Here is a 47,708-nt window from a genome sequence, read left to right as displayed (position 1 = left end):
TGCGATCGACCACCAGCCCAACACACCACTACCGCCCCCCACCCCGGACGACATCGCCTACCTGATCTACACCTCCGGCACCACCGGAACCCCCAAAGGCACCGCCATCACCCACCGGAACGCCACCCGGTTGTTTGAGTCACTTGCTGCCGACCTGGAGTTCGCACCCGGCCAGGTGTGGACGCAGTTCCACTCCTGTGCTTTCGACTTCTCGGTGTGGGAGATCTGGGGGCCGCTGCTGCACGGTGGGCGGCTGGTGGTGGTGCCCGAAGAGGTCACCCGCTCCCCGCACGACTTCCACGCCCTGCTCGTTGCCGAACACGTCAACGTCTTAAGCCAAACCCCCTCGGCGTTCTATGCGCTGCAAAACGCCGACGCACTACAGTCCGATGCGGCGCATCAGCTTGAGCTTCACACTGTGGTGTTCGGCGGCGAAGCGCTTGAGCCACACCGTCTTCGAACTTGGCTGAACAACCACCCTGCCCTACCGCGCTTGATCAACATGTATGGCATCACCGAGACAACGGTGCATGCCTCGTTGCGCGAGATCGGCAGCGCCGACACCGACCGCAATGCCAGTCCCATCGGCGTCCCATTGGCAGATCTGGCGTTCTTCGTCCTCGATGGGTGGTTGCGCCCGGTGCCGCTCGGGGTCATCGGCGAGTTGTATGTGGCCGGCGCCGGAGTGGGGGTCGGTTATGTGGGCCGCGCGGGGTTGACCGGGTCGCGGTTTGTGGCGTGTCCGTTCGGGGCGCCCGGGCAGCGGATGTATCGCACCGGCGACCTGGTGTGTTGGCGTGCCGACGGGCAACTGGACTACCTCGGCCGCGCCGACGAACAGGTCAAGATCCGCGGCTACCGCATCGAACTCGGCGAAATCGAAGCAGCCCTGGCCGGGTTGGCCGGGGTGGACCAGGCGGTGGTCATCGCCCGCGAAGACCAGCCCGGCGACAAACGCCTCATCGGCTACATCACCGGCGATGCCGACCCCGCGAAGATTCGCGCCACTCTGGCCGAGCGCCTACCGTCCTACATGGTGCCGACGGCGGTCGTGGCGCTCCCGGCGTTGCCGCTGACGGTCAACGGCAAGCTCGACACCCGCGCGCTGCCGGCCCCGGACTACACCGACGCCGAGCGATACCGCGCCCCCGCCACCGCGGTCGAAGAGATCCTGACGGGCATCTACGCCCAGGTCCTCGGACTCGAGCGCGTCGGGATCGATGACTCCTTCTTCGAGCTGGGCGGCGACAGCATTTCGGCGATGCGGGTGATCTCCGCGATCAACACCAGCCTGGATTCGAGTCTGTCGGTGCGCACAGTATTCGAGGCACCCACGGTCGCCCAGTTGGCGCCCCGCATCGGCGGGGAGGCGGGTCGGCGTACGCCGTTGGTCCCCGCGCAGCGGCCGGCGGTGATTCCGTTGTCGTTCGCCCAGCAGCGGTTGTGGTTCCTCAACCGATTCGAGGGCGGGGTTGCGACCTACAACATTCCGACCGCTTTCCGGATGAGCGGAGCGCTGGACGTCGACGCGCTGAACGCGGCACTCGATGACGTGATCGACCGGCATGAATCGTTGCGCACCATATTCCCCGACACTGACGGTGTGCCGTTCCAAAAGGTGCTGCCGGCCCGGGCCGGGATGTGGCGGCGCGGAGGCACCACGGTGACGTCGTTGTCGGAGCAGGATGTCGTCGGCGAATTGGTGGTGTTGGCGGGCTATCGGTTTGACCTGTCGACGGAGATCCCGATTCGTGCGCAGATCTATTCGGTGGGTCCCGAACAGCATGTGCTCGGGATTGTGGTGCACCACATCGCTTTTGACGGGTGGTCGCTGGCTCCGATGGTCCGCGATGTGGCCGAGGCGTATCGGGCGCGCCGGCAGGGCCGGGCCCCGCAGTGGGCGCCGTTGCCGGTGCAATACGTCGATTACACACTGTGGCAACGGGATTGCCTGGGGGCGGAGTCCGATCCCGACAGTGTGATCGCCGGGCAGTTGCGCTACTGGCGGCACGAGTTGGCCGACCTGCCGGAGGTGGCGTCGTTGCCGACCGATCACGCCCGGCCGCCGGTGCCGAGTTACCGCGGTGACGCGGTGGAGATTCGCATCGAGCCGCAGGTATGGGCGCGTACCAAGGCGCTGGCGACGGCGCATAACGCGACGGCCTCGATGGTCCTGCAGGCGGCCTTGGCGGTGGTGTTGCACCGTGTCGGCGTCGGTGAGGACGTGGTGCTGGGTGCGCCGATCGCCGGACGGCAGGATTCGGCGCTTGACGAGCTCGTCGGGTTCTTCGTCAACACGTGGGTGTTGCGGGTGGGGGTGAATCCTCGGCAGCGGTTCAGCGAGGTGCTCCAACAGGTGCGGCAGAAGGCGCTGGATGCCTACGGCAACCAGGATGTGCCGTTCGAGCGACTGGTCGAGCAGCTCAACCCGGCCCGCTCCACTGCGCATCACCCGCTGTTCCAGGTGGCCATGGTCTTCCAGAACAATGTGCGACCCGAAGTTTTGACGTTCGACGGCCTCGGCGTCGAGCCGTTGGGGGGGTCGACGCGCACCGCCAAGTTCGACCTGGATTTCCATCTCAGCGAGGTGCGCACTGAAGACTCGGATGCGCCGATGGCCGCCGGGGTGGTGACGTATGCGACCGATCTGTATGACCGAACCACCATTGAGCGGTTGGTCACCTGGTTTGGCCGGGTGATCGAGGTGGCCGCGGCCGATGCGTCGGTGGCGGTGGGCGATGTCGCGTTGCTGGATCGCGGTGAGCGTGAGCTGGTGCTGTCGGGATGGTCCGGCGTCGCCGCGGGGGCGCCGGTCGGCGTGGCGCCGCAGTTGCTGGCCGCGGCGGTTTCGGCCGACGCGGACGCGGTGGCGGTGGTCGACGGTGCCCGAGAGTTGTCGTATCGCCAGCTCGACGAGTGGTCGACGCGGTTGGCGCGGGTGCTGATCGAGGCTGGGGTCGGTCCGGAGCGCGCGGTGGGCGTGGCGATGGATCGCTCGGTGGAGTTGGTGGTGGCGTGGTGGGCCGTGGTCAAGGCCGGTGGCGTGTACGTGCCGCTGGATCGAGCCCATCCGCCCGAACGTGTCGCCACGGTGTTGGACGCGGTGGCGGCGGTATGTGTGCTGACTTGTGGTGGGGACCCTGTGACCGCGGCCGGGGCGCGCCCGGTGCTGCGGATCGACGGCCTGGACGTGTCCGAGCGCCGTGCGGACCCGATCATCGACGCCGACCGCCTGGCGCCGCTGGGAGCGGACGACACCGCCTACGTCATCTTCACTTCCGGGTCTACCGGTGTCCCGAAGGGCGTGGCGGTCAGCCATGCCGGTTTGTTGGGAATGGTTGCGGCGCAACGCAATGTCTTCGGGTCGGCCGCGGATGCGCGGGTATTGATGGTCTCGGTGCCGACCTTCGATGCCTCGGTGTTCGAGTTGTTGTGGGCGGTGGGATCCGGAGCGACGTTGGTGGTGGCCCCGCCGCAGGTGTACGCCGGCGAGGCATTGACCGGATTGCTCCAGACCCGGCGCGTCACCGCGGCCGTGATGACCCCGTCGGTCGTGTCGTCGCTGGATCGGGACCGGCTGGACGGGTTGGACACGCTGGTCACCATGGGCGAGGCCTGCCCACCGCAGCTGGTGGCCGCTTGGGCCCCGGGGCGGCGACTCTTCAACGCATACGGTCCCACGGAGGCCACGATCTGGGCCTCGTGCAGTGCGCCGCTGTCGGCGGGGCAGCCGATCACCATCGGTGCCCCGATTCCGGGGATGTGCGCTTTGGTGCTCGATGCGCGGTTGAACCCGGCGCCGATCGGGGTGGTGGGCGAGCTGTACTTGAGCGGGCCGGCACTGGCGCAGGGCTATGTGGGCCGCCCCGAGTTGACCGCGGAACGGTTCGTCGCCAACCCGCATGTGGGTCGGGGGACGCGCATGTATCGCACCGGCGACCTGGTGCGCTGGACACACGCCGGCACCCTGGACTATCTGGGCCGCGCCGACACCCAGATCAAACTGCGCGGACAGCGCATCGAACTCGGGGAAATCGAGAACACGCTGTTGGCCTGCCCCCAGGTCGACCGGGCCGCCGTCACCGTGCATCACAGCACCGCCGGCTCTCACCTGATCGCCTACATCACCGTCGATCACACCAGCAGCGCCGACCGCGACGCCGAAGCCGTCGAAGAGTGGCAACACCTGTATGACGAGCTGTACGGCGCCGAATCCGAGGCGCCGGGATTCGGCATGGATTTCCGGGGCTGGAACAGCAGCTACACCGACGACCCGATTCCGCTCGAGGAGATGGTGGAGTGGCGTGCCGCCACCGTGGATCGGATCATGGCCCTGCGGCCGCGGCGGGCGTTGGAGATCGGCGTCGGGTCCGGTCTGGTTTTGTCGCAGATCGCCCCGGTGTGCGAGCGCTACGTCGCCACGGACATGTCCGCGGTCGTTATCGACGAGCTCGCCCGCTCGCTGGAGCAATTGCAGATCCCGTGGCGCGATCGGGTCGAGCTGCTGACCCAACCGGCCCACGTCACCGAGGCATTGCCGCAAGGCTACTTCGACACCATCATTCTCAACTCGGTCGTGCAGTACTTCCCCAACGCGGGATATCTGTCTGACCTCATCGACAGCGCCATGGATCTGCTGGCCCCCGGCGGGTCGTTGTTCATCGGCGACGTGCGTAACCACAGCCTGCAGGGCGCGTTCCAAACCCGGGTCGCGCTGGCCCACACCACGTCCACCGACGCCGCCGAGATTCGTCAACGGGTCCAGTCCGCCATGCTCGGCGAGCCCGAATTGCTGCTCGCCCCAGAGTTTTTCGCCGCCCTAGCCGACAATCACGCATCCGTGGCCGGAGTCGACATCGAAGTCAAACGCGGATTCGCCGACAACGAGCTCAACCGGTATCGCTACGACGTCATCTTCTTCAAGGCTCCCGCCCCGGTGCGCTCGCTCGCCGGCGCACCCATGTGGGCCTGGACCGAATGCGCCGACCTGGACGGGCTGCACGCGCGGCTCCTGTCCCAACGCCCCGCCACCGTTCGCGTCACCGACATCCCCCACGCCGGAGTGATCGACGACGTCCGCGTCGAACGCGACCTTGCCGCCGGGCTGCACCCGGCCGAAGCAGCGGCCCAAGGCACCACCGAGAACGCGGGCGTCGTTGCCGAAGAATTGCACCGCCTCGGTGAAACCACCGGCTACCGCGTCGCCGTCACCTGGGGAGCCCAGGCCGGCACCCTGGATGCCGTCTTCATCGCCCCGGACGACCGCGATGGCCGGCATTCCGCACCGCTGACCGACCTCTACCTGCCCCCCGCCGGGGCGGACCGAGGCGGGGCCGATGCGAACGACCCGCACACCAACACCAAGGTCAGCGCAGTGCGTCAGCGGTTGAGCGCGCGGTTGCCCGAGTACATGGTGCCGACGCAAATCGTGGTTCTCGAGAAGTTCCCCCTGACCTCGTCGGGCAAGCTCGACCGCAAGGCCTTGCCGGCACCGTTATTTGCCGGTGCACCGTTCAGGGCGCCACACACGGAGACCGAGAAGCTTGTCGCCGAGGTGTTCGCCGAGGTGTTGGGGGCAAGTCGCGTCGGGCTTGACGACGATTTCTTCGCCCTCGGCGGTGATTCGCTGATCGCCACCCGGGTGAGCGCGCGGCTGCAGTTGGCATTGGGCCGGGAAGTGCCGGTGCGCTACCTGTTTGACGCGTCCACCGTCGGGACTCTGGCGCAGTATCTGGACCGGCACCGTGGCGGCACGGCTCGGCCGCCCATGAAGCAGATGCCGCGTCCGCCGCGGATCCCGTTGTCGTACGCCCAAAGCCGGTTGTGGTTCCTTGACCAATTGCAGGGCCCCTTACCGATTTACAGCATGCCCGCGTCCTTCCGGCTGCGCGGGCGGCTTGATGCCGACGCGTTGGGTGCGGCGCTGGCCGATGTGGTTGGCCGCCACGAGAGTCTGCGCACCGTCTTCGCGGCGCACGAGGGCACCCCCCAGCAGGTGGTGGTGCCCGCCGAGGAGGCCCACTTCGGGTGGGACGTCGTCGACGCGACCGGCTGGCCCACCAGCCAATTGAGTGAGGCCATCGGCGCGGCGGCACGCTATGCGTTTGATCTGGCCAGCGAAATCCCCTTGCGCGCTTGGCTTTTCCGCGTGGCCGACGACGAGCACGTGCTGATGATCGTGGTGCACCATATCGCGGCGGACGGCGGGTCTATCGCGCCGCTGGCGCGCGATTTGGGTGTGGCGTATGCCAGCCGACGCGCGGGACGGGCCCCCGACTGGGCGCCGTTGCCGGTGCAGTATGCCGACTATGCCCTGTGGCAGCGCGAGCAATTCGGTGATCTGGCGGACAGCGCGAGCCCGATAGCCGCGCAGCTGGGCTTTTGGGAGGATGCCCTCGCCGGTATGCCCGAACGCCTGCAACTTCCCACCGATCGGCCCTATCCGCCGGTTGCCGATTACCGCGGCGCCGATGTGGCGGTCAATTGGCCGCCGCAGCTACAGCAGCGGGTGCAGCGGGTTGCTCGTGAGCACAATGCGACAAGTTTCATGGTGGTGCAGGCCGCCCTGGCGGTGCTGCTGGGGAAGATCAGCGCCAGCAGCGACGTCGCGGTGGGTTTCCCGGTCGCCGGCCGCCGCGACCCCGAGCTCGATGGCTTGGTCGGCTGTTTCTTCAACACCTTGGTGCTCCGCGTCGACCTGGAGGGCGATCCCACTGTCGCGGAGCTGCTGGCCCAGGTGCGGCGGCGCAGCCTGGCCGCGTATGAGCACCAAGACGTGCCTTTCGAGCTGATCGTCGAGCGGCTCAACCCGACCCGATCGCTCAGCCATTCCCCGCTGATCCAGGTGGTGTTGGGCTGGCAGAACCTGACCTGGCAGAACAACGGCCCCGACGCCGCAACGACCTTGGGTGATCTGCAGGCCACACCCGTGCCGGTCGACACCCGCACCGCCCGGATGGACCTTTCGTTCTTCCTGTCCGAACGCTGGACGGAGGCCGGTGAACCGGCCGGTATCGGCGGCACGGTCGAATTCCGCGCCGACGTTTTCGACGCCACCAGCATCGAAGTGCTGATCAAGCGGCTGGAGCGGGTGCTGACGGCGCTCACGGCCGACCCGACGCGGCGGTTGTCGGCGATGGATCTGCTTGATGCGGCCGAGCACGACCGGCTGGGCCGGTGGGGCAACCGGGCGGTGCTGACGGAGGCGGCGCCCACGCCGGTATCGGTTCCGGCGTTGTTCGCCGCGCAAGTGACCCGTACCCCCGATGCCCCGGCGCTGACCTGCGCGCAGCACTCGTGGACCTACCGCGAGCTCGACGAGGCGGCGAACCGGTTGGCGCACCTGCTCATCGGCCGCGGTGCCCGCCCGGGCGAGCGCGTCGCGCTGGTGCTGCCCCGTTCGGCGGAGGCGATCGTGGCGATCCTGGCGGTGCTCAAGACCGGGGCGGCCTACCTGCCGATCGACGCGACGCTACCCGCAGCGCGGATCGGGTTCATGCTTGCCGACGCCGCGCCGACCGCCGCCATCACCACCGCCGCTCTTGCCGGCCGGCTGGACGGACATGACCTCGCAATCATCGATATCAACGACGAGGCCGTTGCTGCGCAACCGAGCACCGCATTGCCCGCGCCGGCGCCTGGCGATCTCGCATACCTCATTTACACCTCCGGCACCACCGGGACACCCAAGGGCGTGGCCATCACCCACCAGAACGTGGCCCAACTGTTGACCTCGCTGGATCCGCGACTCGCGGCACCGGGGCGGGTCTGGACGCAATGGCACTCCTACAGCTTCGACATCTCGGGCTGGGAGATCTTCGGTGCGCTGCTGCACGGCGGGCGGCTGGTGGTGGTACCCGACGCGGTGGCCCGCTCGGCGGAAGATTTTCACGCCTTGCTGGTCGCCGAACAGGTCAGCGTCTTGAGCCAGACCCCGTCCGCGGCGGGCATGTTGTCGCCCGACGGGTTGGATTCGGTCACCCTGCTGGTGGGCGGCGAGGCGTGTCCGGCCGAAGTGGTGGATCGGTGGGCTCCGGGGCGGCTCATGATCAACGAATACGGTCCCACCGAGACCACCATGTGGGTGGCCCTGAGCGCGCCGCTGACAGCGGGTTCCGGAGCGCCGCCGATCGGCTCGCCGGTGGCACATGCGGCATTCTTCGTGCTGGACGCGTCCTTGCGCCCGGTGCCGGCCGGCGTGGTCGGCGAGTTGTACGTGGCCGGAGCCGGGGTGGGGTGCGGTTATTGGCGGCGCGCGGGTTTGACCGCGTCGCGGTTCGTGGCCTGCCCGTTCGGTGGCGCGGGCGCACGGATGTATCGCACCGGCGATCTGGTGTTCTGGGGCGCTGACGGGCAGTTGCGGTATCTGGGGCGCGCCGATGACCAGGTCAAGATCCGCGGCTATCGCATCGAATTGGGTGAGATCCAGGCGGCGCTGGCTGCGGTGGACGGGGTGGAGCAGGCCGCGGTGATCGCCCGCGAGGACCAACCGGGCGACAAACGTCTGGTCGGCTATGTCACCGGCAGCAGCGTCGACCCGGCCCGGGCGCGTGCGGCGCTGGCCGAGGGGCTCCCGGCCTACATGGTTCCGGCCGCGGTGGTGGTTCTGGAGGCGTTACCACTGACGGTCAACGGCAAGCTTGATCGGCGGGCGCTGCCGGCACCCGAATACACCGATGCCGACCAGTACCGGGCCCCGAGCAACGCGGTCGAGGAGATCCTGGCCGGCATCTACGCCGATGTCCTCGGCATCGAGCGCGTCGGGGTCGACGATTCGTTCTTCAATCTGGGTGGGGACTCGCTGTCGGCGATGCGCCTGGTCGCCGCGATCAACAGCGGCCTGGATGCCGGCCTTTCGGTGCGGGCGGTGTTCGAGGCCCCCACGGTTGCCCAGTTGGCGCCCCGTATCGACGCGGAGGCGGGTGGGGTAGCCCCATTGGTGGCGGGCGAGCGACCCGCCGTCGTTCCGTTGTCGTTCGCGCAACAGCGGTTGTGGTTCATCGAGCAGTTGCAGGGGCCCTCCCCGGTGTACAACATGCCGGTGGTGTTGCGGCTGCGCGGGCCGCTGGACGCCGAGGCGTTGGGTGCGGCGCTGGCAGATGTCGTTGGCCGCCACGAGAGTCTGCGCACGCTGTTCCCCGCGGTCGACGGCATAGGACGGCAGGTGATCCTTCCCGTTGAACGCGCCGACTTCGGCTGGCAGATCATCGACGCCACCGGCTGGGCGGCAAGCCACGTGGATGACGCCGTCGACATCGCGGCGCGTCGCCCGTTTGACCTTTCCACCGAGATCCCCTTGCGGGCACAGCTTTTCCGCATCACCGGCGACGAGCACGTGTTGGTGGCCGCGGTGCATCACATCGCCGCCGACGGGTTGTCGATCACCCCGCTGATACGTGACCTCGGTGTCGCATACGCCAGCCGGTGCGCGGGACAAGCCCCGGGGTGGGCGCCATTGCCGGTGCAATACGTCGACTACACACTCTGGCAACGCGAGCAGCTGGGTGAGCTCGACGATGCCCAGAGCCGCATCGCTGCGCAGCTGACCTACTGGGAGCAGGCCCTGGCCGGGATGCCCGAGCGGCTGCAGCTGCCGACCGACCGGCCCTACCCACCGGTGGCCGACTATCGCGGCGCCAGCGTGACGGTGGACTGGCCGGCGGGCTTGCAGCAGCAGATCGCGCGGGTGGCCCGGGAGCACAACGCGTCCAGTTTCATGGTGATCCAAGCCGCCCTTGCGGTGCTGCTGTCGAAGCTGAGCGCCAGTCCCGATGTGGCGGTGGGCTTCCCGATCGCCGGGCGGCGGGACCCCGCGCTCAACGACCTGGTGGGCTTTTTCGTCAACACCTCGGTGCTGCGGGTCCAGTTGACCGGAGATCCCAGCGTGGCCGAGCTGCTGGCGCAGGTGCGCGCGCGAAGCCTGGCCGCCTACGAACACCAGGATGTGCCCTTCGAGGTGCTCGTCGAGCGGCTCAACCCGACCCGAAGCCTGTCCCATCACCCGCTGGTGCAGGTGGTGCTGGCCTGGCAGAACTTCGCCGGTCAAGACAACAACCTCACCGCCGAATTGGGCTTGGGTGACCTGCAGGTGACGTCACGGCCGGTGGACACTCACACCGCTCGCATGGACTTGACCTTCTCACTGGCCGAACGCTGGACCGGCACCGGTGAGCCCGCCGGGATCGGCGGCGCGGTCGAATTCCGCACCGATGTGTTTGATGCGGCCTCGGTTGAGGTTTTGGTGGCGCGGTTGGAGCGGGTGTTGGTGGCGATGACGGCCGAGCCGGGGCGGCGGTTGTCGTCGGTCGAGGTGCTCGATGTGGGCGAGTATGCCGAGTTGGAGGTGTTGGGGAATCGGGCGGTGTTGGGCCGACCGGGTCGCGGGGTGTCGATCCCGGTGCTGTTCGCTGCGCAGGTGGCGCGCGCCGGCGAGGCGGTGGCGGTGGTGGGCGCGGGCGGTTCGATGACGTATCGCGAGCTTGATGAGGCCTCGAATCGGGTGGCGGCGCTGTTGGCCGGTCACGGTGCGGGCCCGGGACAGTGTGTGGCGCTGGTGTTGTCGCGTTCGGTGCAGGCGATCACCGCGATCCTGGGGGTGCTCAAGACCGGGGCGGCGTATCTGCCGATCGATCCGGGCTGGCCCGACGCGCGGGTGGGGTTCATGCTCGCTGACGCCGCCCCGGTCGCGGTCCTGACCACCGCCGCGTTGCGCGCGCGGGTCGAAGGCCACGACGTGACGGTCATCGACCTCGACGATCCGGGCATCCAGGCCGGTGCGGGCACGCCGTTGCCGGCCCCGGCTGCTGATGATGTGGCGCACATTATTTACACCTCGGGCACCACTGGGACGCCCAAGGGGGTGGCGGTCACTCACCACAACGTGACCCGGCTGTTCGCGTCGTGGGAGGCCGGGCTGACGCTGGGACCCGATCAGGTGTGGGCGCAGTGCCATTCGTATGCCTTTGACTACTCGGTGTGGGAGATCTGGGGGGCGCTGCTGCATGGTGGGCGCCTGGTGGTGGTCTCTGAGGAGGTGACCGGTTCCCCGCAGCAGTTGCAGGCCCTGCTGGTCGCCGAGCAGGTCACGGTGTTGAGCCAGACCCCCTCGGCGGTGGGGATGTTGTCCCCGCAGGGGTTGGAGTCGGCGGCGTTGGTGATCGCCGCGGAGGCCTGCCCGGCGGCAGTGGTCAATCGGTGGGCGCCGGGTCGGGTGATGGTCAACGGCTACGGGCCGACCGAGACCACGATCTATGCCACGCTGAGCGCCCCGCTGGTGGCGGGGTCGGGGGCCCCGCCGATCGGCTCACCGGTGGGTCAGGCGGCGTTGTTCGTCCTTGATGGGTGGTTGCGCCCGGTGCCGGTCGGGGTGATCGGTGAGTTGTATGTGGCCGGCGCCGGGGTGGGCGTGGGTTATGTGGGCCGCGCGGGGTTGACCGGATCGCGGTTTGTGGCCTGTCCCTTCGCCGGGCCCGAGGCCCCCGGACAACGCATGTATCGCACCGGGGACCTGGTGTGCTGGCGCCCCGATGGGCAGCTGGACTACCACGGGCGCGCCGATGAGCAGGTCAAGATCCGCGGCTACCGCATCGAACTCGGCGAAATCCAGGCCGCCCTGACCACCCTGGCCGGGGTGGAGCAGGCGGTGGTGCTCGCCCGCGAAGACCAACCCGGGGCCAAACGCCTGATCGGCTACATCACCGGGCACGCCGACCCCGCGACCCTGCGCAGCGCGCTGGCCGAACACCTGCCCGCCTACATGATCCCCGCCGCCATCATCGCCGTCGACGCTCTCCCGCTGACCGCCAACGGCAAACTCGACACCCGCGCGTTGCCCGCCCCGGACTACACCGACACCGAGCGTTACCGCGCCCCCTCCACGGCCACCGAGGAAATCCTGGCCGGCATCTACGCCGACATCCTCGGCCTCGAACGAGTCGGGGTCGATGACTCATTCTTCGAACTCGGCGGCGACAGCATCTCCGCGATGCGAGTCATCGCCGCGATCAACGAAGCGCTCGACACCGACCTCGCGGTGCGCACCCTGTTCCACGCGCCATCCGTTAGGCGCTTGAGCCTGCAGGTGGGCAGGCAGACCAGCGAGCCCGAAGTTGTGCCTGTCGAGATCCTCAAGGAGGGTACGGGCGTTCCGCTGTTCTGCATCCATCCCGGGGGCGGAATGAGTTGGCCGTATCAGCGTCTTGGTCAGTACCTGGAATGCCCGATCGTTGGAATTCAGCAACTCTTAGAGGCCGAAGAAGCGGAACCACAGACAATTCAGGAGATGGCGAAGAACTACGCCGACAGAATTCAAAGGATTAGCCCCAGCGGACCCTACAATCTTCTGGGCTGGTCTTTCGGCGGCGTCGTCGCGCATGAAATCGCCATCGAGCTCCAGCAACGCGGATGCGCAATCGGACGCCTCATCCTTTTCGACGCTCAAGTCCGTCTCGACGACAGCGCGAAACTACCCAGCCACCCTCTAGAGGACAAAGAGACTTTGGAAGAAGTCTTGCGTTTCTACGGCATAGACCTTTCCGAGGAGGATGAGCCGCTCACCTATGAGCGCCTAGAAGAAATAATGGTTCAGCGAGGAATCACGGAGTTTCCGCGGCTCAAGCGGCTTGTCGATTGGCTCATTCAAAATCTCAATGGCAACGTGGAGCTGCAGCGGGCCCACGAACCCCGAATTTATGGCGGTGACATGACCATATTCGTCGCTGCGCCGGGTGATAGCGAGCGCAGTGCGTCATTCACACAGAGCTGGCGCCCTTACGTCGTCGGCGACATCACCGAGTATGCGGTCGATTGCGCACATGAGAATATGTTGACTGTCGAATCGCTCAGCCATTACGGCGAACAGCTCAAACTTTTACTTGAACCATAAAACCAGGTGCGGCTTCGAATGCCGGCGGTGAATTCGATCAACCCGCCAGGTTTTCGTGTTCTTTGCTGTTCCAGTCGCTGTCAAGTTTCCGGACTCGCCGTGCTTCCACCCATAACCAGGCCCCGCCCGTCGCCAGAGCCAGCAACGAAATGACGGCGGCGATGAGCGCGTTCCCGTATTGGCAGTGCGCCAAGCACGCAAGGCAGAGCCCGTACGCCACCAGTCCGACCGCCATCAAAAGCAACGCGGGCTCTTTGGCCGGACTTTTCAGCGCTTGTCCCACCAGCGGGCGACTCGTGCGCTGGTGGTCAACGGGATCGATCGAGGTGATGTAACGCATGAGGGCCTCCTCCGCTGTGAGGCTACTAACCCATGATAGCGAAAACAATAACTACAGGTCACTATCTCCACACGCATTTTTCGGACGGCCTGCCGACGGCGCCGGGTCACGGTCGGCCCGGTATGCCCGGCAGACCATCTTGAATGTCTTTGAGATTCCCTTGAATGCCTTGCAGCTTCTGCTCAATGGCCTGCAGATCAGACAGCGTGTTCTGATAGGCCGGCGAGATCTGGTCAGGGGTCGTAGGTCGGGACTGGGGGCAATAGGAAGCAATGGCACCCGCGGTTACGGCGGTGCTCTGATCGGCATTCCATACGGATGTGCGCTGCACGAACCCGACGGCGTCCGCGAAGTTCGGTTGGTGCGCCAGGAAATCGCACACCGCATGCCCTTGCGCCAGCACGTAATCCTGGCTGGGAACTGGCACGCCTTCCTGCTTCAGCACGGAGACGAACGCCGCGTCAATAGCGCTGATCGCGGGAGCCGACGGCTTCGGCGCGGCCGGCGTGAAGGGCGCGGCCGGCGTCGAGGGCGCGGCAGGTGTGAAGGGCGCGGCCGACGGCGGGGGGTCCTCCGGCTGCGCGGACGAATCCTGGCGGTGGAGTGCGAACATCACCAGCACGGCGGCGACGACGGCCACCAGAGACAGCGGCAGCGCGGCGAAAAGGCCGAAGCGGCGCAGCGCGGCAACCTTTTGTCGCCGCGACGCGATGGCGCGGATTCTGCTGGCGCGCGACCGTGCGGCGGCGACGACCTCGGTCTCCCAGACTGCAAACGGATCGAGCTCAGACGTGCCGGCGCCGTGGGCCAGGATTTCGTCGAGCAGTTCGTCGGCCTCTACGGACGATGGCCTACCACCCTGCTCGCGGATCGCTTGGCGCCGCAGCGCGATGAGCCGCAATTCTGAGTCGATCTTCTCGCGGTCGCGCATACCAATCAGTTTGAGAGTGCCGCGCAATTGTGACAACTCCCTGCGAACAAAAGACCGCCGCCGCATTGATGTCCGATGCTCGGATGCGACAGACTCGCGGTAACCCAACTAACGGAACGGTGGGATTCGAGGCATTGGACGCACGCATCACCGCGAGTCGTGACTGGCGCATCGCGTCACTTGTCGTTGGGGCGATCGTGTTCGCGCTCGCCGGTTGTTCGGCGCCGCATCCCGACTCCGCGACCGGACCGACCACGGCCGCGCACGTCCCCGCGCCTCCGGCGCTGACGACACGGATGGTGCCCGCCGACTCAGGCACGCCGGGCGCGCAGCCTCGCCTGGCGTCGGACCCCACGCAGTTGGCCGACGACCTGGTGGCCGACGAGCGCGCGCTGCGCGATCCGGGGACACCGGACCCGGCGCTGACGGCGGCGGCGCATCGCGAGCAGGCGGCCTACCGCGCCATCGGGCGCCACCCCGAGTGGGACGCCACCACGCGCCCGCGTATCCCACCGGAGCTGGTTGATGTCTACGACCGCAACGTCGACGCCCGCCGCCAGCTCACCGCGCTGACCCCGGTGCGAGAAACACTGCCGGCGTGGCGCATCGCGCCGCCGGCACCGGCCGACGAGCTGATGAACTACTACCGCCAGGCGGAGTCCGAATCCGGGGTCAGCTGGAATTACCTGGCCGCGATCAACTTCGTCGAGTCGCGCTTCGGCAGCATCGTCGGCGCGAGCACCGCCGGTGCGCAGGGACCCATGCAGTTCCTGCCCTCGACGTTCGCCGGCTACGGCCAGGGTGGCGACATCCACTCGCCCCACGACAGCATCCTGGCGGCGGGCCGTTACCTGGCGGCCAACGGGTTCGCCACGGATCGCGATCACGCCATTTACGGGTACAACCACGCCAACCAATATGTGCGCGCGGTCGACGATTACGCGGCGCTGATCGCCGCCGACCCCGCGACGTTCGCCGCGTACTACCGGTGGGACGTCTACTGTCTGACGACGGCGGGCGATGTGTTGCTCCCCATCGGTTACGACGCATCGTCGCCGATCCCGGCCGCCGATTACGTGGCCGCCCACCCGCAGTAAACGGCTTTCAGGTGCGAACGGATCCCTGCTCACCGCCGCGAGCGCCACTCACGGAAGCACCCGCAGTCCCCACTTGCCCAGCAGCGGATTGATGAGCATGAAGTACGTCGTGTAGTCGTCGCCGTCGGGCGATGACATCAACAGACCGACCGCGCTGACGGTGCCGTCCGGGTTCATCACGAAGCCTGGACTGCCGCTGTCGCCGTCCAGGCTGAACACGCTGGCCTCGACGACGTCACCGTTGATGCTTTTGACGGCACCGCACGTCTCGCCGGTCACCGCGCCGATCTTGCAGAACGGCATGCCGGCCTGAATCTGCTGGCGGCTCAACACCTCCCGGACCTGATACCTGCCGCCGACGTCGCCTATCGGCATCCCGACGCTCGGCTCCAGACGGATGATCGCGGCGTCTCGCTTGTCGCCGTCGTGCTCGCTGGCGGAGATCCTGCCCAGCGGAGCGTCGTTACCGTACGTCCATTCCGCGCCGTCGTGTGAGTCGCAGTGCCCGCTCGTCATCAGATAGTAACTGCCGTCGGATCCCTGCGCCGCGAATCCGGCTGTGCACCTGCCGGATTCATGATCGACTCCGATGCCCGGCGCGGGGGGCGGCGACGGCAGAGCCGGGGGCGGCGCTGCGGGAGCGGTTTTCGCCACGGCTGTCGCGATCACCATCACAGCCCCTAAGAGCACCGGCCCCCGCAACCACCGTATGGTCACGCCGTCCCTTTCTCCCTTGCGCCCGCCAGATAGTAGCAGGGCTGCCGACCTGAAATGAGCTGGCGGCCAACTTGTTCCACGCATCCGGTTCATCCGGCATCGACGTGCCGGGCAAGGAAATCCAGCACAGCACCGGCAAAGACGTCGTTGCGGTCGCCCGCCACCATGTGTCCCGCGCCGCGAACATCGGTGAATTCGACCTGCGGGAAACGCGCGAGGAATTCGTCGGCGCGCTCCTGGCTGACCAGGTCGCTCATCTGGCCGCGGACCAGCAGCATGGGCACCCCTCCGCGCAGGATAGCGCCGACGGCGGCGTGCATCCGGTCCGGGTCGGTCACCTCGAAAGGCGGGAAAGCCGCAGTGCCGCTGATGAATTGAGGGTCCCAATGCCAGTACCAGCGATCGCCGCGGCGACGCAGATTGGTGGTCAGGCCTTCCAGATCGGTTGGTCGCGGCCGGTGCGGGTTGTATTCGGCGATGGCGTCGGCGACCTCGTCGAGTGAGCCGAAGCCCGACTCCACGCGGTCGGCCATGAAGGCATGTATCCGGTTCGCGCCGGACTGGTCCATGTTCGGCACGATGTCCACCAACACGACCGCACTGGCGATGCCCGGGCACAGCTCCCCGGCGAGGAGCATCGATGTGAACCCTCCCAAGGATGCACCGACCAGCACCGGCCGCGGGGGCAGCGTGCGCAGCACTTCTTGGACGTCGGCGGCGAAACTGACGACGCGGTAGTCGCCGTCGTCGGACCAGTCCGATTCGCCGTGGCCACGCAGGTCGACGGTGACGGCCTGCCACCCCTGTGCCGCCACGGCAGCGGCCGCCTTCCCCCAGGACCGGCGGGTCTGTCCGCCGCCGTGCAAGAACACCACCGCGCGCGCCTGCTGATCCCCCAAGCGGTCAGCGACGATCTGCACCCCGCCGGGGCCCTGGATCGTGAACGGTTCAGCTGCCGCGGGCATCAGGTGATACTAAGGCGCCCCCCACGCAAAGCTCGCGTTGGCTTAACGTCGACAGCGTGCAGCGGCGTTGATCGCGAAGAGGGTGATGCCCGCGCTACGCAAGCCCACCGAAGCGAAGGAGCACTCGTGCACCTTGACGAGTACATGTCGTTGGATGCGACCGCGCTGGCCGACCTGGTCTCGCGCAAGCAGGTCACCCCGGCCGAGCTCCTCGCGTTGGCGCGGCAACGAGCGGACGAGGTGAATCCGCGGCTGAACGCCATCGTCTGCCGCCTCGACGACGTGGCCGACCGGCAGGCCGCCGACCCAAACCTGAGCGGACCGTTCGCCGGTGTGCCGTTTCTGCTCAAAGACCTCGGTCAGGAATACCGCGGCTTCGCGACCTCGTGCGGCTCGCGCTCGCTGGCCCATGACGTGGCCGACCGGCATGCCCTGGTCACCCAGCGGTTCCTGGACGCGGGCCTGGTGATCTTCGGCAAGACCAACACCCCGGAGTTCGGGGCCAAGGGCGTGACGGAACCCGACTATTGGGGGCCGGCCCGCAATCCGTGGAACACCGGGCACACCCCCGGCGGCTCCTCGGGCGGATCCGGGGCCGCCGTGGCGGCGGGCATCGTGCCCGCCGCCGGCGCCAACGACGGCGGCGGGTCGATCCGCATCCCCGCCGCCTGCAACGGACTGGTCGGCCTCAAGCCCAGCCGGGGGTTGGCGCCCTACGGCCCACAGACGGGTGAACAGCTGCTGGGCATGGCGACCCAGGGAGTCGTGTCGCGCACCGTGCGCGACAGCGCGGCGCTGCTCGACGCGATCATCGGACCCGACCCGAGCGCAGCCTACCGAGTAGCGTTGCCCGACAACGCGTTTGGCGAACAGATCAAACTCCGCCCGCAGACGCTGAGAATCGGATACTCGGCGCGCTCGGCGATCAACGCTCGGCCGCACCGCGAGGCCGTCGCCGCGGTCGAAAACGCCGCGGCGCTTCTTCGCGAGCTCGGCCATCAGGTCGAGGAGGTCGCGCCGCCGTACGACGACGCTGCGCTGGGGCGTGACTTTCTGACCATCTGGTTCGGCCAGCTATACCAGCAAGTCGCCGACATCAAACGGCGAATCGGTGCGCGCGACAGCGACTTTGAGGCCGACACCTTGGCCATCGCCGAACTGGGCCGGTCGGGCGGTGTGCTGCCCGTGATGTCCGCACTGGAGAATCGGAACGACTACATCCAGTCGCTGGCCGCGTTTCACGCAAGCTACGACTTCTTCTTGACCCCTACGTTGGCCACCCCACCGATTGCGGTCGGTGCGACGACGACGTCGGCCCCGTTGCAGCGGGTGGCCCGCCTGGTCAGCCGGGTCCACGCCGGAAAACTCATGGGGCTCAGCGGAATCCTCGATGACCTCATCCAGGAGAGTCTGGGCTGGGTGCCCTATACGCAGCTGGCGAACCTCACCGGCCGCCCGGCGATCAGTGTGCCGCTGCATTGGACGGATGCCGGACTGCCGCTGGGTGTGCAGTTCGTCGGAAAGCTCGGCGCAGACGGCGATCTGCTGCAGCTCGCAGCGCAACTCGAAGAGGCGCGCCCCTGGGCCCACCGGCATCCCGCACCTGCGGACCCGAATTAGCCTGTCGTTGAGGGCTTTACGTGGTAGGCTCGGCGTCTTCGGTACCGCGCTGGCCTCGCCACAGGCTGGCGAAGCGCCGGGCGATGTCGCCGAGGCGACCGCCCCCGTGTTGCGAAGCCTTGATGCGGCCGAGGGTTTCTCGTCCCTCGTTCGCGTAGTCCTTGACGGTTTCGTCGCCTTCCTCGGCGCGCATATCTGCTCTCCAATCGTGTTGGCTACTCCGGCGCCTGGCGCTCGGGTGGTTCGGACGGCGTCAAGCGCTCGGGCGGTTCTGCCGGCGTGACCCGTTCGGGCGTTTCCGTCGGCGTCAGCCGCTCCGGCGTCTCGCCGGGACTGCCCGGTTGCACCGGCTCCGAATCTGCCGGCCGCCCCGCCGGAGACGGCCTGAGGCGTGTGTCGATCATGCTCAGTCCTTCGCTCGGCTCATGGCCGCGTACCCGCCGTACCCGGGCAGCCAAACGCCCCAGGCGGTATCCGATCGGCCGCGATGACGAATCCCGGCCGCGCGCCGAAGCCACTGGATTCCCCGCTTACACTCCAACCGTGGTCAATCCGGCGCGAGCGAAACCGCTGGTCGTCGGCGCCGCCGTCGTCGTACTGCTTGCCGTCCTCGCCGCACCCGTCAAGCAGCGCTGCGGTGCGCCGGACTTTGCCTGTGCGTCGACGCTGGATAACGACGGCAACGTCCGCTACTACTACGAGATCGAACCCGTCGGCGTCTACCTCGCGGAAATCGTCACCGGCACCAACATCGCGCTCTTTTACAGCGCGGGCGAGGACCTGGTCAAAGCCCGGTAGCGACGGAGCGGTGGCGGTCTCCGGCGCCGCATCCGCTGGGTAACAAGTTCGGCTCGATCCGGGCGGCGTCGTGACCGGCCGGAGACCCGCAGGAGACCGTCGCGGCGGCGGCCGCGCTGAACCTGCTGGTAGAGCCGATGGGACGAGCGCGAATCGCTCCTGGTCGGCTCGACAAACGCGCCTGCGGGGAGCCTGTGACGGGTGCTCTCGATTGGAGGCTTCACAGCAAGCTAACGCATACTTGTCACCATGCTTGAAGCGACATCGCCGCAGGGCACCGTTGTGGTGCCTGGTGATGCGCTGGGCGTGGGCAGAGGTTTGTGATGGCCCGCTCGGGCGGCGCACATCGTCGTCATCGAGCAGTCCGTCAACCCTCCCGTTTCCGCAAGGGGCTGACGCGCACCCTGGGCGCGCTCGTCTCCGTTGCCGCCGTGGGGCTCACCGGGGCGGGGTACTACGTGGCGCATGGCGCGCTGGGCGGTATCACCGTGTCGAACGCCCTGCTGCCCGACGATCCGCGTTCCAGCGGCGACAACATGAACATCCTGCTGATCGGGCTGGATTCGCGTAAAGACCAGGACGGCAACGACCTGCCCAACTCGATCCTGAAGCATCTGCACGCCGGCGATTCCGACGACGGTGGCTACAACACCAACACGATGATCCTGGTGCACGTCAGCGCCGACAACAAAGTCGTCGCCTTCTCGATCCCCCGCGACGACTGGGTGCCTTTCACGGGAGTCCCGGGCTACAACCACATCAAGATCAAAGAGGCGTACGGGCTGACCAAACAGTACGTCGCCCAAAAGCTGGCCAGCCAGGGCGACAGCACGCAGAAGGAACTGGAGACCAAGGGCCGCGAGGCCGGCCGGGCGGCGACGCTGCGCGCGGTGCGAAACCTGACCGGCGTTCCCATCGACTACTTCGCCGAGATCAATCTGGCCGGTTTCTTCGATCTGGCACAGACTCTCGGCGGCGTCGACGTCTGCCTGAACCACCCCGTCTACGACGAGTATTCGGGCGCGGACTTCCCCGCCGGCCGGCAACGGCTGGACGCGTCCGAGGCGCTGTCGTTCGTCAGGCAGCGGCACGGCCTGGACAACGGCGACCTGGACCGCACCCACCGGCAGCAGGCGTTCATCTCTTCGGTCATGCAGGAGCTGCAGGCGGCGGGCACCTTCACCAACATCGACAAGTTGAAGAACCTCATGGCGGTGGCGCGCAAAGACGTGGTGCTCTCGGCGGGCTGGAACGACGACATGATCCAGCGGCTCGGCGGGCTGGCCGGCGGCAACGTCGAGTTCCGGACCCTGCCGGTGGTGCGCTACGACAACATCGACGGCCAGGACGTCAACATCGTCGACCCGGCGGCGATCAAGGCCGAGGTGGCCGCGGCGATCGGCGCCGACACGCCGACGACCGCGCCGAGCACCACGGCCGTCAAACCCGATCCGTCCACCGTCGTCGACGTGGTCAACTCCGGCGCCATGAGTGGTCTGGCCACCCAGGTCTCGCGCGCGCTGAAGAAGAAGGGCTTCACGCCGGGCCAGGTGCGCGACCGCGAATCGGGCGACCCGACCACCACGACGGTGGAGTACGGCGCGGGTGCTCAGACCGATGCGCTCAGCCTGGCCGGCATGCTCGGCGTGGACGCGCCCAAACAGCCGAGTCCCGGCGTCGCGGCCGGACACATCCGGCTGACCGTGGACACCAGTTTCTCGATGCCCACCGCCGACGAGACCCAAATGGACGACACCACGAGCACCAGCTCCAGCACGACGTCGGCCAAGGCCAAGAGTTACTACTACAACGGGACGACCACGACCTATCCGACGCCCGATCAGGGGAAGCCGATCGACGGCGGCGGCGTCCCGTGCGTCAACTGACCAGGCGATCGCAACCGCGGCGGGTCGCCACCGTCAGGCGTGGGTGCCGCCGTCGATCCGGATCTCGGTACCGGTGATCCACGCGCCGTCGTCGGACACCAGCATGGCGATGACGCCGGCGATCGCGCCGGGCTCGGCCATGCCGGCGCCGCTTGACTCCACCGTCGTCGGCAGGATCGGCATCAGCCGGGGAAACAGCGACCAGTCGGCGTCCTTCGGAATGTAGCCGCCGGTGGCGTCGGTGATCCCGGACTTGATGCTGCCCGGCGCCACGCATGCCGCGCGCAGACCCTGCTTGGCATATTCGAGCGCCAGCGAGTGGGTGAACGCCTGGATGCCGCCCTTGCTCGCGGCGTAGGCGGCCATGTATGGGTGGGCGAACGAGGCCGACGTCGAGCTGAAGTTCACGATCGCGCTGCGCGGATTCACCAGCAGGGACGGTAGCGCCTCTCGGACCACCAGGAAGGTGCCGGTCAGGTTCACGCCGACGATCTGGTTCCAGAGGTCGAGGCTGGTCTCGTGGGTGTGCGCGGCCCGCAGGATGCCGGCGGCGTTCACCAGCGAGTCGAGCCCACCCAACTGCTCGACCGCCAGGCGCACGCCGTCGATCACCGACTCCTCGTTGCCGACATCCATCGGCATGGTGGTGAGCCGGTCGGCGGTGCCGGCGTCGTCGGCCTGCGCACGGGTGCGGTCCAAGCCGTCGGCGGCGACGTCCGAGGCCGCGACGGCGGCACCCTCGTCGAGCAGGCGCAGCGCGGCGGCCTGACCGATGCCCGACGCGGCGCCCGTCACCAGGATCCGCTTGCCCTCAAGCCTTTTCACAGCGATCCTCCCGGCTCAGACCACTCCGCGCAGCGCGTCGGCGCCGTACATCTGTTCCATCATCGACGAGTAGTCCGGGCCGCGGCGCAGCATGTGTCCGCCGTCGACGTTGATGCACTGGCCGGTGATCCAGGTTGCGGCGTCGCTGAGCAGGAACATCGCCAGGTTGGCGACGTCCTCGACCTCGCCGACCCGCGGCAGCGGCGTGCAGAGTGCGTAGTCGCCGCTGATCTCGGGTGACTGGATCACGCTCGCGTCGACCAGATCGGTCCGGATCAAACCCGGTCGAATGCTGTTGACCCGCACCCACGACGGGCCGAGCTCGTCGGCGGCCAGCATCATCATGTGGTCGATCGCCGACTTGGTGACCCCGTAGGGCCCGAACCAGCGGTGGGTGTTGCTGGCCGCGATCGACGAGATCCCGACGAACGAGCCGCCACCGCCCCGCACCAACTCGCGGCTCACATGCTTGAGGACGTACATGGTGCCGTTGACGTTGAGGTCGACGGTGTTTCGCCACGCCTCCGAGTCGGTGTGGGTGATCGGGCCGACGGTCAGCGAGCCGCCCGCGCAGTGCACCGCGCCATGCAGCCGGCCGCGCCAGGCCGTCGCGGCGTCCACCGCACGGACCACCTCGTCCTCATTGGTGACATCGGCGGGCTCGTAGCGGATCGAGCCGCTCCCGGGGAGCGCCTCGATCTCCTTCACGGCCGCCGCAAGGCGATCGGCGTTGCGGCCGACGATCATGACCGAGGCCCCGCCCGCGACCAGCCCGGCGGCCACGCCCTTGCCGATCCCGCTACCGCCGCCGGTGATCAGATATGTCCGGTCTTCGAAAGACAGCTGCACGCGAGGCCCTTTCAAACTGGAACAAGTTCTAGCTATAGAAGCATGTCCGCTCGGGGCGAATATCGCTACCCCCGGTCTCGTTAGGCTTTTGCGGCGCGGCGCTACGGCGTGTCGCGGCGCGCCAGCTTCGTCGGCTTCGCGTTACGCCAGTCCTCGACGTGCGGGGGCTGGCCAACCGGCCAACGGTTCTCGTTGAACGCCGCCCAGTGGGCATGCCCCAGCAGGTGCACGTGGAACGCGTGCCGCAGCGCCTCGGTGTAGCCCATCGCGTCGGAGGCGGCGTTGACCGAATCCTTGATGAGCAGCGACGCCATCGTGGGCCGTTCGGCGATGCGTCGCGCGAATTCGAGTGTCTTCTCCTCTAATTCGTCTACAGCGAAAACCTTGGACACCATACCCAGTCGGTGCGCCTCGTCCGCGTCGATCGAATCCCCGGTCAGCAGAAGCTCTTTGGCCTTTCGCGGTCCGAATTCCCAAGGGTGGGCGTAGTATTCGACACCCGGCATTCCCAGCCGGACCGCGACGACGTCGCTGAACTTTGCGTTGTCGGCCGCGACGATGAGGTCGCACGCCCAGATCAGCATCAAGCCGGCCGATATCGCGTTCCCCTGCACCTGGGCGATGGTGATCTTGCGCAGATCGCGCCAACGGCAAGTGTTTTCGAAGAAGTAGTGCCACTCCTGGTGGTACAGCTTCTCCATGATCGGCTCGAGCGTGGCCCCGCGCGAGCGGAAGCTGGGATGCTGCCCCGGCCCCGGTGCGCGCTCGGCCAGGGCCTGCTCGGAACCGAGGTCGTGGCCGGCGGAGAAGTTTCTGCCGCGCGCCGCCAGGATCACCACGCGAACCGTGTCGTCGGCCTCGGCCCGGCCGAATGCCTCGTCGAGCTGGACCAGCAGGAGCCGACTCTGCGCGTTGTGGGCGTCGGGCCGGTTCAGCCAAATCCGGGCGATGCGGCCCTCATCGAGGGTCTCGTAGGCCACCAGCTCCGGAGAGTTGGCGTCGGCCGCGCCGGTGTCGGCTTGCTCGGAGACTGTCATTCCGCCCACCTCGTTCGTCGTTGAATTGGCCTTGTTTACACATTACGGCCAGTGTGTAACCGGGTCCGCGCTGGGGTGATCGGCCGACGGGCTTACCGTCCGGCGCTCTCGGGCCGCCGGGGCAGCGGCAGCAGGCGGTGGTCGCGGGTGAACACCAGCCGGACGATGCCCATCGCGACGACCACGGTGGTGGCGGCAACCGAACCCAGGATCAAGAACATCACCACGGCCTGCACCAGCACGGCCTGCAACGGCGGCACCCCCGCGAGGATGAGACCGGTCATCGCGCCCGGCAGGAACACCAGGCCGGTGGCCTTGGTCGTCTCGATCTGCGGAGATATGGCCGAGCGCAAGGCGATTCGCAGATACGGTGACGCGGCCTGCCGCGACGGCTGACCCAGCGCGAGGCGGGCTTCGACCTCGTCGCGCTTGTCGCGCAGCTCGTCGACCAGCCGCCGAGCCACCAGCACCATGGCGGTCATCGAGTTGCCGATCATCATCCCGGCGATCGGCACCAGGGTGCGGCCCTGCAGCGGGAACACCCGCAGGCCGAAGATCACCCCCAGCGTCACCAGCGCCGCGCCGGCGAACGCGGCCACGGCCAGCGGCGCAAAGCGCGGCACCTCCGGCGCCCGGCGGCGGGCGACATCCCCGGCGTAGGCCACCATCCCGGCAACCCAGGCCCACGACCACCACAGCGACCGGCCCGGTTCGAACAGCAGCGTCAGCGCCCCGCCCACGAGCAGCAGCTGCACCAGCGCGCGGGCCGCGGCCCACAGCAGCTGCCGCTCCAAACCCAGTCGCCGCCACAGCGAAATCCCGGCCGCGAAGGCCACCAGGACCAGCGACGTCGCCAGGCCCACCCAGCCGACCGGACCGTTCATGACGCGACCGAGCCATCGCCGGGATTGGCGGCGACGGGGCCCAGCCCCACGCTGCGGCCGAACTCCAGGCGCAAGACCCGGTCGGCCGCGCGTCGCACCTGCGCCACGTTATGGGTGACCCACAGGACCGGGGTCCCGTCGGCGGCCAGTTCGCGCACCGCGCGCTCGATGACCTCGGCGGCCTCGGTGTCGACCGCGGAGGTGGGTTCGTCCAGCAGCAGCACCTGCGGCCGCGCCATCAGGGTGCGAGCCAGGCACACGCGTTGCGCTTCGCCGCCCGAGAGCTCGGCCACGTCACGCCCCAGCCACGACCCGGTCAGCGCCACCCGGGCCAGCGTCTCCCGCATCCGCGCGTCGGTCGCGTCCGGGTCGGCGGCCCGCAGGTTGTCGGCGACCGTGCCGGGAAAGGGAGTCGGGCGCTGAAAGCACATGCCCACCCGGCGGCGCAGCGACAGCGGGTCGAGGCCGGCGACGTCCGATCCGTAGAACGAGGCCCGCCCACTCGTCGGCAGCTCCAGCCGGTTGCACAGCCGAAGCAGGGTCGATTTGCCGGCGCCCGACGGTCCACACACGGCCGTCACACCGTGACCCGGAATGGCGGCGGTCAGCCCGTCGAGAGCGCGCACGCCCTGGCGCTCCACGACGACATCGACGAACTCGAACACCCTGTCGCTATCGGCGTCCTGATCGACCACCTGCTTATGGTGCATCACCGGGGCGCGCAGTCCATGGTCTCTTCGCGAGCGGCGCGGCGAATCCGTGCAAACCAGCCATAACCGCTCCTAGAGCCCGTTAGCTGGTGAGACGGCCTGCGACCGGTCATCCGCGTCGCCTACAGTTAAGTCATGCCTACAAAATCTGATCCCGGCGAAATCGGCGATGTCGAGCCGGTGGCCGACGACACTGCGAGCCAGGCCAGGCGGGTCGTCGCGGCGTACGCCAACGACGCCGACGAATGCCGGGTCTTTCTGTCCATGCTGGGTATTGGACCTGCGAAACTCGACGCGTAAATGTCTCCCGGGGGAGGGCGAAGCTCGAAGGCAGCCGATTTCGGGAATTCCGACTTCGTCGTAGTCGCCAACCGCCTGCCAGTGGACCAGGAGCGCCTGCCCGACGGCAGCACCGCGTGGAAACGCAGCCCCGGGGGCCTGGTCACCGCCCTCGAGCCGCTGCTGCGTCGCCAGCGTGGGGCGTGGGTCGGCTGGCCTGGAACCATCGACGAGGACACCGACCAGGATGCCGAGCCCATCGTCCAGGAAGACCTGGAGCTTCGACCGGTCAAGCTGAGCGCCGACGACGTCGCCGAATACTACGAGGGCTTCTCGAACGCCACCCTGTGGCCGCTGTATCACGACGTCATCGTCAAGCCGATCTACCACCGCGAATGGTGGGAACGCTACGTCGCCGTCAACCGCCGCTTCGCCGAAGCCACCTCACGCGCCGCCGCGAAAGGCGCGACGGTCTGGGTGCAGGACTACCAGCTGCAGCTGGTCCCCAAAATGCTGCGCGAACTGCGGCCCGACCTGACCATCGGTTTCTTCCTGCACATCCCCTTCCCGCCGGTCGAGCTGTTCATGCAGATGCCCTGGCGGACCGAGATCGTCGAGGGGCTGCTCGGAGCCGACCTGGTCGGATTCCATTTGCCCGGCGGTGCACAGAACTTCCTGTTCCTGGCCCGACGGCTGACCGGGGCCAACACCTCACGCGGAGCGGTGGGAGTGCGCTCACGGTACGGCGAGGTGGAACTCGAGTCCCGGGTGGTCCGGGTGGGCGCCTTCCCCATCTCCATCGACTCCAGTTCCCTCGACCAGGCGGCCCGTCATCGCGACATCAAGCGGCGCGCCCGCGAGATCCGGGCCGAGCTGGGCAACCCCCGCAAGGTGCTGCTCGGCGTCGACCGGCTCGATTACACCAAGGGCATCGACGTACGGCTGAAGGCCTTTTCGGAGTTGCTCGCCGAAGGCCGCGCCAAACGCGACGACACGGTGCTGATACAGCTCGCGACACCAAGCCGGGAACGGGTGGACAGTTATCAGCACCTGCGCAACGACATCGAACGTCAGGTCGGCCACATCAACGGGGAGTACGGCGAAGTCGGGCATCCGGTGGTGCACTACCTGCACCGCCCGGTCCCGCGCGACGAACTCATCGCGTTCTTCGTCGCCGCCGACGTCATGCTCGTCACCCCGCTGCGCGACGGGATGAACCTGGTGGCCAAGGAGTATGTCGCCTGCCGCAGCGATCTCGGCGGTGCGCTCGTCCTGTCCGAATTCACCGGCGCCGCCGCCGAACTCCGGCAGGCGTATCTGGTCAACCCGCACGACACCGAAGGCGTCAAGGACACGATCGAGGCCGCGCTGAACCAATCCGCCGAAGACGGGCGCCGCCGGATGCGGTCACTGCGCCGCCAAGTTCTCGCTCACGACGTCGACCGCTGGGCGCGCTCGTTCCTCGATGCGCTCGCCGAATCCCGGCCCCATGCCGCCGATTAGCCCGCACACGCAAGAACCCATGGTGTTGGCGCCCGAACGCTGTGATACTCAGATGCAGCGTCGAGCGTGAAGGAGAGGGAATCACATGAAGCTCCGTCACGGGATGGCCGCCGGTGCCGGCATCTGCACGGCGATCGCGGCGGGAATCGCGCTGCAATCCGGTGAACCGGCGAAAGCGGTCGGACCGCCGGCGGACGGCACCTACAACTTCAACGAGGCGGGCGTGTCCGGGGTTACCTGGACCATCTCGGCGCTCTGCGATCAGCCCTCGGGCACCCGGAACATGAACGACTACAACGACCCGATCGTGTTCGCGATGAACTGCGCGCTGAACATCGTGAGTTCGACCCCCGAACAGATCAGCGCCGCGGACAAGCTGCAGAACTTCAGCGGCCGCGCCCGGATGTCCAGCATGCTATGGACTTTCAAGGTCGACAAGGCCGACGGTGTCGCATGCCCGGGCGGTGGCACCGGACCCACCACCGAAACCTTCGCATTCAGCGACGAAACGATGAGCGGCAACCACACCACCATGCACGGCGCCGTGTGCGGGTTGCAGCCGGGCATGAAGAAGGAACCGTTCTCGCTGACGATGGTCGGCCCGCCGCCGAGCCCAATCAATCGTTACCCGTTGTACTGCAACGGCATTGCGATGTGCTACTGACCTCGACCCGTCGGGCCTAGATCGGCGTGATGTAGGCGATCAGCCATTGCTTGCCGACCTTCTTGAAGTCCACCCGCAACCGGCTGCCGTCATACAACGGCTGGCGTGACTTGTCCGTCACGGTCCGGTTCATGAAGACCATCACCGATGCCGATTCCCGTTTGGCCGACATGACCCCCACGCCAACGACATTGGCCTGCACCACCACTTCGCGCTTCTTGGCCTCGGGGATGATCTGGTTGTTGGCGCTCTTCTGGAACTCCGCGCGATAGTCGGGGGTCAACAACGGATACGCCGCCGACAGGCTCCGCTCGACGGTCTGGTAGTCGTACGCGAAGACCTCGGGAATCTCCTTGGCCGCCAACGCCGGCAGCACGGCGCGCGCCGCCTGTTCGCCGCGAGTCTGCACCCGGTCCCAGTACATCCAGCCGGCCACCGCCGACAGCCCGACGAACGCCACGGCCACGAGGTAACCCGCGATGACCAGCAGCCGGCGCCGCCATCGCATCAATTACCCCCGTCTGGATATTTCAAGTCGTAGCCGGTCATCTTCCCGGCATCGTCTTCGTGCACGATGACGCGCAAGCGATACGGCATCGACGGCTTGTTCACCCCGTCGATGTCGGCGACGGTGACGCGCACCGACACCAGCACCGACGCGTTATCGGTAACGGTGTCAACGCCTTCCAGCGCCGCGCCGTTGATGACGGCCTCCGACGTCGCATTGGTCGAGCGGAACAGCCCCTTGAGGTTCTCGACATTGTTGTTCGCACCGAGCATGCCGCGCAGCGGACCGCTGGTGCCGTTGACGAAGCGGTTCACGCTCTCGTCGATGTTGTCCTGCTTGTAGCTGAACATGTTGACCACCGTCTGGGTGGCGGTGTCGACGAAACGCTGATCGCGCGCCTGCGCCGCGGTGGCGTGACGCTGCTGGGTCCACATGTATGCCAGGCCGGCGGCCAGCGCCCCGATCGCCAACACCGCCGCCGCGAACGAGATCCAGCCGACCAGGACACGATGTGGCTGCCGACGTGGCGGCGGCTTGATGGACTTCAAGGCCCGGACGGGTTTCGCCGACTGCTTCGGCGCGGTGGGCGCCTCGGTCTGGACCGTCGCGTCCTGCGCCGGCCCGCCCTTGGCCGGACCTGCCGCACGCGAAGCCCGTCGACGAACGCGCGGCGTGGTTGCCGGTTCGTCTGCCACGGCAGGGTCCATTACATCGGCCTTGGATCAAGCATGAGGTCCACCCAGTTCTCGGCGCCTGAGGTGCCAGTTGCGCCGGCCGCGAAGATACCAGTGCCGCCGGCCGGATCGATAAACGCGCCGGTCTTCTGGTCATACGTGGCGTAGGCAGGTCCGCTGGCCTGCGGTTGTCCGCCGGGCGGCGGCCCCCACGGCTTCTCCGGTCCGGGGCCGGCCGGCGGCGGGCTGATGCCCTCCGGTGCCGGGGGCGGGGGCAGCCACTTCGGGTACGGAAGCTGGGGCGGCACGGGGGGCACCCCGGGCGGCTGCCAGGACGTGAACGGCGGTGGCGGCCCGTTGTTGTTGGGCGGCGGCGGGTCGAATGCCGGCTGTTTGTTCGGCAACGGCCCCGGCCCGGGCGTCACGCCCGGGGGCGGCGGCCCGACGATGGGCGTGCCCGGGTCGGGCTCGGCGCCGGGCGGGATGTACGGGAAGTGGTTGGGCGGCAAGACGTTCAAGCCGTTGGTCACCGGCGTGTCGTACGGCACCGGCGGCCCGCGCCACGGGTTGCGGCCGATCGGCACAAAGCCCTTCGGGTCGCGACACAGCTGGATCGTCGGGGCGCGCTTTCCGGGGAATTCCTGGCACGGGTAGTTGCGCGCGCCACGCACGGTGCTCGGATCGTTCTGCGCCGTCTTGCAGTACATGTCCCTCGGCAGCTCACGCACCGTCTCGTCGGCCGGGGTGCGCATCAGCGGCGGCGGCAGGAAGCCGACGGCGCACGGCGGCGGGTCGTTGAGGTCGAGCTTGAAGTCCAGCTTGGCGCCTTCGTCCTGCGGCCCACCGCCCGCTGCGGTGGTGATCGCGGCGAACAGCGCCGGCAAGACGACCAGCAGTTGCTCGATCGACTTGTGGTAGATGACGCCGACCCGGCCGAGGTTGGCCAGGCTGGCGGCCAGGGCCGGGAAGGAGGGGCGGATGCCCGAGAACGCGGTGCTGGCCTCGTCGGTGGCGCCGGGCGCGGTCGCCAGGGTGTCGCGGAGCTGCGGGTCGGCTTGACGCACCTCGGAGGTGAACCGCGCCAACCCGTCGGACAGCGACTTGATGTCACCGCCGGCACGAATCTGCGCCTGCAGGAACGGGCCGGCCTGATCGATCAACTGCGAGACCTGCGGATAGTTGGCGTTGGCCTCGTCCACCAGCAGCCGGGCGGACTCGAAGAGCCGGGCCAGCTCCGGACCTGAGCCGTTGGCCGCGATGAACGTCTCGTGCAGCAGCTCACGCAACCGGGTGTCGCCCAGGCTGTTGACCAAGGTTTCCGAGCGCTTCAGCAGCTCGGCGACGTCGCGGCCGATCCGGGTGTTCTGCCGCTCGATGCGAGATCCGTTGTGCAGCTTGCTGGTTGCCGGCGACCCGGGCGGCACCAGGTCGATGTACTGCTCGCCGACCGCCGACACACTCTTGACCGTCGCGGTGACGTTCGACGGGATGGCGGTGCCACTGTTCAGCCGCATGCCGGCGATGACGCCGTTGGGGCTCAGGCCCACCGACTCGACGCGGCCGACGGCCACGCCGCGGTAGGTGACGTTGGCGTTCTTGTACAGGCCGCCGCCGGCGACGAAATCGGCGCTCACGCCATAGGTTCCGATGCCGAACGTCGCGGGCAACCGCAGATAGAAGATGGCCATCACGGTCAGGGTGATGGCAGTGATCACCGCGAAGATCGCCAGCTGGATCTTGGTCAGTCTGTCGTGCATGTGCTCCCCGCCCCCTACTGTCCTGAAGCCGTGCCGGGCGGAATCTTGAACGGATCCGCGGCCTGTCCGGACAGGTTGGCCATCTCGCCGGTCAAGAAGTCCGGCGGGTTGAGGATCTCGTTCATGTGGGCCATGTTCGGGTCGAAATAGGCCGTCGTGAAGAAGGTTTCACCGAGGCGGCGCAGGGTGAGGTCGAAGGTGGTGAACACGTTGAGGTAGTCGCCACGCACGGCCTGCTTGATGCCGAAGTTGGGGAACGGGAACGTCAGCAACAACTGGAGCGAGGTGACGAAGTTCTTGCGGTTGTCGTTCAGCGCCTTGACCGCCGAGTAGAGGTCCTTCATGTCGGCGGCGAAGTCCACCTTGGTCTTTGCCAGGATGTTCGAGGTGACGTTCGCCAGTTTGTGCAGCGCGCCGAAGGCCTCCACGATGTGGTCGCGGTTCTTGTTCAGCACGCGAATCGCCTCGGGCAGCGTGTCGAGCGCCCGGCCGAGGTTGTCCTTGTCGTGCGCCAGGGTCGCCGAGAATCGGTTCAATCCGTCGACGGCATCGATGATGTCGTTGACCTGACGGTTGAGTCCCGAGGTCAGTTCCGCGAGCCGGGGAACCAGGTCGACGAACTGGTCCTGCCGGCCGGCGACCGCGCGATAGGTCTCATCGGTGATCTCTTCCAGGGCACCGACATTGCCCTTGTTCACCACCACGCCGAGCGCCGAGAGCACCTCCTCGGTGGTGGGATAGCGACCGGTGTTGGCCTCCGCGATCTTCGACCCGTCCTTCAGCTTGCCCACGGCCGGCTTGTCCTTCGGGCGCGCCAGGTCGATGTGCATGGAACCGAGCAGCGACGTCTGGGCGACCGTCGCGGTCGAGTTGGCGGGCAGCACGACATTCTTGTCGAGCGCCAGTTTCACTGCCGCATAGAACGATCCGTCGACGCGCTGTTCGGCCGAAATACCGGCGACGCTGCCGACCGTGACGTCGTCCACCATGACCGGAGAGTTCTGCGGCAGGGTCGCGACATCGGGCAGTTCGACGGTGATCGAGTAGGCGCCGCTACCGTGGCCGGCGGTGCCGGGCATCGCCAGCGAGTTCAGCCCGCTGAATTGGCAGCCGGCCAGCAACATGGCGCCCGACGCCAATACGCCGACGCGCAACGACATTCGGTTCATCCGCCACCGCCCAGGTCGGCCGCGGGCCCGTTGGGCGCCTGGCCCGGCGCCGGCCCCGGCAGCGGGCCGAAGGCGCTTCCGGGCGCTGGCCCCGGCGCCGGAGCGGCGCCCGGCGCCGATTGGCCCGGCGCGGGGCCGGCCTGCGGGGCCGTCGGTACCAGCAGGGCCTGCAGATCCGCCGGGTTCTGCGCGGCCGGCTGCGTCTGGGCGCCCTTCGCCGGAACCCAGGTCAGCTGGGGTACCGGGGTGGCGGCTTTGGCCTGCGTTTCGGGGGTGTCGTAGATGATCTGGCCCTTGTACGCCGTGATCGTGTTCAGCGGGTGGAACATCAGCGGCGGGTAGTTCGCGGTGAGCCGGCGCAGCACCGGCCCCAGCCGCTCACGGCAGAGTTCGGCGCGCTTGAAGTAGTCGGGCGCCCGTGGCCCGGCCGCGGTCTCGAAGGATCCACCGCAGATGAACTGCACGGGGTTGGCGAACTCCGGTATCGACAACAGGCCGTTCAGTGTGCCCTGTGCGGGGTCATAGATGTTGTAGAAGTTGGCGATACCCGGGCCCGCCACGTGCAGCACCTGCTCGATGTTGTCGCTCTGGTCGCTCAACGTCTTCGCGAAATCGTTGAGGTTGTTGACCGTGTCGACGATCGTCGAGTTGTTCTCGTGCAGGAAACCCCGGATGTCGGACAGCGCCACGTTCAGGGTGCCCAGCGTGGTGTCGAGGTGGCGCGAGCTGTCGGCGAGCACCTGTGACACCGAGGCGACGTTCCCGGCGAACTGGACGATCTGTTCGTTGCTGGACGATAGCGCGTTGACGAGTACCTGCAGATTCTTCACGGTGCCGAAGATGTCGCCGCGCGAATCGCCCAGCCGCCCAGCGGCTTGCGAAAGCTCGCGCAAGGCGTTGTGGAACGACTCGCCCTTGCCGTCGAAGGTGTCCGCGGCCTGGTTGATCGCCGCGCCCAACGGACCCTGCATCGATCCGGCCGTGGGGCCCAGTTGCACGGCCAGCTGCGTCAGCGATTCCTTGACCTCGTCCCACTCCACCGGGACCGCGGTGCGGTCCGGGCCGATGCTCGCGCCGTCGGCCATCGCCGGTCCGCCGGTGTAGGCGGGTGTCAGCTGAATGAAGCGGGCCGCCACCAGGTTCGGCGAGATGATGATCGCCTTGGCGTCCTTCGGGATCTTCACGTCCTTACTCACCGACATGGTGATCTTGACGTCGGACGGCCGCGGTTCGATCGTGTCGATGGTGCCGATGGGGACGCCGAGCACGCGCACCTGGTCACCGGGATACAGGCCGACCGCGGAGGCGAAGTAGCCGACGATCTTGCGGTTATTCGCTTGCGAGGTAAGCACATACACGCCACCCACCAGCACCGCGACGAGCGCGATGATGGTGGTGTAGCGCAGCCCCCTGCTGCCGAGGATCCGCTGCGTCACGGTGACTTCGGCCTGATGATCCAGCGTTCCTGAATCAACCCACGCAGGTAATCGGCGAGGCTGGCCGGCATCTTGCCCGGCTGGTAGAAGAAGTCGAACATGGTGGCAAGCAACGGCGCCGGGATCACGCCGTAGACGTTGACGTTGAACCCGGGTCCCGAACCAACCACCTCACCCAGCTCGGTGGCGTAGGTGGGCAGCCGCTTGAGGGCCTCGGCGATGTAGTCGCGGCGCTCGTTGAGGTTGGACAGCACGTCGTTGAGCTTGTTCAGCGCCGGACCGAATTCCTTGCGGTTATCGGCGACGAAGCCGGAGATCTGCGCCGAGAGGCCCCGGATTCCGGAGATCAGCTGCTCCAGGGCGCCCCGTCGTTCGTCGAGGGCGGCGAACAACTCGTTGCCGTCATCGACCAGTTTGTTGACCTGGTCGGCGCGCTGCGACAACACACCGGTGACCGATTTCGCGTGCGCCAGCAGGCTTTGCAGCGCCTCGTCGCGGCGGTCCAGGGTGCGCGACAGCGAGGTCACGCCGTCCAGCGCGCCGCGCAGCTGCGGGTTGGCGTCGTGCAGCGTGTCGGTCAGCACGTTCAACGCCTTCTCGAACTGCGGCTTGTCCAGGTTGTTGGCGTTCTGCCCCAGGTCCTCGAGCGCGCCGGCGAGCGTGTACGGGGTCGTCGTGCGGCTGAGCGGGATGGTGGTCGCCTTGCCGCCACCGGCCGGGGTCACGGAGATGGAACGCTCACCGAGGATGGTGTCGGTCCGGATCGCGGCCAGCGACTGGTCGCCGACGGCGACGTGGCGGTCGACGCTGAAGCTGATCTTGGCGCTGTCGCCGGCCAGGCCCACCGAGGTGACCTTGCCGACCTTGAAGCCCGAAACGTAAACGGCGTTGCCGGGATTGATGCCGCCGGCGTCGCTGAAGTAGGCGTCGTAGATTTTGCCCTGCGGCCAGAACGGTAATCCGGCGTAGCCGAACGCAATGAGCACGACACACACCACCAGCACCACGCCGAAGATGCCGGTGCGCAGTGGATCGCGCTCGCCCTGCCTTGCGTTACTTGGCAAAAGAGCACCTCCCCTTGCTGGGATCCACCTGGCCACCGAGCGGCAGCAGGATGTCGCTACCGGCCGGGCCGTTGATCTTGATCGTCACGGAGCAGAAGTAGATGTTGAAGAACGATCCGTAGGCACCCAATGCGGCCAGCCGCAGATAGTCCTCGCCGAGCTGCTCAACGTCGTTGTTCACCTCGGCCTTGCGGTTGTCCAGTTCGGTGGCCAGCGGGCGGGTGTTCTCCAGGATGCCCTGCAGCGGACGGCGCGAATTCTTCAGCAGCTCCGTCAGATCCGTCGTGGTCGACGCCAGCGGCGGGATGGCACCGGCGATGTCGTCCTTGTGCTGGGCGAGCCCGGTGATCAGTTGCTGAAGCTGGTCGACGCTGGCCGAGAACTGTGCGCTGCGTTGGTCCACGGTGGTCAGCACCGTGTTGAGGTTGTTGATCACGTCGCCGATGAGCTGGTCGCGCTGGCCCAGCGCCGAGGAGAACGCGCTGGTGTCGGCCAGCACGTTCGACAACGCCCCGCCCTGGCCTTGCAGCAACTGAATGACGGCGCCGCTGATGGTGTTGACCTTGTCGGCGTCAAGACCCTTGAGCACCGGTCGCAGTCCGCCCAGCAGCGCGTCGAGATCCAGTGCGGGCTGGGTGTGTTGGCTGTTGATCGTCCCGCCGGCAGGCAACTTCCGCAGTTCCCCGGGGCCCGACGTGATCTCCAGGAATCGGTCGCCGACCAGGTTTTCGTAGCGGATCACCGCGCGGGTGGACGAATACAGCGTGTAGCGCTTGTCGACTCCGAACTTCACGTCGATGGTGTTGTCCGGGTTGAGCTTGATGCCCGACACCGCGCCGACCGGGACCCCGGCGATGCGCACCTTCTGGCCGGATTTCAGCCGTGACACGTTGGTAAACGTTGCGTGGTAGGTACTTTCGGGCCCGAAGCGGAAATCGCCGAAGACCACCACCAGCCCCGCGGACACCAGCAGCATGGCCACCGCGAAGATGCTGACCTTGATGATCATCTCGCGGTGCGACGGCATTCCCGAGGCGGCCATCAGAAGTCGTCCCGTTCCGCGAAGGCACCGTGGAACAAGAACTGCAGCGTGGACGGCGCGTCGAACTGCAGCTCGGTGAAGGGCTCGTAGGGGATGTTCGCGTTGTCGGTCACCAGGAACGGGGAACGGAAGAACGATCCGCCGGTCTGCTTGGTCGGGATGTCCGGCAGCCCACGGCAGTTCGGGCCGCCGGAGGCGTTGACGATCGGCAGCGATTCCGGATATACGTACGCCGGCGCGCCCAGCACGAAGCTCGACGACGTGAACAGGCCGGCCTTGCGGACACCAAGCAGCGGGGCGAATTCTTTGATACCGCGCTCGATCCCGGCGAACAGGCAGCCGAATTCCGGTGAGTAGTCGGCGGCCACCTTCAGCGGGGCCCGCAGCCGGTTGATGGTGTCGATGAAGTCCTGTTCGGCCGGAGCCAGGGTTTCATAGGCGTTGTTCGACAGCCCGATGGTGGCCAACAGCGTGCTGTCGAGATTCTTCTGCTGGTCCACGACCGTCTTGTCGATCGTCGGCAGGTTGTCGACCACGGTCGTCAGGTCCGGCGCGGCGTCGGCGTACACGTTGGCCACGACCCCGGCCTTGCGGAAGTCCTCCTGCAGCGCGGGCAGCTTCGGATTTGCCTGGCGCGTCAGCGTGTTCAAGCCCGACAGGATGCCACCCAGGTCGTCGCCGTGGCCGCGCAGGCCTTCCGCGAACGCGCTCAACGTGCCGTTGAGTTCGACCGGATCGACCTTGTGCAGCAGGTCCATCAACGACTGGAACAAGGTGTTGACTTCCAGCTGCACCGAGGATGCCGCCACGTGTGCGTCCGGACGCAGGGACGTCGGCGAAGGCGCCTGCGGCGGAATGAATTCCACCGCCTTGGCACCGAAGATGGTGTTACCCGCGAGGCGCACTGTCGCATTGGACGGGATGAAATGCATGTCGTCGCTGTTGATGCCCAGCGTCAGCCGCGCCTGGTCACCGGAATAGTCGATCGTTTCGACCTTGCCGATCTGGATACCGCGGTATTTGACCTTGGCGCCCTTCTCCATCACCAGGCCGGCCCGCGGCGCCGACACCGTGACGGTGTCGATCGACGCGAAGGCCGCCGTGTAGGAAAGGTAGGTCAGCACAACGAAAGCCACCAAGAGACCGGCCAGCACCGCTGCTGCCAGCCGGACGGTTGAGCGTCGCGCGTCTGTGTCTGCCATGTCCCTTGTGAGCGGTCCTCTTATCCGGAGAGGTTGAAGTTACCGGACGCCCCATACACAGCGAGCGAGATGAACAACGTAATGACGACCACCACGATCAGCGAAGTCCGCACGGCCTGGCCGACCGCAATCCCGACTCCCACCGGGCCGCCGTGGGCGTTGTAGCCGTAATAGGTGTGGACGAGCATGACCGCGATGGACATCACGATGGCCTGCAAAAACGACCACAACAGGTCGGACGGGATCAGGAACGTATTGAAGTAGTGGTCGTACAGGCCTTTTGACTGCCCGTTGATGTACACCGTGGTGAAGCGAGCGGCGAAGAACGCGGCCAGCACCGACAGCGAGTACAGCGGGATGATCGCGATGAGGCCCGCAATCAGGCGGGTCGACACCAGATAGGACACCGAGTGCACCGCCATGCATTCGACGGCATCGATCTCCTCGGACACCCGCATGGCACCCAGTTGGGCGGTGGCGCCGGCACCGATGGTGGCGGCCAGCGCGATACCGGCGATCACCGGCGCGACCACCCGCACGTTGAGGAACGCCGACAGGAATCCGGTCAGCGCCTCGATGCCGATGTTGCCCAGCGACGAATACCCCTGCACGGCAATGACACCCCCGGAGGCCAGGGTCAAGAAGGCGGCCACACCGACCGTGCCGCCGATCATGACCAGAGCTCCCGCGCCCATCGTCATCTCGGCGATCAGCCGGACGGTCTCCTTGCGGTAGCGGGTGAGCGCATTGGGGACATATCGCATCGTCTGGCCGTAGAACAACGCTTGCTCGCCGAAGTCATCGACCGGGTCCTGGAGCCGGGAGGCGATATTGCGCAGCCGGTACGTGATGTCGTAACTCATTGCGTGCTTACCCGTCCCATCACTTCGCCGAGATTCGCACGCCGATGGCGGTCATCACCACATTGATCACGAACAGACAGATGAAGGCGTAGACCACGGTTTCGTTGACCGCGTTACCGACGCCTTTGGGCCCGCCCTTGACGGTCAGGCCCCGGTAGCAGCCCACCATGCCGGCCATCACGCCGAACAGCAGCGCCTTGACCTCGGCGAGCACCAGCTCGCGCAGTCCGGTAAGCACGGTCAATCCGTTGATGAACGCGCCGGGATTGACGCCTTGCAGGAAGACGGAGAACACATAGCCGCCGGAAAGGCCGATGGCGCACACCAATCCGTTGAGCAGCAGCGCCACCACCGTGGAGGCCAGCACGCGCGGCACGACCAGTCGCTGGATCGGGTCGATGCCGAGCACCCGCATCGCGTCGATCTCCTCGCGGATGGTGCGGGCGCCGAGGTCGGCACAGATCGCGGTGGCGCCGGCACCGGCCACGACGAGCACCGTCACCACCGGACCCAGCTGGGTGATGGTTCCGAACGCCGTCCCAGCGCCGGACAGGTCGGCGGCGCCGATCTCGCGGAGCAGGATGTTGAGGGTGAAGGCCACCAGGACGGTGAACGGGATGGATACCAGCAGCGTGGGGACCAGCGACACCCGCGCGATCATCCAGGTCTGGTCGAGGAACTCACCGAACTGAAACGGCCGGCGGAAAGCCGCTCGGCCGGTATCCAACATCATTTCGAAAAATCCGCCGACGGCGCGGGCGGGAACCGCAAGTTGTTCCCTCAACGCGGTTCCCCCCTCGGTTCGGTCTCGGCGAAGTCTATGTCTGGCCTTTGCGTCGGCTACTGTCCCACGGGGCTCGGTGTGAGCCGGATCATATTAACCCAGAACAAGTTCACCATGTCAATGAACAGCATTTCCGTATCTGAACTGTTAATTTGCCAGGTCAGAAGCACTTGGCACGTGTCAAACTGACACACGTTCTACCTGGCGATTTGGCCCGATCGACCAGGTTTCCGGCGTTATTGCTCCATCAGCGCGCCAGCGGAAAAATTGTGCTCAGGATCACGGCCAGCAAAGTAATCCTGCAGCGTCGAGCTCAGCTGCGCAGGGTCCCAGGCGCCGCCATCGGCGACGAATTTACGCTCCGCGGTCGGTGCGGCCACCAAAGTCACCTGTGGACCGTAGACGATGAACACCTGACCGTTCACCTCGGCGGCCGCCGGGGACGACAGGAACGTCACCAGATTCACCACGTGCTCGGGCGACAACGGGTCGACACCGCCGGCCTCCACCTCCGGTGCATCGCCGAACACGTCGGCCGTCATCGCGGTGCGCGCGCGGGGGCAGATGGCGTTGGCGCATACCCCGTAGCGGCCCAGCGCCCGTGCGGCCGTCAGGGTCAGCGAAATGATGCCCGCCTTGGCGGCACCGTAGTTCGCCTGCCCGACCGGCCCGACCAGCCCGGCCTCCGAAGCGGTGTTGACGATGCGCCCGAAGATCCTGCCACCGGAGTCCTTGGCCTTGGAACGCCAGTAGGTCGCCGCGTTGCGGGTCAGCAGGAAGTGACCGCGCAGGTGCACCGCGATGACGAGATCCCACTCCTCGTCGGACATGTTGAACAGCATCCGGTCGCGCGTGATCCCGGCGTTGTTGATCACGATGTCGAGGCCACCCAACGAGTCGGCCTGAGCAACCAACTCGTCGGCGGTGGCGCGTTCGCTGATATCGCCGGCCACGGCGACGGCCTTCGAACCGGCCGAGTTGATCTCGTCGATGACGTCGGAGGCATCCAGCGCCGCGGCGATGTCGTTGACGACGACGGTTGCGCCCTGGCGCGCCAGGCCGAGCGCCTCGGCGCGTCCCAGGCCCGCGGCCGCACCGGTCACCACCGCGACCTTTCCGGACAGATCGGTAGCGTTCGTGCTGGCGCCCGGCGACGATGCAGACCGTGCAGCGGTCTGAGAAGAAGCCGGGTCATAAGGCCTAGTCAATTTATGAATACCTCTAGTTTCTCGGTTCCGCGCTCTGGGCTCGGATTAGTCGGCGCGCTGAAGTGCCGCGCGCGGGCATTCGGCGATCGCCTGCTCGGCCAGTTGCTCCTGATCGGCGGGAATCGGGTCGAGCTTCACCACTGCGTAATCCTCGTCGTCCAGGTCGAAGATATCTGGGGCAATTCCCAGGCACACTGCGTTACCTTCGCACCGGTCACGGTCCACGATCACCCGCACAGCACCCTCCTTGAACCTGGCCATCACCGCAGGACTCGCCTCATCAGCATGTAGGTCCACCATAGGACCCCGACACCGCTGGGGAAACGGTCGCTGGATTCCCAGACTAGAACGTGTTACAACCGGGGAGGCGAACGGGTAGCCGTTGGTCGAGCTGCAGCCTGTGATGAGGCTTGCTACTCCGAACGTCGTTAACTTCGAGGACGGCCGAAATGCGTATCAGTTACACCCCGGAACAAGAGGACCTGCGTCGCGAGCTGCGGTCCTACTTCACCGAGCTGATGACCCCCGAGCGCCGGGAGGCGCTGACCTCTTCAGGGGGCGGCGAGGTCGGCACCGGCACCGCGTACCGCGACACCGTCGCGCAGATGGGCAAGGACGGGTGGCTCACCCTGAACTGGCCCAAGGAATACGGCGGCCAGGACCGCTCCCCGATGGACTCGCTGATCTTCACCGACGAGGCCGCCATCGCCGGTGTGCCGGTGCCGTTCCTGACCATCAACAGCGTGGCGCCGACCATCATGGCGTTCGGCACCGAGGAACAGAAGAAGTTCTTCCTGCCCAAGATCGCCGCCGGCGAATTGCACTTCTCCATCGGCTACTCCGAGCCCGGCGCCGGCACCGACCTGGCGAACTTGCGCACCACCGCGGTACGCGACGGTGACGACTACGTCATCAACGGCCAGAAGATGTGGACCAGCCTGATCGCCTACGCGGACTGGGTGTGGCTGGCGGTGCGCACCAACCCCGAGGCCAAGAAGCACCGCGGCATTTCGATGCTGACCGTGCCGACCACCGCCGAGGGCTTCTCCTGGACGCCGGTGCACACCATGGCCGGCGTGGACACCAGCGCCACCTATTACTCCGATGTGCGCGTCCCGGTCACCAACCTGGTCGGCGAGGAGAACGGCGGCTGGAAACTGGTGACCAACCAGCTCAACCACGAGCGGGTCGCGCTCGTCTCGCCGCAACCGATCTTCCTGGCCCTGCGTGAGGTCCGCGAATGGGCGCAGAACACCAAGGACGCCGGCGGCGCCCGGCTGATCGATTCCGAGTGGGTGCAGCTCAACCTGGCCCGCGTGCACGCCAAGGCCGAGGTGCTCAAGCTGATCAACTGGGAGCTGGCCTCGGCGTCCAGTGAAGCGCTGAACCCGGCCGACGCGTCGGCGGCCAAGGTGTACGGCACCGAGCTGGCCACCGAGGCCTACCGGCTGCTGATGGAGGTGCTCGGCACCGCCGCGACGGTGCGCCAGAATTCGCCGGGTGCGTTGCTGCGCGGACGGGTCGAGCGGATGCACCGGGCCTGCCTGATCCTCACCTTCGGCGGCGGCACCAACGAGGTGCAGCGCGACATCATCGGCATGGTCGCCCTCGGTCTGCCCCGAAACCGCTGAGCCGCTACGTAATAGAAGGACGGACGTTCATGGATTTCACCACCACCGAAGCGGCCAACGACCTGGGCAACCTGGTCGACACCATCGTGGACTCGGTTTGCACACCCGAACACCAGCGTGAGCTCGACGGGCTCGATCAACGGTTCGACCGCGACCTGTGGCGCAAGCTGATCGACGCGGGCATCCTGTCCAGCGCGTCGGCCTCGTCGCTGGGCGGCGACGGCTTCGGGGCGCTCGAGCAGATCGCGATCCTGGTCGCGCTGGGACGCCAGCTGGCCGCGGTGCCCTACCTGGAGTCGGTGGTGCTCGGCGCCGGAGCGCTGGCCCGGTTCGGCTCCGAAGAGCTGCAACAGAGCTGGGGGGTGCCCGCGGTCAACGGCGAGAAGACGCTGGCCGTCGCCCTCGACGGCGAGATGGGCGAGGGTCCCGTGCAGGCGGCCGGTTCCGGCGCCGGCTATCGGCTGACCGGAACCCGCACCCAGGTCGGCTTCGGCCCGGTCGCCGACGCGTTCCTGGTTCCCGCCGAAACGGATTCCGGCACCGCGGTTTTCCTGGTCGCCGCCGACGATCCCGGCGTCACGGTGACCGCGCTGGAAACCACGGGCCTGGGCAGCGTCGGGCACCTCGCGCTGGAAGGGACCCAGGTGGACGAGAGCCGCAAGGTCGGCGGCGCCGAGGTCGTGACGTGGCTTGGCACGCTGGGCACGTTGGGCCGCAGCGCTTTCCAGCTCGGAGTGCTCGAGCGCGGCCTGCAGATGACGGCCGAGTACGCGCGCGAGCGCGAACAGTTCGACCGCCCGATCGGCAGCTTCCAGGCGGTGTCGCAGCGACTGGCCGACGGCTACATCGACGTCAAAGGTCTGCGGCTCACGCTGACGCAGGCGGCCTGGCGGGTCTCGGAGGACATCCCGGCCGAGGTCGACGTCGCGAGTGCGGCGTTCTGGGCGGCGGACGCCGGACACCGGGTGGCGCACACCATCGTGCACGTGCACGGCGGCGTCGGCGTCGACACCGATCACCCCGCGCACCGCTACTTCTTGGCCGCCAAGGAGATCGAGTTCGCCCTCGGCGGCGCCACCGGCCAGCTGCGCCGGATCGGCCGGGAGCTGGCCGAGACGCCCGCTTAGGCGCAATGGAACTCACCGACGACCTGACCGTCACCAAGCTGCTGGCGCCGCTGACCGAGATCGACGATCGCGGCATCCACTTCGAGGACGCGTTCACCAGCTGGCGCGATCACCTGCAGCACGGTGCCGCGATCGCCGCGACGTTGCGCGCGCGGCTCGACCCCAGCCGGCCGCCGCATGTCGGCGTGCTGCTAGAGAACACCCCCTTCTTCTCGGCGATGCTGGTGGCGGCGGGAATGTCGGGGATCGTGCCGGTCGGGCTCAACCCGGTGCGCCGCGGCGATGCGCTGCGCCGCGACATCGCCCGCGCCGACTGCCAATTGGTGCTGGCCGACTCGAAATCGTCTGAGACGCTGGGCGACATCGAGCACCTGAACGCCGACTCGCCCGAGTGGGCCGACGAGGTCGCGGCGCACCGCGACGCGCCGATCTCTTTTCAGGCGGCCTCGCCGGCGGATCTTTTCATGTTGATCTTCACGTCGGGCACCAGTGGCGAGCCGAAGGCGGTCAAGTGCAGCCACGGCAAGGTCGCGATCGCGGGTGTGACGATGACGCAGCGTTTCGGCCTCGGGCGCGACGACGTCTGCTACGTGTCGATGCCGCTGTTTCATTCCAACGCGGTGCTGGTAGGTTGGGCCGTCGCGGCGGCCTGCCAGGGCTCAATGGCGTTGCGGCGCAAGTTTTCCGCCTCGAACTTCATCGTCGATGTCCGTCGCTACGGTGCCACCTATGCGAACTACGTGGGCAAGCCCCTGTCGTATGTGCTCGCCACGCCGGAGCAGCCCGACGATGCCGACAACCCGCTGCGCGCGGTCTACGGCAATGAGGGCGTGCCCGAAGACATCGAGCGCTTCGGGCGCAGGTTCGGGTGTGTGGTGCAGGACGGGTTCGGCTCCACCGAAGGCGGCGTGGCCATCGCGCGCACGCCCGATACGCCGGCCGGTTCACTGGGCCCGCTTCCCGACGGCATCGACATCGTCGATCCCGACACCGGCTCGTCTTGCCCGCCGGGTGTGGTCGGCGAACTGGTCAACACCGCGGGACCGGGCCGTTTCGAGGGCTACTACAACGACGTCACGGCCGAGGCCGAGCGGATGGCCGGCGGCGTGTACCACAGCGGTGACCTGGCCTACCGCGACGACGCCGGCTACGCGTACTTCGCTGGGCGGCTGGGTGATTGGCTGCGCGTCGACGGTGAGAACCTCGGCGCGGCCCCGATTGAACGGGTGTTGCTGCGCCACCCCGACGTCACCGAGGCCGCGGTGTACCCGGTGCCGGACCCGGTAGTCGGCGACCAGGTGATGGCCGCGTTGGTGCTGGCGCCAGGCGCCGAGTTTCAGGACGAAGAATTCCGTGCCTTCCTGGCCGAGCAAACCGATCTGGGGCCCAAGCAGTGGCCGTCGTACGTGCGGATCTGCGCCGAACTCCCGCGGACGGCGACCTTCAAGGTGCTCAAGCGGCAGCTGGCCGCTCAGGGTGTCGAGTGCGGCGACCCGGTGTGCAAGATCCGCCGTTGACTTTCCACCCGAGCAGTAAACTCAGCGTTTGATGAAAACCCGCGAAGTCGTCGCCGGCTCGGCCGTGGCAACCAGGGCATGACCGCACGGCCTCTCGAACTCGCGCTGGAAGCGAGCTTCGAACAGCTTTCCGCCGCGGTGCCGGCGAACGTCGGCGTCGCAATCGCCCGCCCGGACCGAACGTTCTCGCTGGGCAGCTGGTGGTCGGGCGTGGCGTGGTCGACGATCAAGGTGCCCCTGGCGATAGCGGCGCTGCGCAACGATTGGCTGGGTGCCCGCGATTTGGCCGTGAAAGCCATCACCGAATCCGACAATCGCGCCTCCGAGCAGTTGTGGTCGCAATTGGGCGAGCCGATGGACGCCGCGCGACGGGTTCAGGTCGTGGTGGCCGAAGGCGGCGACACCGCGACGGTGGTCGAATCACGGCGGCTCCGCCGCGGGTTCACCGCTTTCGGCCAAACCGAGTGGAGCCTGCAACGGCAAGCGCGGTTCGCCGCGGAGCTGTCGACCATCCCGGACGCCGTCGAAGTGATCGATCTCATGCAACGCCTGGTCGCCGGCGATCAGTGGGGGCTGGCCGCGAAAGGCCTTGCCGCGAAGGGCGGTTGGGGGCCGGGCGTACATGGCGGGTACCTGGTCCGCCAGTTCGGCATCGTTCCCACCCCTTCCGGCCAGTGGGGTGTAGCACTCGCCGCTGACGCGGACGACGGCGCTTTCGAGACGGGCGTCGACGTGGTCGATACGCTGACCGACTGGCTGCTGAGCCGGCTGCCGACGCTAGCCCGTTATTGACGGCACCACCGCGTCGATCAGGTGCGGCCCAGGTTCGGCGAAGGCGGCGCGCAGCGCATCGGCCAGTTCCTCGGCGGTGGTGACGCGCCGGGCGGGCACCCCCATGCCCTCGCTGATCTTCACGAAATCCATTGTGGGGTCCGACAAATCGAGTAGCGCGAGCGCTTCCGGCCCGGGGGTCGACCCGGCGCCGACGCGTTGCAGCTCGATCCGGAGGATGTCGTAGGCGCTGTTGTTGTACAGCACGGTGGTCACGTTGAGATTCTCGCGGGCCTGGGTCCACAACCCCGAAATCGTGTACATCGCCGAGCCATCGGACTCCAAACACAGCACCGGACGATGCGGGGCGGCCACCGCGGCACCGACCGCCGCCGGGATGCCGTAACCGATCGCCCCGCCGGTCAGCGTCAGCCAGTCGTGCGCCGGCGCGCCCGCGGTCGCGCCCGCGAGCAACACGCCCGAGGTGTTCGACTCGTCGACCACGATCGCGGCTTCGGGCAGCAGCGCCCCGATCACGTCGGCGGCCGACGCGGAGGTCAGCGCGCCCGTCGGCAGCTGGGGACGCGACGCGGGCGCCACCGGAGCCTCGGCGCCGGGCGCGACCTGATCGGCCAGGGCGATCAAAGCGTCTGCGGCGCCGCTGTATTCGGCGAGCACGTGGACCTCGCAGCCGGCCGGAACCAGATCGCTGGGCATGTTGGGGTAGGCGAAGAACGACACCGGTGACTTGGCGCCGGCCAGCACCAGATGCTTGGCACCGTTGAGTTGGGCGGTGGCGGCCTCGGCGAAATACGCGAGCCGGTCTACGGCGGGGACGCCGGCGCCGCGCTCCAGCCGGGCCGGAAAGGTTTCGCACAGCACGCGGGCACCGGTCGCCGCCGCTATGCGGGTCGCCGCCGCCAGCCCGGCCTTGCGGGTGGCATCGCCGCCCACCATGATCACCGTCGGCTCCCCGGAGCGAAGCACCTCGAGCACCTCGGGCGCCAGCAGCGGATCGGCGCCCGTCGGTTGGGCCTCCAGGTTGGAGAACAACTGGGCCCCCGCCGACCACGACACGTCGGCGGGCAGGATCAACGTCGAGATCTGCGAACCCCACCGGCTGGCCGCGATGCCCTCGACGGCATCGGCCGAGACCTGGGAGGCGTCACCGGTCCGGCGTACCCAGCCCGAGACGGTGCCGGCGAGCGCGTCGATGTCGGATTCCAGTGGGGCGTCGTACTTTTTGTGATAGGTGGCGTGGTCGCCGACGACCACCACCATCGGCACCCGCGCGCGACGCGCGTTGTGCAGGTTGGCCAGGCCGTTGCCCAGCCCTGGGCCCAGGTGCAGCAGCACCGCGGCCGGACGATCGGCGATGCGGGCGTAGCCGTCGGCCGCGCCGGTGGCGACCCCCTCGAACAACGCCAGCACGCCGCGCATCCGCGGCACGGCGTCCAGGGCGGCGACGAAGTGCATCTCCGACGTGCCCGGGTTGGCGAAACACACGTCGACACCGCCGTCGACCAGGGTGTTGATCAGGGCCAGGGCACCGTTCACTTCATTGCCTCCAGTCGGAAAACTCGTTCGGCGTTGCCGCGCAGGAAATCTCGGCGAGCCTCGTCGGACAGCCCGAGCTGGTCCAGTCCCGCCAACGCGTGCTCGTGGGTGATCATCGGATAATTGGTGCCGAACAACACTTTTCGTTGCCCGGTACCGGTCTTCATGAATCGAACCAGTTCGTCCGGCAACCGCTTGATCGTGTACGCCGAGGTATCGATGTAGACGTTCTCGTGCTTGCGGGCCACCGCGACCATCTCCTCGGTCCAGGGATAGCCGACGTGGCCGCAGACGATCACCAGCTCCGGGAAATCGAGTGCCACCTGGTCGATGTAGGGAATCGGCCGGCCGGTCTCCGACGGGCGCAACGGACCGGTATGGCCGACCTGCGTGCAGAACGGCACGCCGGACTCTACGCACTCGGCGAACAGCGGATAGTAGCGACGGTCGGTGGGCGGGGCGTTCCACAACCACGGCACCACCCGCAGCCCGACGAACCCCCCGTCGGCGACCCGGCGCCGCAGCTCGCGGACGGCTTCCATCGGGCGGTCCAGGTCGACGGCGGCCAGGCCGGCGAGCCGCTGCGGGTGCGCGGCAACCCATTGCGCCACCTCGTCGTTCGAGACCAGGTCCTCTCCACCCGGGCCGCGCCAGGCGCTGAGCACACCCAGTTCGACGCCGGCGGCGTCCATCGATGCCAGGGTCGCCTCGATCGGAATATCGGTGTCGGGGATCGTCCCGCCCGTCCACCGCCGCAGGGATGCGAGCATGTCGCTGCGCAGAAACCGCGCGGTCGGATGCTGCATCCAGACATCGATCGTCATGCGATTGGACTTTAGCCCGCCGACGATGCGCGCCGCGGAGCGGCGGGAGGTGGGGGTACCCCCAGCCGCTCAGCGGCGGGGGGCGAGGCGGGCAATCAGCTCTAGACCGGGGGCCGCCGACCTCAGATGGCCAGCGCGGCGCGGGCGCAGGCGTGGGTCTGCTGCGCGTACCCGCCGCCGAACAACACGACGTGCGCCAGCAGCGGAAAGAGTTGGTGCAGGCCGGTGCGGTCGCGCCAGCGGGGTTGGAGCGGTCGCACTTCCTGGTAACCCGCGATGATCTCGTCGTAGTGCGGGCAGCCGAACAGGGCAAGCATCGCCAGGTCCGTCTCGCGGTGGCCGGCGTGTGCGGCCGGGTCGATGAGCACGACACCGTCGGGAGTCCACATCACGTTTCCGCTCCACAGGTCGCCGTGCAACCGAACCGGCCGGTCGTCGTTGTCGAAATCGCCTGCACGGCAACGCTTCACGACGGAGTCGACGGCGTCGCGGGTGGCGGCATCGAGCCGAGGCGCCGCGAGTTCGGCCATCGGGCCCAGCCGTTCCCCGGCGTAGAACTCGCCCCAGCTGTCGTGCCGGCGCAGCG

Annotated in this window: 36 protein-coding genes and 1 pseudogene (1 of these 37 only partly in view); 12 read left to right on the top strand and 25 right to left on the bottom strand. The window is 67.5% G+C overall.

Annotated elements, in window-relative coordinates; genetic code table 11:
* A partial coding sequence (locus AC5Y7E_RS04085; protein WP_499947504.1) for an amino acid adenylation domain-containing protein occupies positions 1-12,883 on the top strand: 12,883 nt, incomplete at its 5' end.
* A gap of 37 nt (positions 12,884-12,920) precedes the next feature.
* On the opposite strand, the gene AC5Y7E_RS04080 is transcribed toward AC5Y7E_RS04085, so the two are convergent.
* Both AC5Y7E_RS04080 and AC5Y7E_RS04075 read right to left on the bottom strand, forming a co-directional pair.
* Positions 12,921-13,223 (bottom strand): protein UsfY, encoded by a 303-nt coding sequence (locus AC5Y7E_RS04080; RefSeq protein ID WP_499916817.1) that lies wholly within the window; start codon positions 13,221-13,223, stop codon positions 12,921-12,923.
* A gap of 106 nt (positions 13,224-13,329) precedes the next feature.
* On the bottom strand, positions 13,330-14,154 hold the full coding sequence (locus AC5Y7E_RS04075) for a DUF732 domain-containing protein (protein ID WP_499947503.1): 825 nt from the start codon (positions 14,152-14,154) through the stop codon (positions 13,330-13,332).
* A 296-nt stretch (positions 14,155-14,450) separates the two neighbouring features.
* Here AC5Y7E_RS04075 and AC5Y7E_RS04070 point away from each other — a divergent pair, with 296 nt between their 5' ends.
* Positions 14,451-15,251, top strand: a complete 801-nt coding sequence (locus AC5Y7E_RS04070; RefSeq protein ID WP_499947603.1) for a lytic transglycosylase domain-containing protein — start codon at positions 14,451-14,453, stop codon at positions 15,249-15,251.
* A 48-nt stretch (positions 15,252-15,299) separates the two neighbouring features.
* Here the strand turns inward: AC5Y7E_RS04070 and AC5Y7E_RS04065 are convergent, their stop codons facing one another.
* Together AC5Y7E_RS04065 and AC5Y7E_RS04060 are read right to left on the bottom strand one after the other, a co-directional pair.
* Positions 15,300-15,968, bottom strand: coding sequence for a S1 family peptidase (locus tag AC5Y7E_RS04065; RefSeq protein WP_499947502.1), 669 nt, complete (start codon positions 15,966-15,968; stop codon positions 15,300-15,302).
* Between the two features lie 89 nt (positions 15,969-16,057).
* Entirely contained in the window at positions 16,058-16,933 is an 876-nt protein-coding gene (locus tag AC5Y7E_RS04060) for an alpha/beta fold hydrolase (RefSeq protein ID WP_499947501.1), read from the bottom strand.
* 126 nt (positions 16,934-17,059) lie between these two features.
* On the opposite strand from AC5Y7E_RS04060, the gene AC5Y7E_RS04055 reads away from it, so the two are divergent.
* Positions 17,060-18,553, top strand: coding sequence for an amidase (locus AC5Y7E_RS04055; protein ID WP_499947500.1), 1,494 nt, complete (start codon positions 17,060-17,062; stop codon positions 18,551-18,553).
* A gap of 16 nt (positions 18,554-18,569) precedes the next feature.
* On the opposite strand, the gene AC5Y7E_RS04050 is transcribed toward AC5Y7E_RS04055, so the two are convergent.
* The gene (locus tag AC5Y7E_RS04050) at positions 18,570-18,746 is read right to left on the bottom strand and encodes a hypothetical protein (protein WP_499947499.1); all 177 of its coding nucleotides are present in this window, start codon (positions 18,744-18,746) and stop codon (positions 18,570-18,572) included.
* A 350-nt stretch (positions 18,747-19,096) separates the two neighbouring features.
* Between AC5Y7E_RS04050 and AC5Y7E_RS04045 the strand changes: the two genes are divergently transcribed.
* Together AC5Y7E_RS04045 and AC5Y7E_RS04040 are read left to right on the top strand one after the other, a co-directional pair.
* Complete coding sequence (locus tag AC5Y7E_RS04045) at positions 19,097-19,351, top strand: hypothetical protein (RefSeq protein WP_499916825.1); 255 nt, start codon at positions 19,097-19,099, stop codon at positions 19,349-19,351.
* 323 nt (positions 19,352-19,674) lie between these two features.
* The gene (locus AC5Y7E_RS04040) at positions 19,675-21,237 is read left to right on the top strand and encodes an LCP family protein (RefSeq protein WP_499916826.1); all 1,563 of its coding nucleotides are present in this window, start codon (positions 19,675-19,677) and stop codon (positions 21,235-21,237) included.
* A gap of 33 nt (positions 21,238-21,270) precedes the next feature.
* Here the strand turns inward: AC5Y7E_RS04040 and AC5Y7E_RS04035 are convergent, their stop codons facing one another.
* The 5 genes from AC5Y7E_RS04035 to AC5Y7E_RS04015 all read right to left on the bottom strand — a co-directional run bounded on the left by AC5Y7E_RS04035 (position 21,271) and on the right by AC5Y7E_RS04015 (position 25,527).
* On the bottom strand, positions 21,271-22,062 hold the full coding sequence (locus AC5Y7E_RS04035; protein ID WP_499947498.1) for an SDR family NAD(P)-dependent oxidoreductase: 792 nt from the start codon (positions 22,060-22,062) through the stop codon (positions 21,271-21,273).
* 15 nt (positions 22,063-22,077) lie between these two features.
* Positions 22,078-22,911, bottom strand: a complete 834-nt coding sequence (locus AC5Y7E_RS04030; RefSeq protein WP_499947497.1) for an SDR family oxidoreductase — start codon at positions 22,909-22,911, stop codon at positions 22,078-22,080.
* Positions 22,912-23,012: 101 nt separating this feature from the next.
* A complete protein-coding gene (locus tag AC5Y7E_RS04025) occupies positions 23,013-23,948 on the bottom strand; it encodes an enoyl-CoA hydratase (RefSeq protein WP_499916830.1) in 936 nt (311 codons plus the stop codon).
* Positions 23,949-24,040: 92 nt separating this feature from the next.
* Positions 24,041-24,832 carry an ABC transporter permease gene (locus AC5Y7E_RS04020; protein ID WP_499947496.1) on the bottom strand — a complete coding sequence of 264 codons (792 nt, stop codon included), beginning with the start codon at positions 24,830-24,832 and terminating at the stop codon, positions 24,041-24,043.
* On the bottom strand, positions 24,829-25,527 hold the full coding sequence (locus AC5Y7E_RS04015) for an ABC transporter ATP-binding protein (protein ID WP_499947495.1): 699 nt from the start codon (positions 25,525-25,527) through the stop codon (positions 24,829-24,831). Before AC5Y7E_RS04015 ends, AC5Y7E_RS04020 begins: the two co-directional genes overlap by 4 nt.
* Before the next feature lie 150 nt (positions 25,528-25,677).
* On the opposite strand from AC5Y7E_RS04015, the gene AC5Y7E_RS04010 reads away from it, so the two are divergent.
* The 3 genes from AC5Y7E_RS04010 (at position 25,678) to AC5Y7E_RS04000 (ending at position 27,988) form a co-directional block, all read left to right on the top strand.
* Positions 25,678-25,842, top strand: coding sequence for a hypothetical protein (locus tag AC5Y7E_RS04010; protein WP_007772513.1), 165 nt, complete (start codon positions 25,678-25,680; stop codon positions 25,840-25,842).
* A complete protein-coding gene (locus AC5Y7E_RS04005; protein WP_499916835.1) occupies positions 25,843-27,324 on the top strand; it encodes an alpha,alpha-trehalose-phosphate synthase (UDP-forming) in 1,482 nt (493 codons plus the stop codon). It begins immediately after the preceding gene.
* 85 nt (positions 27,325-27,409) lie between these two features.
* A complete protein-coding gene (locus AC5Y7E_RS04000; RefSeq protein WP_499916837.1) occupies positions 27,410-27,988 on the top strand; it encodes a hypothetical protein in 579 nt (192 codons plus the stop codon).
* A gap of 16 nt (positions 27,989-28,004) precedes the next feature.
* On the opposite strand, the gene AC5Y7E_RS03995 is transcribed toward AC5Y7E_RS04000, so the two are convergent.
* The 12 genes and pseudogenes from AC5Y7E_RS03995 to AC5Y7E_RS03940 all read right to left on the bottom strand — a co-directional run bounded on the left by AC5Y7E_RS03995 (position 28,005) and on the right by AC5Y7E_RS03940 (position 39,932).
* On the bottom strand, positions 28,005-28,496 hold the full coding sequence (locus tag AC5Y7E_RS03995) for an Rv1363c family protein (protein ID WP_499916839.1): 492 nt from the start codon (positions 28,494-28,496) through the stop codon (positions 28,005-28,007).
* Positions 28,496-29,203 (bottom strand): Rv1363c family protein, encoded by a 708-nt coding sequence (locus AC5Y7E_RS03990; RefSeq protein WP_499916841.1) that lies wholly within the window; start codon positions 29,201-29,203, stop codon positions 28,496-28,498. The genes AC5Y7E_RS03995 and AC5Y7E_RS03990 overlap by 1 nt, the downstream gene beginning before the upstream one ends.
* Positions 29,203-30,927, bottom strand: coding sequence for a virulence factor Mce family protein (locus AC5Y7E_RS03985; protein WP_499916843.1), 1,725 nt, complete (start codon positions 30,925-30,927; stop codon positions 29,203-29,205). The genes AC5Y7E_RS03990 and AC5Y7E_RS03985 overlap by 1 nt, the downstream gene beginning before the upstream one ends.
* Positions 30,928-30,941: 14 nt before the next feature.
* A complete protein-coding gene (locus tag AC5Y7E_RS03980; protein WP_499916845.1) occupies positions 30,942-32,096 on the bottom strand; it encodes an MCE family protein in 1,155 nt (384 codons plus the stop codon).
* A complete protein-coding gene (locus AC5Y7E_RS03975; RefSeq protein ID WP_499916847.1) occupies positions 32,093-33,532 on the bottom strand; it encodes a virulence factor Mce family protein in 1,440 nt (479 codons plus the stop codon). The genes AC5Y7E_RS03980 and AC5Y7E_RS03975 overlap by 4 nt, the downstream gene beginning before the upstream one ends.
* Positions 33,529-34,596, bottom strand: coding sequence for a virulence factor Mce family protein (locus AC5Y7E_RS03970; protein WP_499916849.1), 1,068 nt, complete (start codon positions 34,594-34,596; stop codon positions 33,529-33,531). The genes AC5Y7E_RS03975 and AC5Y7E_RS03970 overlap by 4 nt, the downstream gene beginning before the upstream one ends.
* Complete coding sequence (locus AC5Y7E_RS03965; protein ID WP_499916851.1) at positions 34,586-35,638, bottom strand: virulence factor Mce family protein; 1,053 nt, start codon at positions 35,636-35,638, stop codon at positions 34,586-34,588. The genes AC5Y7E_RS03970 and AC5Y7E_RS03965 overlap by 11 nt, the downstream gene beginning before the upstream one ends.
* A complete protein-coding gene (locus tag AC5Y7E_RS03960) occupies positions 35,638-36,840 on the bottom strand; it encodes an MCE family protein (protein WP_499916853.1) in 1,203 nt (400 codons plus the stop codon). Before AC5Y7E_RS03960 ends, AC5Y7E_RS03965 begins: the two co-directional genes overlap by 1 nt.
* Before the next feature lie 20 nt (positions 36,841-36,860).
* Positions 36,861-37,703 (bottom strand): MlaE family ABC transporter permease, encoded by an 843-nt coding sequence (locus AC5Y7E_RS03955; protein WP_067355945.1) that lies wholly within the window; start codon positions 37,701-37,703, stop codon positions 36,861-36,863.
* A gap of 19 nt (positions 37,704-37,722) precedes the next feature.
* Positions 37,723-38,487, bottom strand: a complete 765-nt coding sequence (locus tag AC5Y7E_RS03950; protein ID WP_007772499.1) for an MlaE family ABC transporter permease — start codon at positions 38,485-38,487, stop codon at positions 37,723-37,725.
* 236 nt (positions 38,488-38,723) lie between these two features.
* Positions 38,724-39,629: pseudogene (locus AC5Y7E_RS03945) on the bottom strand (3-oxoacyl-ACP reductase); the annotation flags it as partial.
* A gap of 111 nt (positions 39,630-39,740) precedes the next feature.
* Positions 39,741-39,932 (bottom strand): ferredoxin, encoded by a 192-nt coding sequence (locus tag AC5Y7E_RS03940; protein WP_499916856.1) that lies wholly within the window; start codon positions 39,930-39,932, stop codon positions 39,741-39,743.
* Between the two features lie 212 nt (positions 39,933-40,144).
* Between AC5Y7E_RS03940 and AC5Y7E_RS03935 the strand changes: the two genes are divergently transcribed.
* From AC5Y7E_RS03935 to AC5Y7E_RS03920, 4 genes are all read left to right on the top strand, one after another.
* Positions 40,145-41,326, top strand: a complete 1,182-nt coding sequence (locus AC5Y7E_RS03935; RefSeq protein ID WP_499916858.1) for an acyl-CoA dehydrogenase — start codon at positions 40,145-40,147, stop codon at positions 41,324-41,326.
* A 29-nt stretch (positions 41,327-41,355) separates the two neighbouring features.
* Positions 41,356-42,453, top strand: coding sequence for an acyl-CoA dehydrogenase family protein (locus AC5Y7E_RS03930; protein ID WP_499947494.1), 1,098 nt, complete (start codon positions 41,356-41,358; stop codon positions 42,451-42,453).
* A 5-nt stretch (positions 42,454-42,458) separates the two neighbouring features.
* The gene (gene fadD17 / locus AC5Y7E_RS03925) at positions 42,459-43,970 is read left to right on the top strand and encodes a long-chain-fatty-acid--CoA ligase FadD17 (protein ID WP_499947493.1); all 1,512 of its coding nucleotides are present in this window, start codon (positions 42,459-42,461) and stop codon (positions 43,968-43,970) included.
* Positions 43,971-44,048: 78 nt separating this feature from the next.
* Entirely contained in the window at positions 44,049-44,762 is a 714-nt protein-coding gene (locus AC5Y7E_RS03920) for a serine hydrolase (RefSeq protein WP_499947492.1), read from the top strand.
* Here AC5Y7E_RS03920 and AC5Y7E_RS03915 read toward each other — a convergent pair.
* From AC5Y7E_RS03915 to AC5Y7E_RS03905, 3 genes are all read right to left on the bottom strand, one after another.
* Positions 44,748-46,298, bottom strand: a complete 1,551-nt coding sequence (locus AC5Y7E_RS03915) for an acetolactate synthase large subunit (RefSeq protein ID WP_499947491.1) — start codon at positions 46,296-46,298, stop codon at positions 44,748-44,750. The genes AC5Y7E_RS03920 and AC5Y7E_RS03915 overlap by 15 nt on opposite strands.
* Entirely contained in the window at positions 46,295-47,122 is an 828-nt protein-coding gene (locus AC5Y7E_RS03910; protein WP_499947490.1) for an amidohydrolase family protein, read from the bottom strand. Before AC5Y7E_RS03910 ends, AC5Y7E_RS03915 begins: the two co-directional genes overlap by 4 nt.
* Positions 47,123-47,244: 122 nt before the next feature.
* Positions 47,245-47,708: the 3' portion of a fructosamine kinase family protein gene (locus AC5Y7E_RS03905; RefSeq protein WP_499947489.1), read on the bottom strand. Its footprint extends 304 nt past the window's final position; 464 of the gene's 768 nt are visible here — the last part of the coding sequence; the start codon falls outside the window, past its right edge; the stop codon is at positions 47,245-47,247.

Source organism: Mycobacterium sp. NGS17 (assembly GCF_059813205.1).
This window is presented reverse-complemented; position numbering and strand designations above follow the sequence as displayed.

What these genes read in the sequence shown, in the direction of transcription:
- AC5Y7E_RS04050 (WP_499947499.1), bottom strand. Translation starts at nt 18,746, where the DNA reads ATGCGCGCCGAGGAAGGCGACGAAACCGTCAAGGACTACGCGAACGAG.
- AC5Y7E_RS03995 (WP_499916839.1), bottom strand. Translation starts at nt 28,496, where the DNA reads ATGCGATGGCGGCGCCGGCTGCTGGTCATCGCGGGTTACCTCGTGGCC.
- AC5Y7E_RS03955 (WP_067355945.1), bottom strand. Translation starts at nt 37,703, where the DNA reads ATGAGTTACGACATCACGTACCGGCTGCGCAATATCGCCTCCCGGCTC.
- AC5Y7E_RS03935 (WP_499916858.1), top strand. Translation starts at nt 40,145, where the DNA reads ATGCGTATCAGTTACACCCCGGAACAAGAGGACCTGCGTCGCGAGCTG.
- AC5Y7E_RS04060 (WP_499947501.1), bottom strand. Translation starts at nt 16,933, where the DNA reads ATGCCCGCGGCAGCTGAACCGTTCACGATCCAGGGCCCCGGCGGGGTG.
- AC5Y7E_RS04080 (WP_499916817.1), bottom strand. Translation starts at nt 13,223, where the DNA reads ATGCGTTACATCACCTCGATCGATCCCGTTGACCACCAGCGCACGAGT.
- AC5Y7E_RS03965 (WP_499916851.1), bottom strand. Translation starts at nt 35,638, where the DNA reads ATGGCCGCCTCGGGAATGCCGTCGCACCGCGAGATGATCATCAAGGTC.
- AC5Y7E_RS03960 (WP_499916853.1), bottom strand. Translation starts at nt 36,840, where the DNA reads ATGGCAGACACAGACGCGCGACGCTCAACCGTCCGGCTGGCAGCAGCG.
- AC5Y7E_RS03980 (WP_499916845.1), bottom strand. Translation starts at nt 32,096, where the DNA reads ATGAACCGAATGTCGTTGCGCGTCGGCGTATTGGCGTCGGGCGCCATG.
- AC5Y7E_RS04075 (WP_499947503.1), bottom strand. Translation starts at nt 14,154, where the DNA reads ATGCGCGACCGCGAGAAGATCGACTCAGAATTGCGGCTCATCGCGCTG.
- AC5Y7E_RS04005 (WP_499916835.1), top strand. Translation starts at nt 25,843, where the DNA reads ATGTCTCCCGGGGGAGGGCGAAGCTCGAAGGCAGCCGATTTCGGGAAT.
- AC5Y7E_RS04010 (WP_007772513.1), top strand. Translation starts at nt 25,678, where the DNA reads ATGCCTACAAAATCTGATCCCGGCGAAATCGGCGATGTCGAGCCGGTG.
- AC5Y7E_RS03930 (WP_499947494.1), top strand. Translation starts at nt 41,356, where the DNA reads ATGGATTTCACCACCACCGAAGCGGCCAACGACCTGGGCAACCTGGTC.
- AC5Y7E_RS04000 (WP_499916837.1), top strand. Translation starts at nt 27,410, where the DNA reads ATGAAGCTCCGTCACGGGATGGCCGCCGGTGCCGGCATCTGCACGGCG.
- AC5Y7E_RS03920 (WP_499947492.1), top strand. Translation starts at nt 44,049, where the DNA reads ATGACCGCACGGCCTCTCGAACTCGCGCTGGAAGCGAGCTTCGAACAG.
- AC5Y7E_RS04040 (WP_499916826.1), top strand. Translation starts at nt 19,675, where the DNA reads ATGGCCCGCTCGGGCGGCGCACATCGTCGTCATCGAGCAGTCCGTCAA.
- AC5Y7E_RS04070 (WP_499947603.1), top strand. Translation starts at nt 14,451, where the DNA reads ATGGTGCCCGCCGACTCAGGCACGCCGGGCGCGCAGCCTCGCCTGGCG.
- AC5Y7E_RS04020 (WP_499947496.1), bottom strand. Translation starts at nt 24,832, where the DNA reads ATGAACGGTCCGGTCGGCTGGGTGGGCCTGGCGACGTCGCTGGTCCTG.
- AC5Y7E_RS03910 (WP_499947490.1), bottom strand. Translation starts at nt 47,122, where the DNA reads ATGACGATCGATGTCTGGATGCAGCATCCGACCGCGCGGTTTCTGCGC.
- AC5Y7E_RS03985 (WP_499916843.1), bottom strand. Translation starts at nt 30,927, where the DNA reads ATGCACGACAGACTGACCAAGATCCAGCTGGCGATCTTCGCGGTGATC.
- AC5Y7E_RS03990 (WP_499916841.1), bottom strand. Translation starts at nt 29,203, where the DNA reads ATGGACCCTGCCGTGGCAGACGAACCGGCAACCACGCCGCGCGTTCGT.
- fadD17 (WP_499947493.1), top strand. Translation starts at nt 42,459, where the DNA reads ATGGAACTCACCGACGACCTGACCGTCACCAAGCTGCTGGCGCCGCTG.
- AC5Y7E_RS04025 (WP_499916830.1), bottom strand. Translation starts at nt 23,948, where the DNA reads ATGACAGTCTCCGAGCAAGCCGACACCGGCGCGGCCGACGCCAACTCT.